General features: G+C 41.3%; 46 protein-coding genes and 1 tRNA gene (2 of these 47 cut by a window edge). 22 read left to right on the top strand and 25 right to left on the bottom strand.

Annotated elements, in window-relative coordinates:
• Both OA91_RS05680 and OA91_RS05675 read left to right on the top strand, forming a co-directional pair.
• Positions 1-1,091: the 3' portion of a TRAP transporter large permease gene (locus OA91_RS05680; RefSeq protein ID WP_063336687.1), read on the top strand. It extends 205 nt beyond the left edge of the window; 1,091 of the gene's 1,296 nt are visible here — the last part of the coding sequence; the start codon falls outside the window, past its left edge; its stop codon occupies positions 1,089-1,091.
• A gap of 82 nt (positions 1,092-1,173) precedes the next feature.
• Positions 1,174-2,007, top strand: coding sequence for a carbon-nitrogen hydrolase family protein (locus OA91_RS05675; protein ID WP_063336686.1), 834 nt, complete (start codon positions 1,174-1,176; stop codon positions 2,005-2,007).
• Between the two features lie 77 nt (positions 2,008-2,084).
• On the opposite strand, the gene OA91_RS05670 is transcribed toward OA91_RS05675, so the two are convergent.
• A complete protein-coding gene (locus OA91_RS05670) occupies positions 2,085-2,912 on the bottom strand; it encodes a helix-turn-helix domain-containing protein (protein WP_063336685.1) in 828 nt (275 codons plus the stop codon).
• Between the two features lie 418 nt (positions 2,913-3,330).
• Here OA91_RS05670 and OA91_RS05665 point away from each other — a divergent pair, with 418 nt between their 5' ends.
• Both OA91_RS05665 and OA91_RS05660 read left to right on the top strand, forming a co-directional pair.
• Positions 3,331-4,578 (top strand): MFS transporter, encoded by a 1,248-nt coding sequence (locus OA91_RS05665; RefSeq protein WP_063336684.1) that lies wholly within the window; start codon positions 3,331-3,333, stop codon positions 4,576-4,578.
• Positions 4,579-4,924: 346 nt separating this feature from the next.
• Positions 4,925-6,727 carry a BCCT family transporter gene (locus tag OA91_RS05660; RefSeq protein ID WP_063336683.1) on the top strand — a complete coding sequence of 601 codons (1,803 nt, stop codon included), beginning with the start codon at positions 4,925-4,927 and terminating at the stop codon, positions 6,725-6,727.
• A gap of 429 nt (positions 6,728-7,156) precedes the next feature.
• Here OA91_RS05660 and OA91_RS05655 read toward each other — a convergent pair.
• Positions 7,157-7,233, bottom strand: a tRNA-Ile gene (locus OA91_RS05655).
• 196 nt (positions 7,234-7,429) lie between these two features.
• Positions 7,430-8,335, bottom strand: coding sequence for a helix-turn-helix domain-containing protein (locus OA91_RS05650; protein WP_063336682.1), 906 nt, complete (start codon positions 8,333-8,335; stop codon positions 7,430-7,432).
• Between the two features lie 288 nt (positions 8,336-8,623).
• On the opposite strand from OA91_RS05650, the gene OA91_RS05645 reads away from it, so the two are divergent.
• Positions 8,624-9,154, top strand: a complete 531-nt coding sequence (locus OA91_RS05645; protein WP_063336681.1) for a peroxiredoxin-like family protein — start codon at positions 8,624-8,626, stop codon at positions 9,152-9,154.
• A gap of 385 nt (positions 9,155-9,539) precedes the next feature.
• Here OA91_RS05645 and OA91_RS05640 read toward each other — a convergent pair whose 3' ends face one another.
• Positions 9,540-10,475, bottom strand: a complete 936-nt coding sequence (locus tag OA91_RS05640) for a LysR substrate-binding domain-containing protein (RefSeq protein WP_063336680.1) — start codon at positions 10,473-10,475, stop codon at positions 9,540-9,542.
• A 274-nt stretch (positions 10,476-10,749) separates the two neighbouring features.
• Here OA91_RS05640 and tmpA point away from each other — a divergent pair, with 274 nt between their 5' ends.
• From tmpA to OA91_RS05625, 3 genes are read left to right on the top strand one after another with little or no spacing between them, the layout of a single operon-like run.
• Positions 10,750-11,943, top strand: a complete 1,194-nt coding sequence (gene tmpA, locus OA91_RS05635) for a 2-trimethylaminoethylphosphonate dioxygenase (protein WP_063336679.1) — start codon at positions 10,750-10,752, stop codon at positions 11,941-11,943.
• A 20-nt stretch (positions 11,944-11,963) separates the two neighbouring features.
• Positions 11,964-12,530, top strand: coding sequence for a phosphonate degradation HD-domain oxygenase (locus tag OA91_RS05630; RefSeq protein ID WP_063336678.1), 567 nt, complete (start codon positions 11,964-11,966; stop codon positions 12,528-12,530).
• Positions 12,531-12,552: 22 nt separating this feature from the next.
• Positions 12,553-13,833: an alkaline phosphatase family protein gene (locus OA91_RS05625; RefSeq protein WP_063336677.1), complete on the top strand. Its 1,281-nt coding sequence runs from the start codon at positions 12,553-12,555 to the stop codon at positions 13,831-13,833.
• Positions 13,834-13,950: 117 nt separating this feature from the next.
• Here the strand turns inward: OA91_RS05625 and OA91_RS05620 are convergent, their stop codons facing one another.
• Both OA91_RS05620 and OA91_RS05615 read right to left on the bottom strand, forming a co-directional pair.
• Positions 13,951-14,457, bottom strand: coding sequence for a protein-tyrosine phosphatase family protein (locus tag OA91_RS05620; RefSeq protein WP_063336676.1), 507 nt, complete (start codon positions 14,455-14,457; stop codon positions 13,951-13,953).
• Positions 14,458-14,483: 26 nt separating this feature from the next.
• On the bottom strand, positions 14,484-15,197 hold the full coding sequence (locus OA91_RS05615) for a hypothetical protein (protein ID WP_063336675.1): 714 nt from the start codon (positions 15,195-15,197) through the stop codon (positions 14,484-14,486).
• A gap of 300 nt (positions 15,198-15,497) precedes the next feature.
• On the opposite strand from OA91_RS05615, the gene OA91_RS05610 reads away from it, so the two are divergent.
• From OA91_RS05610 to OA91_RS05585, 6 genes are all read left to right on the top strand, one after another.
• Positions 15,498-16,301, top strand: coding sequence for a substrate-binding periplasmic protein (locus OA91_RS05610; RefSeq protein WP_442919119.1), 804 nt, complete (start codon positions 15,498-15,500; stop codon positions 16,299-16,301).
• Positions 16,302-16,538: 237 nt separating this feature from the next.
• Complete coding sequence (locus tag OA91_RS05605) at positions 16,539-16,889, top strand: hypothetical protein (RefSeq protein WP_063336674.1); 351 nt, start codon at positions 16,539-16,541, stop codon at positions 16,887-16,889.
• Positions 16,890-17,092: 203 nt separating this feature from the next.
• Positions 17,093-17,830 (top strand): substrate-binding periplasmic protein, encoded by a 738-nt coding sequence (locus OA91_RS05600; RefSeq protein ID WP_063336673.1) that lies wholly within the window; start codon positions 17,093-17,095, stop codon positions 17,828-17,830.
• A gap of 314 nt (positions 17,831-18,144) precedes the next feature.
• Complete coding sequence (locus tag OA91_RS05595) at positions 18,145-18,882, top strand: substrate-binding periplasmic protein (protein WP_063336672.1); 738 nt, start codon at positions 18,145-18,147, stop codon at positions 18,880-18,882.
• 314 nt (positions 18,883-19,196) lie between these two features.
• A complete protein-coding gene (locus OA91_RS05590; RefSeq protein ID WP_063336671.1) occupies positions 19,197-20,228 on the top strand; it encodes a YjgN family protein in 1,032 nt (343 codons plus the stop codon).
• 27 nt (positions 20,229-20,255) lie between these two features.
• Entirely contained in the window at positions 20,256-21,317 is a 1,062-nt protein-coding gene (locus OA91_RS05585; protein ID WP_063336670.1) for a M48 family metallopeptidase, read from the top strand.
• 134 nt (positions 21,318-21,451) lie between these two features.
• Here OA91_RS05585 and OA91_RS05580 read toward each other — a convergent pair whose 3' ends face one another.
• From OA91_RS05580 to OA91_RS05555, 6 genes are all read right to left on the bottom strand, one after another.
• Entirely contained in the window at positions 21,452-22,162 is a 711-nt protein-coding gene (locus OA91_RS05580) for a glutamine amidotransferase-related protein (RefSeq protein ID WP_063336669.1), read from the bottom strand.
• Between the two features lie 35 nt (positions 22,163-22,197).
• Positions 22,198-23,364: an iron-containing alcohol dehydrogenase gene (locus OA91_RS05575; protein ID WP_063336668.1), complete on the bottom strand. Its 1,167-nt coding sequence runs from the start codon at positions 23,362-23,364 to the stop codon at positions 22,198-22,200.
• 12 nt (positions 23,365-23,376) lie between these two features.
• The gene (locus tag OA91_RS05570) at positions 23,377-24,765 is read right to left on the bottom strand and encodes an aldehyde dehydrogenase family protein (RefSeq protein ID WP_063336667.1); all 1,389 of its coding nucleotides are present in this window, start codon (positions 24,763-24,765) and stop codon (positions 23,377-23,379) included.
• A 62-nt stretch (positions 24,766-24,827) separates the two neighbouring features.
• Complete coding sequence (locus tag OA91_RS05565) at positions 24,828-26,201, bottom strand: glutamine synthetase family protein (RefSeq protein WP_063336666.1); 1,374 nt, start codon at positions 26,199-26,201, stop codon at positions 24,828-24,830.
• A gap of 202 nt (positions 26,202-26,403) precedes the next feature.
• On the bottom strand, positions 26,404-27,834 hold the full coding sequence (gene eat / locus OA91_RS05560) for an ethanolamine permease (RefSeq protein WP_063336665.1): 1,431 nt from the start codon (positions 27,832-27,834) through the stop codon (positions 26,404-26,406).
• A gap of 224 nt (positions 27,835-28,058) precedes the next feature.
• Entirely contained in the window at positions 28,059-29,015 is a 957-nt protein-coding gene (locus OA91_RS05555) for a LysR family transcriptional regulator (RefSeq protein WP_052702254.1), read from the bottom strand.
• A 500-nt stretch (positions 29,016-29,515) separates the two neighbouring features.
• Here OA91_RS05555 and OA91_RS05550 point away from each other — a divergent pair, with 500 nt between their 5' ends.
• The 4 genes from OA91_RS05550 to OA91_RS05535 all read left to right on the top strand — a co-directional run bounded on the left by OA91_RS05550 (position 29,516) and on the right by OA91_RS05535 (position 35,988).
• Positions 29,516-29,881 carry a hypothetical protein gene (locus OA91_RS05550; RefSeq protein WP_157203760.1) on the top strand — a complete coding sequence of 122 codons (366 nt, stop codon included), beginning with the start codon at positions 29,516-29,518 and terminating at the stop codon, positions 29,879-29,881.
• Between the two features lie 72 nt (positions 29,882-29,953).
• Positions 29,954-32,476 (top strand): immune inhibitor A domain-containing protein, encoded by a 2,523-nt coding sequence (locus OA91_RS05545; protein WP_063336663.1) that lies wholly within the window; start codon positions 29,954-29,956, stop codon positions 32,474-32,476.
• Positions 32,477-32,991: 515 nt separating this feature from the next.
• The gene (locus OA91_RS05540) at positions 32,992-35,112 is read left to right on the top strand and encodes a methyl-accepting chemotaxis protein (RefSeq protein ID WP_063336662.1); all 2,121 of its coding nucleotides are present in this window, start codon (positions 32,992-32,994) and stop codon (positions 35,110-35,112) included.
• 162 nt (positions 35,113-35,274) lie between these two features.
• Positions 35,275-35,988 carry a transporter substrate-binding domain-containing protein gene (locus OA91_RS05535; RefSeq protein WP_063336661.1) on the top strand — a complete coding sequence of 238 codons (714 nt, stop codon included), beginning with the start codon at positions 35,275-35,277 and terminating at the stop codon, positions 35,986-35,988.
• A 95-nt stretch (positions 35,989-36,083) separates the two neighbouring features.
• Here OA91_RS05535 and OA91_RS05530 read toward each other — a convergent pair whose 3' ends face one another.
• From OA91_RS05530 to OA91_RS05475, 12 genes are all read right to left on the bottom strand, one after another.
• Positions 36,084-37,460, bottom strand: a complete 1,377-nt coding sequence (locus OA91_RS05530) for a glycine--tRNA ligase (RefSeq protein WP_063336660.1) — start codon at positions 37,458-37,460, stop codon at positions 36,084-36,086.
• A gap of 315 nt (positions 37,461-37,775) precedes the next feature.
• Positions 37,776-39,521 carry an ABC transporter substrate-binding protein gene (locus OA91_RS05525; protein WP_046018183.1) on the bottom strand — a complete coding sequence of 582 codons (1,746 nt, stop codon included), beginning with the start codon at positions 39,519-39,521 and terminating at the stop codon, positions 37,776-37,778.
• A 121-nt stretch (positions 39,522-39,642) separates the two neighbouring features.
• A complete protein-coding gene (locus OA91_RS05520) occupies positions 39,643-39,915 on the bottom strand; it encodes a DUF2160 domain-containing protein (protein ID WP_009832728.1) in 273 nt (90 codons plus the stop codon).
• 10 nt (positions 39,916-39,925) lie between these two features.
• On the bottom strand, positions 39,926-40,702 hold the full coding sequence (locus tag OA91_RS05515; protein ID WP_046018256.1) for a carbohydrate ABC transporter permease: 777 nt from the start codon (positions 40,700-40,702) through the stop codon (positions 39,926-39,928).
• Positions 40,703-40,799: 97 nt separating this feature from the next.
• Entirely contained in the window at positions 40,800-41,666 is an 867-nt protein-coding gene (locus OA91_RS05510) for a carbohydrate ABC transporter permease (protein ID WP_046018182.1), read from the bottom strand.
• Between the two features lie 57 nt (positions 41,667-41,723).
• Positions 41,724-42,872, bottom strand: coding sequence for an ABC transporter ATP-binding protein (locus tag OA91_RS05505; RefSeq protein ID WP_063336659.1), 1,149 nt, complete (start codon positions 42,870-42,872; stop codon positions 41,724-41,726).
• Positions 42,865-43,992, bottom strand: a complete 1,128-nt coding sequence (locus OA91_RS05500; protein WP_063336658.1) for an ABC transporter ATP-binding protein — start codon at positions 43,990-43,992, stop codon at positions 42,865-42,867. The genes OA91_RS05505 and OA91_RS05500 overlap by 8 nt, the downstream gene beginning before the upstream one ends.
• 302 nt (positions 43,993-44,294) lie before the next feature.
• Positions 44,295-45,587 carry an organoarsenical effux MFS transporter ArsJ gene (gene arsJ, locus OA91_RS05495; RefSeq protein ID WP_063336889.1) on the bottom strand — a complete coding sequence of 431 codons (1,293 nt, stop codon included), beginning with the start codon at positions 45,585-45,587 and terminating at the stop codon, positions 44,295-44,297.
• 31 nt (positions 45,588-45,618) lie between these two features.
• Positions 45,619-46,629: an ArsJ-associated glyceraldehyde-3-phosphate dehydrogenase gene (locus tag OA91_RS05490; RefSeq protein WP_063336657.1), complete on the bottom strand. Its 1,011-nt coding sequence runs from the start codon at positions 46,627-46,629 to the stop codon at positions 45,619-45,621.
• Between the two features lie 19 nt (positions 46,630-46,648).
• Entirely contained in the window at positions 46,649-47,002 is a 354-nt protein-coding gene (locus OA91_RS05485; protein WP_082827791.1) for a metalloregulator ArsR/SmtB family transcription factor, read from the bottom strand.
• A gap of 220 nt (positions 47,003-47,222) precedes the next feature.
• On the bottom strand, positions 47,223-47,483 hold the full coding sequence (locus tag OA91_RS05480; protein WP_046018177.1) for a DUF5062 family protein: 261 nt from the start codon (positions 47,481-47,483) through the stop codon (positions 47,223-47,225).
• A 162-nt stretch (positions 47,484-47,645) separates the two neighbouring features.
• Positions 47,646-48,434, bottom strand: a complete 789-nt coding sequence (locus tag OA91_RS05475; protein ID WP_063336655.1) for a substrate-binding periplasmic protein — start codon at positions 48,432-48,434, stop codon at positions 47,646-47,648.
• A 454-nt stretch (positions 48,435-48,888) separates the two neighbouring features.
• Between OA91_RS05475 and OA91_RS05470 the strand changes: the two genes are divergently transcribed.
• The 3 genes from OA91_RS05470 to OA91_RS05460 all read left to right on the top strand — a co-directional run bounded on the left by OA91_RS05470 (position 48,889) and on the right by OA91_RS05460 (position 55,517).
• Positions 48,889-50,898, top strand: coding sequence for a methyl-accepting chemotaxis protein (locus OA91_RS05470; protein ID WP_063336654.1), 2,010 nt, complete (start codon positions 48,889-48,891; stop codon positions 50,896-50,898).
• A 301-nt stretch (positions 50,899-51,199) separates the two neighbouring features.
• Entirely contained in the window at positions 51,200-53,239 is a 2,040-nt protein-coding gene (locus tag OA91_RS05465) for a methyl-accepting chemotaxis protein (protein WP_063336653.1), read from the top strand.
• A gap of 130 nt (positions 53,240-53,369) precedes the next feature.
• Positions 53,370-55,517, top strand: coding sequence for a GNAT family N-acetyltransferase (locus tag OA91_RS05460; protein WP_063336652.1), 2,148 nt, complete (start codon positions 53,370-53,372; stop codon positions 55,515-55,517).
• A gap of 49 nt (positions 55,518-55,566) precedes the next feature.
• Here OA91_RS05460 and OA91_RS05455 read toward each other — a convergent pair whose 3' ends face one another.
• Positions 55,567-56,340: a substrate-binding periplasmic protein gene (locus tag OA91_RS05455; protein ID WP_063336651.1), complete on the bottom strand. Its 774-nt coding sequence runs from the start codon at positions 56,338-56,340 to the stop codon at positions 55,567-55,569.
• Between the two features lie 652 nt (positions 56,341-56,992).
• Between OA91_RS05455 and OA91_RS05450 the strand changes: the two genes are divergently transcribed.
• Positions 56,993-57,671: the 5' portion of a TRAP transporter substrate-binding protein gene (locus tag OA91_RS05450; RefSeq protein ID WP_046018171.1), read on the top strand. The gene runs 314 nt beyond the window's last position; 679 of the gene's 993 nt are visible here — the first part of the coding sequence; its start codon is at positions 56,993-56,995; its stop codon lies off the right edge, out of view.

Genomic DNA, 57,671 nt, shown 5'->3' with positions numbered 1-57,671 from the left:
AGAAAGGCAGAATCGCCGCGCCCTTGGTTAGCCTTGCAGAAATGTTTGTTGGCCACTTAAAAGGCGGTTTATCCGCTGCGGCTGTGCTTGCCAGTGGTGTTTTTGGCTCTATCTCAGGCAGTGCCAATGCTACCCTGACTTGCATCGGTGGCATCATGATGCCCCACCTAAGAAAGGCTAAATACCCTAAAGGGTTATCGGCAGCATTGATTGTCAGTGCCAGCCCGCTAGGCTTACTGATTCCACCTAGCTCGTCTCATATTCTCTATGCATGGGCTGCGCAGCAATCGGTACTTAAGGCATTTTTATCAACGGTTATCCCAGGCATTATCCTGATCACGCTACTGATTATTGTTAACTATATTTGCCTGTGCCGTCACAAGAACCTGCAGCTAGAGTTAGGACAAAAGGTAGATAACTTTAGCCTGATGTTTCGTACTCGCTCCTTTAAAGCCTTCCCAGCACTTATGATGCCAGCCATCATTTTAGGCGGCATTTACGGCGGCATTATGACACCTGTAGAAGCGGCTGGTGTGGCGGTTATCTATGCCATTCCAATCGGGATTTATGTTTATAAAGGCCTAACTTGGCGCACCTTCTTAGACACTATGCGTAATGCCGGTGTTACCGTTGGCGTGGTCATGGTGATGATCTTTATGGTGCTAATTGTTAGCCGCTTCTTAGTCTTTGAAGACATTCCAAGCATTGCCCAAGAGCTGGTTTATTCTGTCTCGGATAACCCAATTGTGATTCTCTTGATGGTGAATCTGGTGATGATCTTAATCGGCATGCTAATGGATGACATCAGTGGTTTATTACTCTCAACACCTTTGTTACTGCCCATTGTCACAGGTGTGGGCATGGACCCCATTCATTTTGCCGCCGTGCTTGGGGTAAACCTAGGGATGGCGAACATTACGCCACCGACTGCTCCCTTACTCTATTTAGGCGCCAGAGTGACACAAGTACCGGTTAACAAGATGATGAAACCAACCCTGATTTTTATCGTTTTCGCCTGGTTGCCCACGCTCATGCTAACCACTTTTATTCCAGAGTTATCACTCTTTTTGCCTGAGCTGCTTTTAGGCTAGTCATCAAGATTTGAAACTCTTTTTATCATGCACTTTTTAATAAACACGCTTTATTAAATACACCTAATGGAGTCATTCTGGTATGCGTATATTAGCTTGTCAGATTCATATTCCGGCGATCGATAGCCGAGAAAAACAACTAAAACATATCGACACTGTTATCACTAAATTAGAGACAGAGTTGAAGGGAAAAAACGTGGATTTGGTGGTCTTGCCCGAGCTTTCCACCATGGAATATTCGGCTGAAAACTTTCAGAACATAGACACCTTTAGTGAAGAACTCTATGGGGAAACCTATGACAGGTTCTCCAGTTTTTGCCGCAGAAATAAGGTGGCTATTTGTTATGGCATGCCACGTAAAGAAGATAATGACGCCTATATTAGCCAAGTGACTTTAGGCCGTAATGGTGAGTATCTCACCCATTATGACAAGATACACACGGCCGAATACGGTGATGCGGCTGAGCTTAAATACTTTAAGCGTGGCAACCACTTATCTGTGTTTGAAGTGGATGGTGTACGTGCTGGCATTATCATTTGTTATGACATGCGTTTTCCTGAGCTTATCAGACGTTTATGCGGTGAATTCTCGGTCGATGTCATCTTGCATCCTGTGGCCTTCGCCCAAGACTTGTCCTTCCATACCTGGAAGCAATTTGTGGTGAGCCGTGCTCTTGAGAATCAGGTTTATTTTATGAGCATCAACCAAAGTGGCGACCATTTTGGCCAATCCATCATTTGCCCACCTTGGGTAGATAATAAAGTACAACCTCTCATCTTTGGCCAAGAAGAAACCTTCCATTTAGTCGAAGTGGATCGTGAGGTAATTAATAAAGTACGCAAAGAAATCCCTTATCGCAGGGATACCTTAGCCGATTATGATGTTTTGCCAGTGCGCAGCTCAGAAAATAAATAAGCGAGAAATAACAAAATAAAAAGCCCCTTACCAAGTCATTGATAAGGGGCTTTTTAGGTTGAGATTGGCGATAAATACTAGAGAGGCCTTGCGTAAAACACCTTCTCTTCAGGGTCAAGATCATTACTTATATGTTTTCGAATCTGTTCTTCTATCTCACCAGAATCTTCTTCAAAAATGCCGCATGCTTTTAAAGCTTCCTTGTGATTACAGTTTTTTCCTAAATAGGAAAGAACCACCCTTTGGCTCACAGGTTCTCTGGCATCCGTTCCTGACACACCCAACATCAAACCCGATAACAGAGACACCTTATTCTTATAAGTCGGAAACAAGGTCACATGTATCATTTCGTTTTGCAGCAGCTCTTCATAACCACTGATAAAAATACGGTTACCTAAGCCTGTTACCATACCTTTAATCTTATAAATAAAATCGTTATGGCTAGATTTGTCTTTTTGCGAAAGGCGCTCTATCCACTTAATAAAATAGCGCCCATCTTCTTTGAATATCATGCCGTAACCCTTGAGGATCTGGGTTGGAAAAGAGGTGGAGTAATAATAAATGTGATAGCTGCCTTCGTACTTGGACAAATCCATGGTCGAACTTGTCATAAGCTGGTCAATAATATGCAACTCAGGGCGATTCATGGAAACGAAATTCAACTCGTGAACTGGCCTTACCCTGATGATCTCTTCAAACTCATCATGTGGCAGATGAATCTCGTGCTCTTCTAATCCAAAGTAGTCACAAATGCGGCGTAAATTATTGCCAGAAGGCGTGGTTTTAGCACTTAAGTATTTATTGAATTGTTGGCGGTTAATCTCCAACTCGCGGCACACTTCTGAGATAGATTTTTTATAATTGCAGAGTAATCTAAGGTTATCGGCAAAGTTCTGTTTATTCATCTCTCATTGGGTCCATAGTCGGATTTAGCTCAATTTACCTATTTAGTAACAAGACGTTAGTAACTAGGTACTGATATTTAAAGACACATCAGTTAATTGAATAATAGTACACTTTTTATCGTTCTAACTTAATGACGTTAAAGCAAAAATATAATTTTGATTCAGGCTCACCCAGAAATATTTTGGGGGCCAGATACTTTCTTCTGTGTTATCCATGCTCACAACTCGCTCATCACACATCTCATATTCAAGATAATCATCATAAGCACAGGCTTACTCTTTGACAGGAATAGAGTAGGATAGAATCAGCAAAGGCTTCATGAAAGAAAGAGCAAGCATTTAAGCCAATGACTCGAACCGATTATTTAAGCCGATTAAGATAGAAGAGAAACACACCTAGGGACTGGATTTTATTTGAATGGAAAACAACAAGCCCTTCTCTTTGTTAGAAAAGAAAGCTATCTATTTTCTTATCATCACAGTGTCAATGTACTTTTTTGCGCTTGATTTATACGCCCCTTCGTTGCCGCAAATTAAAAGCCTTTTTCAGGCACCGTTTTACCAAGTTCAGTTAACCATCACCTTATTTGCCATTGGCTTTTGGAGCTGCCAACTCTTCTTTGGTGCGCTCATTTCCCATTATGATAAACGCAAAATCTTATTAGCCACGAGTGCCGTGTTTAGCCTAACAAGCCTCGCCATAGTCAGCACAAATGCGATAGAAGCCTTATATTTATATCGCTTTATTCAAGGGGCTTGCTGCGCCTCTATGTATGTTATTGGCTTTGCAACAGCAAGAGAGTTGGTCTCAGAAGACAGACTCAAAACCATCATGCCACTCTCTTCACTGGGTTTTACTTTCATGTCAGCCTTTTCACCCATAGTTGGCGGCCTTATTATCCAGTTTGGCCAATGGCATCAAGTGTTTAGCAGCATGGCCTTTATTGGTTTTATCCTCTTTGTTTCGACTTATTTTTTATTTCCCAAAACGGCTAAACAAACCGATGAAGCCGTAACGAAAATACGCTTTGCCTACTTTGTAAAAACCTCATACACAAACTACAAAGCCATGCTGACAAACTCAGTATTTACCATCAGCTCTTTTATCAGCATTAGCGCCGTGGTTGCCATGGTAATTTTTTATCAGATCGCCTCTTTCATCTTCATAGAAGAGGCGCAAGTCAGCTCGTTAAACTTTGGTATCATCTGCTTTCTATTAATATTGGTGTCTGTGTTCGCAAGGCTTTACTACCTAAGGTATTTGCGAGAAACGAATGTAATGCAGGGGCTATTTAAATGGAGCTCATTATCTATTCTGGCGGCGCTGATTAGCTACCTAAGCACCTCAACCCAAGGGATGGCGTTTATCCTTCTCTTTTCTCTCAGCTATTCGGCCTTTATTTTTGCCCTAAGTGTCGTCCACTGCTACGCCCTAGTCTATGCCTTCATGAGGGTAGATAAGTCGAAAACAGGCTACTCTGCCGCCATCTATGGCACCTTAACCTCATCTTATATCGTCATAGGCTCGGCCATCTCTTCTGAGTATGAACCTAGCGTTAACTATCTCATATTATTGATGATCGCCATGGCGTGTATCTGCCTCGCTGGAACGGCTTATATTTATTTTAAAACATTGATGGTAAAGCCAAGACCAGCACCAAATTAGGTGTCTCGATCTAGACGGTCAGATTCGACAACTCTGAAAGAATAAACCACAATAATATCTGTATTAAGCGAATGAAACGCCTAAGTTAAACCTTATAAAATACAGTTTTTTAATCTGTTCTTAAGATAAACTTATCAATCAATATTTTTTATTAATGTATTTATAGAAGTATTTAGATCTAATCAAAACATATACATTCTAACCTTCGCTTTAAGAGCATAAACTCGCTTAAACTAGTTTCAATTTACTTTAAATTCGCGAAATTTAATAACTTTTACGTCTTTGTATAATTACTCTTGTCTGTTTAGTTTTTTAATTCTAATAAATAAAATAATGAGAGAAATATATGATAAAACCAGAGTTTACTGATGTTGTTATAAAAAAATCTGACACGGGGTTTTATCAAAACTATAGTGTTCCAATCGCATTAGGCAGTAAGAGCATTATTATTGCCCTAGCGCTTTGGGCTCTCTTATGGCCTGAATCTACAAATAATTTACTGGGAAGTATAAAGTGGGCTCTTCTCGAAAACTTTAATGCTTTCTATATCATCTTATTTGGCCTTTTTTCATGCTTTCTCATTTTTATTGCGGTTGTTCCTTCGATAGGAAAACGCGTAATGGGCTTGCCCGGTGATAAGCCAGAATTCTCAACCTTCTCATGGTTTTCAATGATGTTTGGGGCCGGTTTAGGTGTTGGCTTGATGGTTTTTTCGACCGCTGAACCCTTAGGCCTTTGGGCATCTAACCCCGCAATATTAGCCCAAGACGTTGAGGCCAATACGGTTGAGGCTCTCTTACCTACCTATCGTTATACCTTTGCGCATTATGGATTTCATACTTGGGGAGTCTTTGTCATCGTAGGTTTAGCGTTAGCCTATTGTTCATATACCCGAGGCATGCCTCTCACTTTAAGGTCGACCCTAACCCCTTTAATCGGAAGATATGCCAATGGTGTATTAGGCCACATAATTGACATACTGGGTGTTGTTGCCACTATTTTGGCTGTATCAACAACAATCGGCTTTGGTGTGAGCCAGTTAATTGATGGCATCTATACAATTACCGGCATCGAATGGATTATGAATATCAGTGGCGATATACCAACACCCAGTAATGCAGGGTTAATCGCTGGCTTAGCATTAATCATGATTTTATCAATTGTTTCTGCTGTATCAGGTGTCGGAAGAGGGGTTAAATACCTTTCTAACCTTAATTTAATCTTATCTATATTCTTGTTATTAATATTTGTTTTCTTTGGTTCATTTTTATTTGCGATGACCACCTATGGCACTGCGTTTGTTGATTATATTTTGCATTATATTTCACTCTCATTTAATGCCTATTTACCAATGAATGAATCTCAATACTTAGATCTCATCCCTGAATCTGCAAAAGCATTTTCAAGCGAACTATTCGCTAATTCAACGAATGCTTGGGGAAGTTATCAAAGCTTCTTGTCGAGCTTATCCGATAATGCAGCAGCACTTGATGAAGGTACTCTTAAACAAGCGTATATAGCAGGAAATGAAGGCCGTCAATTTGCATGGCAAGCAGGCTGGACAACCTTTTATTGGGCTTGGATGGTGGCATATGCGCCTTTTGTCGGCTTATTCCTTGCTCGAATTTCAAAAGGCCGAACGATTCGTGAATTCATTTTAGGCTGTGTCATCGCACCCTCTTTGGTTTGTTTCGCTTGGATGACAATATTAGGTGCGACAGCGATTGACCTTGAATTAAGTGGCGTTGCAGACGGATCAATTATTGACGCTTCAAATACAAATAAATTATTTATAACATTAGGCTACTTATTAGAAGGTGAGTTTTTAGCACTGGTTAATATCATGTGCGTCATTTTGGTTCTCACATTCCTAATCACGTCTGCTGATTCGGGTATTCTTGTGATGAATACAATCATGTCAGGTGGCGATCAAGATGCAGGCATTAAGCATCGCATTGTTTGGGGAGCCATCCTCACTGCCGTCATTGGTACTTTGCTTTTAGCCGCAGGCGATAACAACCCTATGGAAGCACTAAGAAATGCCATGATAATAGGCGCACTGCCCTTCGCTATGATCCTAGGCTTAATGATGATTGCCATGTGCAAAGCCATGTACGTCGATAGCGTGTTACTCAAACAAGAAAAATAGCGTTAACTCGTATCGGTGGAAGTAGAACTAAAAATTTAGCGCTAGAAAAACTTAAAAAGCGAGTGATTAAGTTAACCTTAAAGGCCTAATAGAGCGGTATATTTACCGCTCTATTAGGTGCTTTATCGCAGGCTGAATCATAAAATGAAAAGAATCTCGATTAACAATTTATGCCCCTCCAGCCCCACCTCCAAATCACTAAATCAACTTCAATAGCTAGATCAAAGCATCTCGTTACCATGCTCTGCGTGGTAATGCATACCATTGAGCTCCAGCTCAATAAAAGCCTCTCAAGTGAGTAAAAACCAGTAAGAAGAATAACCAGCCTTTTCTTAATAACACGGGAAGAATGAGAATAAGAAGCTCTCTACGAATTAGAAAATAGACATAAAAAAACCGCAGCTGATAAATCAACTACGGTTTTTAATATGGTGGGCCTACCGTGACTCGAACACGGGACCTGCCGATTATGAGTCGGATGCTCTAACCAACTGAGCTATAGGCCCTAAAACGGCCGCCATTATATCTAGCTTATGAGTTTCTGCCAAGCTTTGTTTAGGCTTTTCTCTTTATTTATTTCAGCTTTTTATTAGTTAAGCCAAGTCTTGCTTATTTATTGTTCAATCTCGGCTAAAAAAGCCCTATTCAATTGTTTTCATTCAGTTTTCACGGTATCCAGTGCTAACAAGAAGACACGGCTTTTTATGAGGCTGAAGGCAGTTGCAGTCTTTCCTCTTTTTGCAGTTTGCGTACTTGCCCTGGGGCAAAGCCTAGGTTCTTTTTAAAGGCACGACGAAAAGCCGTTTCACTTTGATAACCTAACTCCAAACTCAAGGCGGCAAGATTGTGTTGGCCTTGTCTGAGTTTTTGGTTGGCTAACCTCATGCGCCAAAGGGTGACATATTCAAGTGGTGTGTAACCTAGCTTGTCACGAAAGGCATTATTAAAGGCGGTGCGTGACATGCCGGCTTGTTGGGCGAGTTTTTCTACTGTCCAAGCTTGTTCGGGCTGATCGTGTATTACTACGATGGCTCTTGCCAGTTTGTCGTCAGATAAAGCCGCTAATAAACCAAATGGCAGGCGCTTTTGCTGCATCAGTAAGCGTAAGAATTGCACCAGCAAGGCTTCGGCCAGACGCTCGCTTACTACTTGGAAACCGCATGAGAGCCTTGCTAGCTCTTGTTGTAATACATCAAGAATAGGCTGAATTGCTAGGGCGATATCATCTTCTTGATTAATGCCCACCAGCTTAGATTGAGTATCCAATAAAGGGTTGAGGCTAGACAGGCCAAAGTCATACTCACATACCAGTATGGCGGCATCTTGCTCTTGTTCTAGGGTTTGTAGCTTGAGTTCTGTGCCTGCGGCTAACCAGAGAATACTGCCTTGGGTAAACTCACCGGCGTTTTCTCCTAGCATAAACTCTTGCTCTAAAAAGCTGAGCTTCCCCTGACAGACACACAGTAAGTAGGAGGATTCGGGAGAGAGGTGAACTCTTTTTTGTGAGGCTTGGTGTTTTTCTTCTGACGCATTTTCGATACTAAAGTCGGATTCTTGTTTGGTATTTTGCTCGTGAGGCATGTCTTCATGCTGTTGCAAAAAGGACACGGATTTCACTTGCGGTCGAAAGTGAGTCAATAATGTGGTTAATCTATCCATTTTGTACTATCTGCTACAAATTTAATTTAAATTGATACAAATAAAATACACAAGATCCCCTATGATTACTACTAAGACATCAAAACTGATCGTTTAATAGACAAATCAGTCTTTGGTGCCACACTAGTTGGGCCAGTGAGTCATGAGAATGAAAATAGGTAATCAAGTTAAAATCACCAAATGGAATGGGTGTCTTACTGCTCTTGAACTCAACCTTGAAAAAGTTAGGAGCTTATTATGACAGTTTTAAAACCTCGCCAAGCCATGCCTGCTTTGCAGTTCCATTCCTTGCAAGATAATTGGTCTTTGGCAGAACAAGAACCCGCTCAATTCACCATGTTAGTGGTTTACCGTGGTCTACATTGCCCTATTTGTAAGAGCTATTTGACTGAGCTTAATCGCTTAGCTGAAGATTTTAGTGCCAGAGGCGTTAATATTTTTACAATTAGTAGTGATACCCATGAAAGAGCGCAAACCGCTTTTGATGAATGGAAGCTACCAAAACTAAACCTAGGTTATGGATTAAGCGTTGAGCAATCTCAAGCCTTAGGTTTACACAGATCGAAAGGTCGTGGTTTAACTAGCATAGGCATCGAAGAGCCAGAAGAGTTTACAGAACCTGGTATCTTTATTGTTCGCCCTGATAATACGCTTTATTGGAGCAATATCAGCACTATGCCATTTGCACGTCCGCACTTTAAAGAAATACTAGGTGCGATAGACTTTGCGATTCAAAAAGACTACCCAGCCAGAGGCGAGTTAGTTTAATCAACAGCAATATCTAGATAAGGTGTGAGTATTCACTATTTATATTCACACCTGCATCACACCTAGGGAACCTGCGAACAAGTCACCTCTTCTCAGTCTTTTCAGAAAAAGCGTCAAGCAAGGCGTCACTTTGCCGCTTTTTTCTGATAAGAGCTGTAGGCACCTTTCGAAAAGGGACAACACAGGGTGGCGCTTTTTCTGAAAGACCCGAAGGGCGTGGTCTAAAAGCCCTATCTTTAAGTTAAGGGTCTTATCAATAGAATAACTATTAAGTTACGCCCCTCGCCATAAATCTAGGCACTTTTATCCACACGCTGAGGCGGGAGGACTTATTCGCAGGTTCCCTAGTTTATTCCCTGTCTTTATTCCTAGGCAGATCATATCTCTATCCCCACTCTAAATTGTCTCTATCAGGATGATCCGCTAGCTCTGCTAACATCCAACGACAAAATGTATCCACTTTAGGTGTGATAGTGGCATTCGATAGAATCAGATACTGGCCACCTTCTGCTGGCATTATGTGATCGTGCACCTTAACCACCTTGCCTTCATCTAACGCCATACGAAAACAAAAAGACAAACCCAGTAATAAGCCAACGCCTGCTTGTGCCATTTCTAATGCGGTAGAGGTGTGGTTACTTTCAAACAAGGGTTCAGGCTGAAAGCCTTCTTCACCTAGCTCACTAAACCAGTTACGCCAACCTAGCTTAAAACCCAATGTGCTAATAAGTGGGAGGCTTTTCATCTGGTCTAAGTCATTAAACTGATCCTCCCCCTCTGGCAGGTGTGTTTCGATAAAGCTGGGGCTGGCGATCACCATCCAGTCTTCTTTAATAATGCGTTGTACTCGATAACCAGAAAAGCCCCCTTCCCCATGGCAAATTTCCACATCAGCATCATTAACACCCTGGCCTGTTGGCCAAGCCGAACTTAGCAGTCTCACTCGATACTCTGGATGCTTAGCAAAAAACTTGGGTAATCTTGGCATTAACCAACATTGGGCAAAAGTGGTACCACAGGCCACTTTAATAGTGGGGCGATAGTCGGACACAAACAGCTCGTTGGTGGTTGCCTGCATATTGGTAAAAGCTTGAGTTAAGACAGGTAAATAAGCTTTGGCGCTGTCAGTTAGTTCTAGCCCTTTTGCTCTGCGATAAAAAAGCTGGGTATCAAGGTATTGTTCTAACAATTTAATTTGCTGACTCACTGCCCCTTGGGTGACATGTAGCTCGGCTGCGGCCTTCGCTAGGTTCTGTAATCGCGCTGCGGCTTCAAATGCGCGAAGGGCATTTAATGGCGGTAAGCTTTGAGCTTGAGGCATGAGGTTACGTCCTTTTTTATCCTGTCTCGATTTTAGCAATTCTATAGCATAGATGAGATAAAAATCTCTCGCGGCAATAAAATCGTCATCAAAATGCAATATTTATGGTGTTGGGTCAATTTTTAACCTAATTAAAAACTGAATACTTTAGAATTTCTATACTAGCACTTTGGAAATTCTCAATGTTTTTATCCCTTTTAGTTTGTCATCATATTCATACAAATCACAGGCATGCTTAACTTGTGATAAGGCAAATATAATGAGGTAGTGAAACATGAGTATTGCAATGGCAAATGGCCATAAGCTCTCAATAGCGCACGACAGCACTCAGTTAAATATTGAATGGAATGATGGTCATAACAGCGAGTTTCTCGCGATCTGGTTAAGAGACCATTGCCAAATGCCCGAGAGTCGCGATGCCCACAGTGGCCAGCGCCTTATGAATGTGACTGACTTTCCTTTAGATGTGAGCATAGAGTCGATCACAGCATTGGATAATCAGCATGTTGAGATTATCTTCTCGCCACTACATCGCAGTGTGTTTAGCTTGGAATGGCTTGAGCAAAATGCGTATGACAAACACCTCGCCAATGATATTTACTCAGAACAAAATAAGGTTTTATGGGATTCGAGTTTTAGCACAGAAAAATCTGTGTTCGACTATGAAGCCTACCTAAGCAACAAAGATACTAGCCGCGCTTTATTCGATCACTTTGCTCTTTATGGTTTTGCCATTTTAGAGAATGTCCCTTGTAAAGAAAGCCAAATTCTTGATGTGATCGACACCTTTGGTTATGTCAGAGACACTAACTATGGCAAGTTGTTTGAGGTGAAAACACAAGTTGAGCCAAACAACCTCGCTTTTACAAATTTAGGCTTAGGTCTGCATGCGGATAACCCTTATCGCGACCCAGTACCAACAGTACAGTTATTGCATTGCTTGGAAAACACGGTAGAAGGTGGTGAATCCATTCTTGGGGATGGCTTTAAAGCGGCCAATATTCTAAGAGAAGAAAGCCAAGCTGATTTTGACCTTTTAAGCCAAACTTGGATTAATTTTCGCTTTCAAGATAAAGACACAGACCTTCAGTCCCGGGTGCCTTTGATTGAAGTGAATGATAATGATCAGGTGGTCAAAGTACGCTTTAACAACCGCTCGATTGCCCCGATCAATATCGATAAGCATAAAATGAAAGCCTTCTATAAAGCCTATCAGCACTATGCTGAGATACTAAATCGCACCAGCATCATGATTGATTTCAAGCTCACACAGGGCCAACTTGTGATGTTTGATAACACCCGTGTTTTCCACGCTAGAAAGGCTTTTTCGACCTCTGGCAGCCGTTGGTTACAAGGAGCTTATGCGGATGTCGATAGCTTATACAGTTTGCAATCTGTGTTATCTCGTAAGACAGAAACTGACGCTCGAATCACATCAACCCCATCAGCTAAGAAGACATCAAACTAATCAGATAAGGAGACGTAAGAATGACAAACGAAAACTCAATTCTAGCCAAGATAGAAGCGCTCTTTAGTGATCATGGTGCTGACTGGTACATGGGCGAACCTGTCACCATGGCTGAGCACATGCTGCAATCTGCCTTTTTTGCTATGCAAGCCGGTGCCGACGACGAACTTATCATAGCGGCCCTTTTGCATGATATTGGCCACTACACCAGTGAATATGCCGAAGATTGCCTGCAAAAAGGCATAGATAACGAACACGAAGACAGTGCCGCGGACTTTTTAGCAGGGCATTTCCCTCAAAGAGTACTCGATGCGATTCGTCTACATGTGGCGAGCAAACGCTATTTATGCGCGGTAAAACCTGAGTATTACGAGGTACTTTCTGAGGCATCGAAAGAGTCGCTAGCGGTTCAAGGCGGCCCGATGAATACGGATGAAGTGGCGCAGTTTGAAGCCGAGCCTTATCATCAAGATGCGGTAAAAGTGCGTTACTGGGATGATGCTGGCAAGCAGGATTCCCTTACTGTCCCAGATCTGAATCACTATATTCCTATGATGCAGAAGCTGTTAATTCAGCCTGCTGCTTAAGCCGCTACAAGGAGTTCTGTCTATGAGTAAGCTTATCCTCATTATGATAGATGGCATCAGTGCCGACCTATTTGTGCAAGCGAAAGCTTGGTTACCCAACTTGCATGCTTTGGCGAGCCAAGGCACCTATGTGAGAGCCTTAACGCCTGAAGTCTGCGGCACCTCTTTTCCCGGCCGTACCTCTATGATTGCAGGACAAACCGCCGCCGAACATGGGGTGTATGGCAATAAGGTTTGGGATGGTACTGAGTTTCGTTGGGCGATTCCTGAAGATGTATTAACCACCACAGTGGCAGGCTATGCCAAGCAAGCTAACAAGAAGGTAGCAGGCCTAGGTTATGGCATGGTGAATACCCAAGATTGTGACCTTTATCTTGACCCTTGGTGGTCTGATGAAACCACAAACAGAGCTAGAAACTATGATTCTTACTCTCTAGAGGAAAGAAAAAAGCAGCAAGATAATCAAGACTTTAAACATGCCCTTGCTGAGCATACAAAGGACACTTTAAAAACCTTGGATGAGGCCATTTATGCGACCAAGGTAATTAACCCAAATGGCGCTAAATACCAAGACTATAGCAATACAGAAACCATGACCTTTGGCATATTGGCTGATCAGCAACTATTAGATATAGGCGCTGGTCTTGCTTGCTCTGATGATGCGCCAGACCTTATCTTGCTAGAAATTGCGGCGACCGATTACTTTTTGCATAAGTACGGAGCAGGTGACCCTATGATGGAGCATTCACTACGTACCGCCGATGCACAAGTGGGCACTTTGTTAGAAAGGCTAAGACAAGCAGGCAAGCTGGATGAGTATAACTTTGCCATCATGAGTGACCACGGCCATACGGCGATGACAGAGGCCATTTATTGCGACCAGATTCTACCCGAAGGCGTACGCTGGTCTAGTGAAGGAGGCATGTTGCTTATCGCTCCAAGATCCCAAACGGAAGCAGAACAAGTCACCAAGATATTGCTAGAAGCGGGTTTAGAAACCTGGAATAAAGACTTTATTCCTAAACATCAGCAGGACGAATTGCTTGTTTTCACCTCTAAAGAAGGGGCGCTAACCAGTTTTGAAAGGGACTTGAAAGGCACAGGTCAGATTAGCGGAAAATCTAAATATCAATCTAACCATGGTATGCGACCAGGTTCTCGTGAAGATTATCGTTTTTGTCTTTTTGTTGGGCCAGATGTGCCGCAACAAGAGGTGGAATTTGCGACAGCCTCTCAGGTAGCACCCACACTGGCATCGATTCTTAAGATAGAGACGCCCTGGCTCGAAGAGCCACTTTGTTAGCAGCGAAGAGGCGCTTTGTTAGCAACGAAGAGTCTCTTTGTTAGCAGTGAAGAGGCGCTTTGTTAATTCGGCAATTATAACTTTTAGGAAATTCCTACAAGCGCAATAGAGCGTTACTCAAAAGTGAGTAGCGCTCTTTTTCTTTATTGATAAAGTCGCTTCAAAACTCTCCAACACATCCAATGCAAAAGGTATCCACCCCTCTGCACTAAAGGCAATGGGTCTCACACTGAACACCTTATCCATGGCGTCTTTAGCTGTCATACCTTCAAATTGAATCAGGTAAGCTGCCATGACCATGCCTGTTCTATCCTTGCCTGAACGACAATGAATCATCACTGGGCCCAACACTTTTTGAGCCTCAATAAAAGCCATGGCTTTTGGTAAATTCTCCAAGCAGATTTCTTTATCACCTGCTTGTACGGGCGCATTGGGCGACATAGGAATATTGGCATGGACTATTCCTACTTCTTCCATCTCATTACTATCAACAGATTCGGCAAAATTGACACTTAAGATAGCCGTGATGCCATGTTCTTTAAGCTCTGCTAGGCTCCAAGCATCTAAATTAGGGCCAGAGCGCCCTGCTATCTTGCCTTCGATTAACCAAAATACCTTTTGCATTCTTCTCACCTACTCCCTTTAACCCGTTAATTTTCAACCTTATTATCAAGTATCAGATCATCACTATTCATTAAATCGGTTTGCTCTTCACCAACTAGCTCTTCATCAACTGGCTCTTTATCAACAGCTAGGGCATCATCTAGTCTTATTTCAGCTTCTGTTTTATTCTGTTCGAGTTCAAACATTATGGGTTCTAGTACACCTTCTTCTGCACTGGGTTCAATAGGTTCAGCGTTATTCTCTAACAGTAAAAGATCTAGCCCTTGCTGAGTGCTGGCCTCTTCCTTTTCTTTCCAGAACATAAGCCAGTCCATTAGTTGTTTAGAGCTCGTAATGACCTGCCCGCCCATAGACACAAGAGAACCAGATAAATCAGCTATAGCGTTTCTTATTTTGCCATCGTCACAGATACCTTCTTGTTCTATCCAGTGGATTGTATTTCCAGCCACCACAATAGAACCAGAGACCACAACCGAAACAGTAAAAAGAGCAGTAAAAGCGACAGGTAAAGCAATGATCCCTCTAGGGTCCATTTTTGCGTTTTTTAAATCAAGTTCCTTAAGCCCCACGGTAAGCTCTTTAGTAATCAACTCACATTTAGGTTCTTGGAATTCATGAGTTTTCGGCACCATGACGCAACCAGATAAAAAGCTGATTAGTGTCATATATGCAAGAGCACGCTTTATTAGGTTTTTATTCCATACAAGCTTATTTAATCTTCCTTGCTTACTACTCTGCACTAAAGTTCATCCTTAATTCTGTATTGAATTAATAAGTTACCTTTAATATTCAGATATTTCAAAAACACGCTTTAGTTAGTTTGATACAAGCCTAGCTAAAGCCACTTATCATTCGATAGTTATTTCAAATCAAGATTCTATATTAATTAAGGTGTTCGCTATTTAAGCTATTTTTAAGCGTTACAACTGAGGTTTTATACCTTAGATAGTGCTTTCTGCTGCGTGACTGGTGAGCAGCAGGCGTAACACCAAACTGACCGGATAAACCGGCAGTAAAATAATTAAAAATAGGTGATCATTTTGTTGCAAAAATTAAGCGTTAAAGATCGAGTAAAAAGTCTATCTAGGTCCATTGGCTTAGGTGTGAGTACGTTAGGTTTAAGTCTTGGATTAGCTCTTGGTTTGAGTGTTTCTAGCACTGCACAAGCACAAGAAATTTCTCTGACAACAACCGATTGGGCCCCTTTTTACGGTAGCTCTTTGGATCGTGGTGGCTTTGTTTCTGCCATAGTGGCGGAATCCCTAAAGGCATCTGGCTATACAAGTAATATTGTTTTTAGTGATTGGACAGAAGCCTTTGAAAAGGTCAAAGTGGGCGAGAAAGACATGTTAGTTGGCGCTTATTTCTCTGAGGAGAGAGCAAGAGACTTTCATATTTCTATCCCTATTTATTCACTCATGACAGGCGTCATCAAAAAACAAGAATTCCCACTTAATTTTGTTAATTCATTCGATGAGTTGAACAAATATAAACTGGGTAAAATTGAAGGCTCTGTCGTTGGAAAAAGCTTTGACGCTTATTCTTTTAATAGCCTAACAGGTTACCCTGGTGTAGCAGATGGCTTGAAAGCCCTAGACCAAGGTCAAATTGATTTGTACATAGACAGTGTGGCGGTTGTTAAACAGGTTGCTACCGATTTAGGGATGGACTCATCACAGCTACAGCTAGTACAACCACCTTTAGAAGAAAACGATTTATATGTGCTTATCTCTAAAAATATTCCTAATGCGATTGAATTAAGAGATGCATTTAATGCTGGCTTTATTCAGATTCAAGCCAATGGGACTTATGAAACTATTTTGAAGGACTTTAACCAAATTTAGGGAAGCGACGAATAGGCTCTAGCATAAGCCAGGGATGGCATTTCATCATTTTAAGACAAATATTCAAGCTCACTTCTTCATTCCCTTCCCTCATTCAGCTTCTTCTTGTTATATTGTTAGGTGCAATTTCAAGCCCCTTTAGCAAGCCGTCGCTAGCCAATCTTTTTACTCTGATAAATTCAATCTGATGTTAAGATGCGCAGACTATTTGCTACACAAAGATTCAAAGGTTATTAAATGAAAAAGTCCCGTAAAGCTCCCCTTCTTTGCACTACTGTATTTCCTGGGGCAGGGTATTTTATCTTGGCAAAACCTTGGCATGGCAGTATGGCCCTGCTGGTAACCCTGCTTTCATTGGTCATTATCATGAAAGACGCTATGTTCAAAGCCGATATCATATCTAAAGAAATTTTAGCGGGTGAAATGAGCTTTGATCCTATTTTGATTACTCAAAAGCTCATGTCTGGCCCTTCTCTTTATGGCTCAAACTTTATTGAGTACCTATCCCTTTTCTTATTTTCAACTTGGTTAGTTACTGTTTTAGATTGTTATCGTTTGGGCAAAAAGATGGATAACGAGGCAGGCTAGGTAAGTAACAAGTTAAAAGCCACCCGCCTCAGCCTAAAATACAATCGCTGAGGCAAACTCTCTTCTCTGTATTCAACAATAAAAAATGAACACATTTATAAAACCGTTTTTTTTGACTATCTTTTATCTTTAGCTGGCTTATAGATTAGTAAGTTCTCATCTTCATATAAGCCGATATAAATTTAATTTTATGGAGCTAAAGGATGAAACTTATAATTAGTTTAATCGCCACTATCAGTCTGAGTTTTAGTGGCTTAACTCACGCAAAAGAAATCAGTTTAACGACGACAGATTGGGCACCTTTTTATGGCTCTAAGCTAGATGACGGCGGTTTTATTTCTGTTATTGTGACTGAGTCTTTAAAAGCCGCAGGCTATGATAGTAACTTAGAGTTCACCAGTTGGGGCAATGCATTAGAGCTAGTCAAAACAGGTGATAAAGATATTCTTGTGGGTGCTTATTTCTCTGAAGAAAGAGAGAAGCTTTACCACTTCTCCCTCCCTATTTATTCGGTATTAACCGGTATTATCAAAAAAGATGGGCTGCCGTTAGATTTTTATAATTCTTTCGAAATGCTTGATGAATACAAGATAGGCAAGATAGATCAATCCGTTGTTGGGAAAAGCTTTGATGCTTACCCATTTAAAAGCTTAACTGGCTATGAAGGGGTGGATGACGGCCTAAAAGCGCTCAACTCAGGCAATATTGACCTTTATGTAGATAGCTTTGCTGTTGTTAAGCAAGTGGCTGCAGATATAGGGATGGACCCAGCTTCACTCAAGATGGTGCAACCGCCCATCGAAGAAAATGATCTCTACATTCTTGTCTCTAAAAACATACCTGATGCAGAAAAACTGAGAGACGCTTTTAATGCAGGTTTTATTCAAATTCAGGTAAATGGCACATACGATAAAATTTTGGCTAGGTTTAACCAAAGCTAATAAGAGCTAGATTAGAGCAAATCAGATAAAACACTAATCCGCCATGGATGGCCTTTCCCTCTTTATATTTTTTTAACCTCTCCCCCCTTTTTAAGATTAACCTTCAATCTGTTTCATGATGTTTTTTATTAAACGCCCGTTCAATTTTTAATCAATTACGACCCGCATAAAGCCAGCGAAGCCATTCGCTGGCTTTTTATTGTATTCCTCAAAAACTTTTAGGTTAGGCTGCGAAACACTTAAAACGCACCTTTTAAAACGCCGCGTATTAACACTGCTTTTTAAACATAAAAAAATAAAAATGAGGTTTATTCATGAAAGCTTTAATCAATACTGCTTTTGCTTTATCCGTAAGTTTTGCCAGTCTCGCTCAGGCTCAAGAAGTCTCTATGACAACCACGAATTGGGTTCCATTTTATGGCAATGAATTAGAGCAAGGTGGCTTTATTTCCACCATAGTCTCTGAATCATTTAAAGCATCAGGTTATCAAAGCCAGCTTGAATTCACCCAATGGAAAGAAGCAATGAGACTGGTTAAAAGTGGAGAAAAAGATGTGCTTGTTGGCGCCTACTATTCTGAAGATAGAGCACAAGATTATCACGTCTCGATTCCTATCTATTCAGTATTAACCGGTGTGATAAAACAAGAAGGTCTAGATCTGGATTTCTACTCTTCTTTTGAAATGCTCAACCAATACAAGATTGGCAAGATGGAAGGCTCGGTCATCAGTCAAAGTTTTGATGCTTTCCCTTTTGAGAGTATTCAGGGTTATAACGGCGCAGAAGAAGGTTTAAAAGCCTTGGCTAAAGGCGATATAAATCTATATGCCGATAACTTATCTGTGGTGAAAAGTATTGCCGGAAAAATTGGCATTGATCCAAGCCAATTAAGCATGGTGCAGCCTCCAATTGAAAAGAATGATCTTTATGTAATGATTTCTAAAAATATAAAGGATGCTGAAAAAATTCGTGATGATTTTAACGCAGGTTTTATTATGATTCAGGCGAATGGTACCTATGAAAAAATCTTAAAACAGTTTGAACAACTATAATTTTTTATAAATAAAAAAACCTGTTTGCTAAGTGAAAAATGGATAAAAAATCCCTTTGGCCAAGGACGGCATTTTTTAATAGTAATTTGAAGCTATATTCACAATTAGATTAATAAGATAAATATCAATTAATTTAGATACTTTTTACAATTAGACTCATTCTTTAGACCTTATTTTAATAAAAATTGATCCTTTATATAATAATTTAACGTCATTTTTCTTTCTTGGGATATGAAAAATGCTCAATATAAGGCACTATATTAGGCTTATATTAAATACCCCCAAAATGGATCACATAAGTAAGGAAAGCTTAGATGTCTGAATCAGTCACAGCTGAAGTCGTCACGCCTATTAACGACTCACAAACTAAAAATATTTTACCCTTTGAGTTTAGAGGTCAGGGTTTTGAATATTTCAAATTATGGGTAGTCAACGCGTTACTCACTGTATTAACTTTCGGTATTTATTCGGCTTGGGCAACGGTTAGAAACAACCGCTATTTACATGCAAATCTGTATTTAAACAATACTCACTTCCGCTATCTTGCGACCCCAATGCAGATACTAAAAGGGCGTATCATTGCGATTGCCGCCTTGATCATTTACATGACTGCCTTGCAGTTTATGCCTACTGTAGGTGCAATATTGGGTATAGCACTATTCATTGCGATTCCTTACTTTGTTAACCAGTCTTTAGTATTTGATCGTCGTATGACCTCTTATAACAATATTCAATTTCGCTTCAGCGCAACTTATTGGCAAGCAGTAAAAGCTTTAATTTTATGGCCGCTGCTGGGTATATTCACCATGGGTATTTTATATCCAAAAGCTTTTAAAGAAATTAATGCTTATCTTGTAAACAACTCTTCTTACGGTAAAACCCAATTTCAATTTAGCGCCAAAGCTTGGGATTATGGTAAGCCTGCATTAGTAGCCGCTGCTATCATGCTTGTTTTAGGTTTAATTGGTTTCGGAATTATTAGTGCAGTACCTGCTTTTGCAGCCTTCCTACCTGTGATAGTTCTACCCGCTTATCTATTCCTTATTATCTTTTTTATCGTAACGGTAAATAACATCTTTTATAGAAATCTACATATTGATGAGCATAATTTTAATGCTAACTTCACCATGCCTGGTTTATTTAAAGTGATTCTAATTAATGTACTTTTAACGATTGTGACTTTAGGCCTTTACCTTCCTGCTGCAAAAATTCGCATGATTAAATACCTAGCACAAAATGTATCGCTAGAAGTAAATGGTTCCCTTGAAAACTTTAGAGCAGCACCCGCTCAAGAAGTTGGCGCTTTAGGAGAAGAAATGGGTCAAGCATTTGACTTCGGTGTTTAGATTTTTAGCCCTAGAGAAGAGCCATAAATGAGAATTAAGGGTTACTACCTTGATGGTAAATCATCAAAACGCCATGAAGCTAGTTTAGAACTCAACAGCCATAGAGGTATCAAGCTATACCTTTATGGCCCGAGTGCAGAGCACATTGGTCACGAACTCATTATGTTTGATGCGGACTCGATTCAAATCGAGTCTCGTGTTGCTAATACAGCTCGTGAAATCACCTTAGAAAACGATCAACTCTTTATTAGTTATGATAATGAAGGTGTCGATGCACTTGCTAATACCCTTTCGCCAAAACGTCATAAAGGCTCCTTTTTACACAGGCTTGAATCCAATTTAAGCACCATACTGATTGCGACTTTCGCTTTAATTTCCTTATCTTATGTTGGCCTTGTTTATGGCATTCCTAAATTAACAAGTGTTATTGCCCAAAGCTTACCAGAAGTCATTGAAGCTAAGTTCGATCAAAGCCTCACAGTATTAGATAATAGCTTTTTAGAACCGAGTGAATTATCACAAGAAGAACAAAACAAGCTTAGGTATTTAATGAAGCCCTATTATCAGGACTTCGACAATTTAAATATCAAAATAGAGTTTCGCTCTGGCTTTGGCGCAAACGCCTTTGCTTTACCCGGTGGTACTATCGTATTTACTGACGAGTTTATTGAATTAACCAAGAACGATGACGAGATCATTGCTGTCTTATTTCATGAAATTGGCCACTTAAAACACAAACATATTTTACGCCGTGCGATTCAGGCCTCCCTATTAACCGCTTTTATTTTATTAGTCACAGGTGACCTTGATACGCTTGATATCATCACCGGCCTACCAACCCTATTAACTGATCTTACCTATTCACGCGACTTTGAACGTGAAGCTGACCAATTTGCGTTAGAACAGCTTACACTTGCAAATATTAATGTAGAAAACTTTGCCTTGATTATGGGCCGTTTAACTCAAGTAAATAGAATGAATAGCGACGAAGAAGCTGGGGCCTTATCAGGTTTAGAACATTACCTTTCAACTCACCCAGCACCTGAAGAGCGAATCCAAACTATTTTGGATTATAAAGAAGCTCATTAAGCATTCTTCTTTATTCACTTACCTTTAGATGAATACTCCGAATAGATGCTCTTGATAAATGATCAACACAAAAAAGCCCGAACCAATAAAGCTGTTCGGGCTTTTTTATGCACTTACTTTAAAACGTCAAGGGCTTAAGCTTTCAAGAAGTTTACTATCCATTGGGTCATCAAGATATCGTCCACGTCTTGTTCTAATGAAGACTGCCCTTCCTCTATCACATCATGAGGGATGCGATCTCGACGGGACTCCATTAGGTCATTGGAATAGGATTTTGAAAACTCAGGGTGGCCTTGTACACATAAGAAGCAATCACCCACGCGATACATGTACGCTGGACAAAAGTCACTTGCAGCAAGTACCTTGCTATCCTTTGGCAGCTGTACCACTTGGTCCTGATGGCTCACTATCAGTTTCATTTCTGCTTTAGCAGGTTGCATCCAAGCCTCATTTTGGCTCTTCTCCAGCACTTTATTAACAGAAACCCCAACACCCCAACCTTTATCCGATTTCACCACCTGACCACCTAGGGCTTTGGCAATGATTTGGTGACCAAAGCAAATACCCACTAGCTTTTTATTAGCTTGGTAGAGCGTTTTTACAAAGCTAATCAGATCCGTAATCCAAGGTAAGTCGTCTTCGGCACCAAAGCGGCTACCTGTGGTGACATACCCATCAAAAGCATCAATATCTTCTGGATACTCACCTTCAATTACGTTGAAAACCGTTAATTCAATACGACTATCAAGCTGAGCAAACAGTTCGCTGAACATAGCTGGATAATTGCCATGCTTGCCTTGTAGCGCATCAATCACGGAATCACATTGTAATAATCCAATCTTCATCTAAAGCATCCTTTATGGCTGCAGCTTACAAGGTGCTATAGCACACCTTGAACCGCATTTTTAAATAATTGGCTGTATTGAGCATCAGTAAAGCTAATCGGGTTACCACCAGCAGAAGGATCTTCTGTGGCCATTCGCCCTACTAGCTCGGCTTTTTCTTCATCTATGCCAATTGCCGCTAGTGTGTGCGGAATACCTAATTGTTCACGTAGATCTAATACCCATTGTAAGAAGGCATCAAAGCTGCCTTCTAGACCAATATAAAGGGCTAAACGAGACAATTTTTCTGCAATAACGTCTTGGTTCGCTTTAAGAACATAAGGCATCAAGATGGCATTCAATAAACCATGGTGAGCATCATATAAAGCCCCTAAAGGATGAGCTAAAGCGTGCATGCCACCCAAGCCTCGCTGAAAGGCGGTCGCTCCCATAGAAGATGACACAAGCATCTGCATTCTGGCATCTAGGTTATCCCCATTAGCAACCGCTTGAGGTAGGTACTCCTTCACCAAACGAATACCTTCGATCGCAATCCCTTCTGCCATTGGGTGATAAAATGGAGAGCAGTAAGCTTCTAAGTTGTGAGATAAAGCATCCATACCTGTTGCGGCGGTAATTTTGGCTGGTAGACCTTGGGTTAATACTGGGTCCAAGATCACTACTTCTGGCAACATTTTTGGATGGAAGATGATCTTCTTCACATGGTTAGCATCATCAGTAATCACAGAAGCGCGTCCTACTTCTGAACCTGTACCTGAGGTTGTTGGAACAGCAACAATCGGTGCGATACCTGATTCAATCGCTTTACTCCAGTTATCACCCACATCTTCAAAAGACCATAGATCAGCGGTTTGACCAGACATAAAGGCAATGGCTTTGGCAGCATCAAGGCCAGAGCCGCCACCAAATGCAATCACACCGTCATGCTTACCTTCACGAAAAGCGACTACACCATCATTGACGTTTTCACCCGTCGGGTTGCCTTTGATATTGCTGAACAAGCGACAATCTAAACCCGCTTCAACACAGGCTGCAATAGCATCTGTCACCATAGGCAAACTCGCAAGGCCTGGGTCTGTTACTAGAAGTGGGGCTTTCATTCCTAAGGATTGGCAAGCATCAGCTAGTTCGCTAATACGGCCAACACCAGCGCGAACCGCTGTCGGATAATTCCAGTTCATTGTGTATTGAGAATATGTCATAAAAAGCTCCGACTAAGGCAGTTTGATGTGGAAAGATTTTGGACGAGTAAGATAGTCATACCCTAAAGACGATAAGGTGCAGCCCTTACCTGAGTTTTTCACCCCAGTCCAAGCTAGCGCAGGGTCTAGGTAGTCACAACGGTTGATAAAGAAAGTCCCTGTTTCAAGACGTTCACCCACTGCAATACCGGCTTCTACATCTGTGGTAAACACACTGGCAGTTAAACCAAACTCACTGTCATTCATTAACGAGATCGCCGCTTCGTCATCGGTCACTTTTTGGATACCTACCACAGGGCCAAAGGACTCTTCTTGCATAATACGCATAGAATGATCCACATTGGTCAGTACTTGTGGCGCTAAATAAGGCGTGCCTTTTTCTGCCATGGCAAAAGTTTTGCTATCAATATGTGCCACCGCACCTTGTGCTACAGCTTCATCAATCTGGCCTTGAATAAAGTCGGCAGAGCTTGCTTTAACCACAGGACCTAAGGTTGTGCTTTCATCATCAGAGCGACCAAGTACATAGCCATTTACCAATGCCACAGCCTTTTCAACGAACTCATCATAGACAGACTCGTGCACATAAATACGCTCGATACCACAACATGACTGGCCTGAGTTAAAGAAAGCACCATCAATGGCAGTATCCACCGCTTGATCAATATTGGCATCAGAGCGCACATAAGCTGGGTCTTTCCCCCCTAGCTCAAGACCTGTGCCTTTAAAGGTACCAGCAGCGGCTTTCTCCACCATTTCACCACCCGCCACAGAGCCAGTAAAGGCAACATAATCCACCTTATCTGAGGCAATAATATTTTCAGTATCCGCATGGGAAAGGTGTAGATATTGGAATACGCCCGCTGGTAGACCTGCTTTCTCAAAGGATTCAACCATACGCTCAGCACACAAAGGCGTTTGCGCTGAATGCTTAAGTAGCACAGCATTACCTGCCATTAATGCCGGCATAACCGCATTAATTGCCGTCATAAAAGGGAAGTTCCAAGGGGCAACCACAAACACGACACCCAGAGCTTCACGTTTAATGTAACGGGTAAACCCTGCTTTCTCTTCAAGCTGTAACGGCGCTAGCGCCTCTTCTGCTGCGCCTATCATGTAACGGGCACGCTCTTCATAACCACCCACTTCCCCTTGGCTGTAACGGATAGGACGGCCCATTTGCCAAGTTAGCTCTTTAGCTATCACGTCTTTGTTCGCCACAAACGCATCAACAGCCGCAGTACAGATTTTTGCACGCTCAGCCACGCTCTTTGCTGACCAAGCTTGCTGAGCTAATTTAGCCTTGATTAAGACATCGTCTATTTCATTCACTGAAGCGAGTGGACGCTCTACATAAACCTCACCATTAATCGGTGAGATGGTTTTGATCATGTTTGTCATTCTAATTTCCTGTATTTAAAGCGGTTATGCTCTTAACTCAAAATATATGCATCTTAAGCTGACTAAATAATTTCGAAGTAACGCTCCATTTCCCAATCGGTAATATGGCGGCGGAACTCTCGCTCTTCCCATTCTCGGGTAGCGGCAAAATGCTCAACAAAAGTTTCGCCGAATAAATCTTTAGCCGCGGCTGAGTGTTTCAGCCTTTGCGCAGATTCCCAAAGGGTACGAGGTAGTGCTAATTCTGGCGAATGGGTTTGTTCGTAGGAGTTACCTTTGACTTGCGCTTCTGGCTCTAGTTCATGCTCTATGCCATATAGGCCAGCACCTAAGGCGGCTGCTAGTGCAAGGTAAGGGTTAGCATCAGCCGAACCTAAACGATATTCCACCCTTTGAGATTTAGGAGAGCCTGGGATAACTCTTAGTGCCGTAGTTCTGTTTTCTACCCCCCAAGTAGCATCAGTCGGCGCCCAAAAGCCCGGAATCAAGCGACTATAGCTGTTGACGGTTGGCGCAAACATCGCAAGTAGTTCTGGCATAAGGCGCTGCTGGCCTGCGATAAAGTGACGCTGAATCTTACTAATATTGTGTTTGTTATTGGCATCGTAAAAAGCTGAACTACCATCTGAGCTATTTGTCAGAGAGAGATGAATATGGCCACTTTGTCCTGGGTATTCTCCGGACCACTTAGCCATAAAGGTCGCCATCATGTTATTACGCTGCGCCAGCACCTTCATAAAGGTTTTAAAGAGCGCCGCTTTGTCTGCCGCTTTGGTCGCATCATCTACAGCAAGTGCCGCTTCTAATACACCCGGACCCGTTTCTGTGTGCAGACCTTCGATAGGGAAATCCATTAACTCCCCCATCCCCATAATTTGCTGGTACAACTCAGAATGTACTGAGTTGCGAATGACGGAATAACCAAAGAAGTCTGGTGTGATAGGTTTTAGGTTACGAAAGCCCTTTTCTCGAATGGAATCTGGGGTCTCATCAAACATAAAAAATTCATACTCTAGGGCGGCAAAAGCATCAAAGCCCATGGCTTTACCCTTTTCAATGACCTTACGCAGGGTGCCTCGTGGACACACCTTTTCAGCCTCTTCAACAAATTCAGAAATAAAGATAAGCTGGCCCGGCTCATCCACAATGTCGCGACAGGTATGAGGTAAAATACGCACTGGGGCATCTGGATAACCTGTCTCCCAGCCTGTTACCTTACCATTATCATAAAGCTGGTCTTTTGAATCCCAGCCCAGTACAACATCACAAAATGCAAAACCACTGTCCAATGAAGAAAAGAACTTCTCCTTGCTCATGTACTTGCCGCGCATGATGCCATCGATATCAAATAAACCGACTTTCACATGGCTCAAATTACGTTCATCGACGATGCGCTTGGCATCTTCAATTGTTTTCACATCTTTTGCATTTAACATAATGTCGTACTCTTGTTCGAAATATTCTTTTTATGAAGTGTCAGCTCACCAAAACTGGAGGGCGAGCGACGCATTTAACTTCTTTCAAGAGTTAAAAGAACTCATCCTAAGCTCTCTTAACCAGTACTCTTTTTACATCCTTATATTTCTGATTTAGCTTATATTTTTATTAAAATCGCTTTATTTGTTAGGTTTTGAACGCTTAACTCAGCTCTTTTTCCGCATTTGCAATCGCTTCAAACTCTTCTTCTGGCGCCTGTGCTACAAGATGATGACGGCTATACAAGAAGAAGTAAGCCACCATGATGCCGTAGAAAACAGCCGACCACATCGCCGCTTCACGGCTAACTAGGAAGGTTGAAATAAAGGCAATAACCGCTAATACGCAGGCGATCCCTGAAGTGAACACACCACCCGGCGTTTTATAAGGACGTTCAAGATCAGGCTCTTTTACTCGCAAGATAATGTGAGACAAGGTCATTAAGGCATAAGACAAGGTGGCACCAAATACGGCCATAGTGATCATCAAATCACCCTCACCTGTTAAAGAGAGTAAGAAACCTAAGATGCCAGGAATAATTAGCGCTAAGGTTGGCACCTTGCGCTTGCCAGTCAAAGACAAGAAGCGTGGTAAGTAGCCAGCGCGAGACAAGGCAAACACCTGACGAGAATAGGCATAAATGATAGAGAAGAAGCTAGCAATCAAACCAGCGAGGCCCACTAGGTTAACAAAGGTCGCTACCATGGAGTTTTCACCATAAACAGCCTGAAGCGCGCCAACTAATGGTGCTGCATGGTCTTTCATCAACTCCGCACTAGAACCACCTGGGGCTAAAACTAAGACTAAACCACCGAACACCAACAGAATTACCATAGCGGTGATAATACCTCTAGGTAGATCTTTGCCTGGATCTGTTGCTTCTTCTGCTGCTAATGGCACACCTTCAACCGCTAAGAAAAGCCACATAGCAAAAGGAATGGCAGCCCAAATACCAATATAACCTTGAGGTAAGAATGCACTGGCACCAACGGCACTGGCATCAACAGAAATATCCATCAGGTTGGCGACTTCAAAGTGTGGAATCATGCCTAGAATAAAAGCAATAATGGCCAATGCAGCGATAGAAGTGATAACCAACATAATCTTTAGCGCTTCACCAGCACCAAATAGATGAATACCAATAAAAATCACATAAAAGGCGGCATAGACACTTGCTCCATCCCAGCCAAATAACTCATTACAATAACCACCGATAAAAACAGCGATCGCAGCCGGTGCGATAGCGTATTCAAGTAGTATGGCGGTGCCGGTTAAAAAGCCACCTGTACGACCTAATGCACGTCTGGCATAGCTATAACCACCGCCCGCAGTAGGCAATGACGATGAAAGCTCTGCTAATGACAAAACCATGCAGGTATACATGATCCCCATTATGACAGTGGCGATGAGCATGCCACCAAAACCCCCTTGCGCTAGACCAAAGTTCCAGCCGGCAAAGTCACCTGAGATAACATAAGACACCCCAAGACCCGCAAGTAAAATCCATCCTGCGGCCCCTTGCTTGAGTTGCCTTTTTTGAAGATATTCTTGGGCTACTGAATCGTAGCCCATTGCGCTATTACTGTCTGACATCTTGCTATTCCTTTACTAATTATTGTCGGGATAAAGCGATTGTTCTGATTTTCAAATAGCGATTCAGCGCTGAAAACTGAATACCTTTCGATAGTAAGAGATTATTTTTAGTGGCTGCAAACACCATCATTTGAAATAAAAACGTACTATTAAAAAATTTAATAGTGTCGGAATATTTCTTTAAAAAACAATTACTAACAGAGAAAAAGTTTCCAATTGGAAACTTAATCAATCACAATTTGGCCTTCTAACCAAGGCAAATGTGCCCCTACTTCCTGTAGAAATTTCTCTTTTAAAATAGCGCGACTGTCCTTAGCAATCGTCTTAGGTAAGTCAAGTAGTTCGTTGTTTCTTGCCACCAAGGTTAAAGCTCTAACAAAGCTTTCTCCTGGCAATGGTAAACATTGAACCTGATGCATCTTAATACCAGATTGGAACAGGCATAATGGGCTAGTAATGGTCCAGCCAGCACCTGCTGATACCATAGAGGCAATGGCATAGGAATTATCAAGTTGGAGACGCATAGCGGGTTCTAATTGAATACGTCTTAAATACCTTTCTATTGTTTGGCCGATTAAAGAATGTTCTGAATAGCGCACAAAGTCTAAATCTCGACACAAGCTATTTAGGTCAAGTTGCTTCACCTTATAGTCATTAGGCAAGGCAATGATGAAGGGTTCACGCAAAATTGGAAAGCGGCATAGATCTGGGTGATCTTCTAACGCATCGTCAGATAAGATGATATCTAGCTGGTGAGATAAGAGCCCATGGGCATGCATATGAGAAGAACCCGTTTTAATACTCCACTCTCTGGTTCTATGCTTTACTGCATCTAGAATAGGACCACCCACGGCTGTCACAAGAGAATCAACAATAGCAATATTCACTTGCCTTAGTTGCTCATAATTTTCTTGCTTGATATCACGGCTAGTCTGAGCCGCTTCTTTTAATAAATAAGAGGCCCTATCGTAGAAATAACGACCTGCAGAGGTGATCACCAAAGGTCTAACACTGCGATCAATAAGCTGAGTTTTAAGGTTCGCTTCTAGACTGGATAAGGTTTGTGAAATGGATGATTGAGTGGTGCCAAGGCGCTCTGCAGCGTGCGACATATTGCCAGTTTCCGCTACTAATACAAAGACAGAAAGTGCTTTTAAATCAAACCCTAAATTAATATCCACTCACCCACTCCTTCATAAGTCTGCCAACATCATGCCTGTACAAAAACAGACTCGCAAGCTTAGAAATGGGCACCTCATTTGAAACTCAAAAAGCGAAATGAAATACGGTTTTTAATAGCCAAATAAATCTATAATATTTTGTTCAATAATTAGACAGAGACATAATCATGGATTATTAAAGCTATAATTAATAAGTTATAGTAAATGCACTTAGACCGCGTAAAAGCGATTTTGTTAGTCTTTTTAGATCACTTTTTTGCGTTTTATTGACTTTATCTAGCGAGTCTTTAAAAACGGTATCCATTAGCCCAAAAGATGAGCCCTAACAAGAAGGGAGCTAAAAAAATTCGCTTTTTAAAAAACAATCTCTTATCTTGTCCGGTCGTTCAAGATCAAATAAAGGGTGTTTTATAGCCATATCATGCGTCTATAAATAGTACACTGGCTTACACTTTATTGACGAAGTCCTCGTGAAAAACTGTAATAGAGCGGAGTTTATTGTGAACAACTTGTTAGGTTTCGTTATGGGTGATTTCTTATTCAAGGCTTTAACAAAAAGCCATTTGAATCAAACGTTTAAAAAAAATGTTTTTTATACGCTTGTCTGTGTTGCCTTACTACAGCCATCTTTTTCACTTTTCGCTAGTAGTATTAATGATGAAAGATTGCTCAAATCATTAATAGATAGAGGTATCATTTGTGCTGAATTAAGCCCATCTGAGCAGCAACAAGCATTGCAGAACTATCTACAAAAGAAAATGCAAAAGAAAGCACATAACAAACCTGCTAAAACTGCCCCTGACACGCAAGCAAAAACAGCTTGTCAGCCAGTGCCTGAACAAGTTAGTCCCAAAAAACTCAATTAAGTTTCTGATTCCAGTAAACAAGCTGGCGTTTTTTGCAAATAAAAACGCCAATTTTAGCTAAAGGACTAACGAATGATTCCGGTTAAAACAACCCTAATTGCAGCCTCTGTGGCGGTGGCATTATCTAGCATGCCGACACAAGCACAACCTGTTGCCGATTTGGCCATCGCCAATGAAGACAAACTTGCTCAAATGCTTATCAAAAAAGGCGAATTGAGTGCTGATGCTAGCGTCGAAGAACGCCGTGCAGCAGTACAAGCGCTACTAGAACGTAAGCGTAAAGGTGGCCAAATCGATAGCCACAATCCAGATAAAAAAATGCTTGAGCAACGCTCTCGTGTATTGAAAGCCATTGGCAAAAACCGTGGTCATAAACAACTAAGAAGTGCCGCTTTAACTGAGCCAGAAATGCGCACGGATAAAGTGCTAGCACTACTCATCGACTTCCCTGATCTACCTTGGGACGATAATGGTTTGACATCTGAGCATACGGAAATGCTTTATGACACTTACGGCACAGATCATTATCAAGACCTACTGTTCTCACCTGCAGGCTACACAGGGCCGAATGATGAAAATCTTATTTCTATGCGTCAGTACTATGAAGACGAATCAGGTGAAACCTATTCTGTCGATGGTGCTGTATATGGCTGGTATCGTGCGAGTGAAAAAGCTGCAACTTATGGTGGCAACTCTGCAACTACAGACAATGATATAAATGCACAGGGTTTGGTTCGTGAAGCACTTGATCAGCTAGCGAAAGATCCAAATATTAACCTTGCAGATTTCGATATCGAAGACAGATACGATTATGATGGGGACGGCAATTACCGTGAACCTGATGGCATGATTGATCACCTTATGGTTTTCCATGCGTCAGTAGGTGAAGAAGCCGGTGGTGGTGTCTTAGGTGACGATGCAATTTGGTCTCACAGATACAACTTAGGTAATGTTCACGCCCTATCTGGTACATCAAGTGGCCTTGATCGTTTTAACGGCGAATATGTTGCTTACGATTATACAATGCAGCCTATCGATGCCGCGGCTGGTGTATGTACTCACGAATATGGCCATGACCTTGGCTTACCAGATGAATATGACACTCAATACACAGGACAAGGTGAACCAGTATCTTATTGGTCTATCATGTCATCAGGTAGCTGGGCAGGTAAAATTGGTGGCACTCAACCTAGTGCATTCAGTGCTTGGGCGAAAGTTTACTTGCAAGAATACATGGGTGGTAACTGGATCAATGATCAAAGATTCACTCTAGAAGAGCTAACTGATAACCCAACACTTGTGACCCTGCACCAAACCACGGATAACAGTAAAGATAACTTGGTCCGCGTTGATTTGCCGCTTAAACAAGTTGACGGTGTGGCCCCATTTGAAGGTGAAAACCATTATTACTCAAATAAGGGTGATGATCTAAACTCTTCAATGTCTGCAAATTTGACTGTGCCAACGGCTGGTAAGGTTCACCTTCAATTTAAAGCTTGGTTCACAATCGAGAAGGATTACGACTTTGCTCGTGTCTTAATTAACGGTGAGGCCATTGCCGGTAACATCACAACCATGGATGACCCTTATGGAACAGGTTTAGTACCTGCCCTATCTGGCTCTTCCGATGGCTGGGTTGATGCTGAATTTGATGTTACTGCTTGGGCAGGTCAAGACATCACATTAAGCTTTGAGTATGTCACTGACGGCGGTTTGACAGAAGAAGGTTTCTACCTTGATAACCTTCAGTTTGTAGCAGATGGCACTATTGAGCCAATCTCTGACGCTGAAACTGACAATGTATTTAGCTATAACGGCTATAACATTAACCAAGGTTTCCACACGGCAGAACATTACTACCTACTACAATGGCGTAGTCATAACAGCGTTGATGAAGGTCTAGCTAACATCAAGCGTATGGATCAAATCATGGACTTCCAACCAGGCTTATTGGTTTGGTATGTTGACCTATCAAGTTCTGACAACTGGGTTGGCAATCACCCTGGCGAAGGTTGGTTAGGTGTCGTTGATGCAGACCAAAATGCGCTACTTTGGGCGAACGATAATGCGATTGCGCAAACCCGTTATCAAATGCGTGATGCGACTTTCTCTTTGCAGACACAAACACCTTTCACTCTAACAGCAAGTGATGGGAACCAATTGATTGATAGCAATCTTGAGGGCAACCACTACTTCTCAGATGATCAAGACTACAGCTCTCCTCAAGCACCAGATTCTGGCCGCTTATTAACAGAGAAAGGCTTGTCTGTTGAGATTGTTGAGCAAGAAGGCAATAACGAATATGCCATTATTCGTCTAAATGTTAAGGGTGAAGAGCCAACTGAACCTGACAATATCGCACCTGTTGCTAAAGCGAAAGTGAAACACTTGGGCCGTCTAGTAATGCTGAAGTCTAAGAGCTCTGATGAAGACGGCAAAATCGTCTCTACGACTTGGACTCTACCAAACGGTAAGGTGAAAAAAGGACGTTTTGTTCTTCACGTTTTCCCAACTAAAGGCGAGAAAATCATCACCCTGACTGTCACTGACGACGATGGCGCAGTAACAACTAAGGAAATCACACTTAACCTATAACTTTCACAGTTAAGTTTATCCTGATAAATAAAAACCATGTACCTAGGTACATGGTTTTTTTATATAAATAATGCCGCTTTCAGATAAGTAATATCTCTCATAATCAAAACACTAAATAAATAAAAAATCAGACATAAGACACTAACATGACGAAATATCCTTAATATATTTACCTTGCATTTACCTTATTAACAAAAATTCCTCTTCTTTAAAAAGCCAGGTTCACTTCTTTAGCTTAATTTTCACCTTCTTAGATTTTATTTGCTTAAAAACGACAACTTGTTGTCCTACATAGGTTTATTTTCGAAAAAGATAAAAACGACAATTATCTCATATAACGGAAAATAACCTAGAACAGGCATAACATTTTGTTTACAATTCAACCGCTTTTTAACAATGACTTACATTGATGTTTTATACAGTCCCGTTATAAAAGCAATAACCAGTTGAAATGCTTAGGCTTTTTTACTCCCCCACACAATATTGATTAAACTTTAAACAAGAGAGCTTTGTTAATGAAATCAATTCAGTTAAAAATCTCACTCTTCACTGGCCTTGCAACACTAATTGCCATACTTTGTCTTTCTGCTTTCTCTATTTTGTCGACAAAGCAATTACAGGAGCAGGTACAAGAAAATACTCAGGATGTATTTTTCGATTTGTTCGAAGATCAACTAGAGGGTCGCTTGGAAAATAGCGCCGAACATATAACTAACCTATTACAAAGCGCTTTTTTAATTAATGAAGACCTAGCGCGCAGCTTTATCAGCCTCAAACAAGGTGCAGAGACGCCAGAGGCTCAGAATCAACTTCGTGATAACTTTAATGGCATCTTAAAAAGTGCGCTTAAAGATCGTCCTGAAATTCTTGGGGTTTATACCCTGTGGGAACCAAATGCATTAGATAACCAAGATGAAAAGTATCAAGGCCAAAACCATCTTGGCTATGATGCCAGTGGTCGCTTTATTCCTTACTGGACTCGTTCTAATCTAGGTAAACCTCAGGTTGATCCCTTGGTCGGTTATGAAGATACTAGCCGCCCTGATGGGACTGACCGTGTTGGTGAATACTACCTTTGCTCTAAAGACAGTCGCAATAACTGCCTACTTGAGCCTTATATCTATGAAGTAGGTGGTGTTGATACTTTACTTACCTCCTTGGTAACCCCTATTTTGATTAATCAAAGATTTGTGGGTATCACTGGACTAGATATCTCTCTCAAAAGCTTAGAAGCAATTTCAAAACAACTCAGTGACAAACTTTATGATGGCCATAGCCGTGTTTTGATTTTAAGTAATCGAGGTGGCATAGCATCGGACAGCGAAGGAGAAGAAACTGGTAATAACATCAAGGACTTCTTGCCTAAGAAAGCAAACCACATCATAAATAATATGAACCAAGATAGCTTTGAGCTTATTAATGACCCTGAAGATGATAACTTCCAGGCCATGATTAGTATCAAGGTTGGGGCTAACATTCCTAACTGGTCTCTTTGGATCAGTGTACCTAAAGCCGTTGTTCTAGCTGACTTTATTGAGCTAAACGAAATGACTCAAGCTGAGCAGTTTGAACAAAATATCAGCTTTATTCTGGTTGGCTTGTTCATTACGCTGATTTCTATCGTCGTTATCTGGTGGTTATCTAGCCAAATTTCTCGACCTGTTGTTAAGCTAACAGGCTTTATGAAACAAGTGGCTCAAGGCGACTTTACCCATAGACTTGAGCACAAATCAGTTGATGAACTAGGCCAACTTAGCGATGCTTGTAATCAGTTCCTTGACCAGATTCAACCTTTGCTAAAGCAGGTTATTGTCTCTAGTGACCAGATCACAGGAAATGCAACTCAGTCGGCTCGAATTTCTGCAGAAACCCTAACAGGAGCAAGCCAACAGCAAGAAGATGTGATGCAGCTAGCATCAGCAGTAACCGAGCTTAGCGCAACGGCTCAAAACGTAGCAGACAACACAGTTACAGCCGCCGACTCCACAGGCCAAATGAAAGCCATTGCCGCTGAAGGCCAAAAAGTATTGGATAAAGCAAATAGCTCGATTGAAGCACTAGCCCAGGACGTTAAACACTCCAGCGAAGTTATCAACCGAGTTAGCCATGACAGTAAAGAGATTCACACTGTCATGGATGTGATTCGTGATATTGCAGACCAAACCAACCTACTTGCACTTAATGCTGCGATTGAAGCGGCACGAGCGGGTGAGCAGGGTCGTGGTTTTGCAGTAGTAGCCGATGAGGTTCGTTCACTGGCTAAGCGTACTCAAGATTCAACGGCTGAAATTCAAGAAAAAATTGAACGCCTTCAAACCAGTGCGCTAGAAGCCGTTAACTCAATGGAAGTGGGCAGTGAAAGAGCACACGAGTCCGAAGCAATGACAACAGAAGCTAATGAGAAACTCGTTAACATCATCCAGAATATCGATGAAGTAAATGACCTTATCATTCAAGTTTCCAGTGCCGCTGAACAACAAAGAAGCGTAACAGATAGCATTAGTACTAATGTGAACAACATCACTTCGGTTGCAACTCAAACAGCAACAGGTGCAACTAACTCAAATGAAACTAGCCAGCAGCTAGAACTTCATGCGGATGAGCTAAAACAACTTGTCACTAAATTTAAAGTTTAAGACAAGTTAATTGCCCCATCATACGACCCACTTTATCTTTTTATAAAGTGGGTCACCTCTCAAGCTTTACTTTACTCGCTCAAAAAAGCTAAAAGAAATTCGAAACTTCACCTTTTAGGTCATAGTATTAAAGCTAAGTTCATCGGCTTAAAGACGGATACTATGTTTAAACGCCTCTGCCTGTATTGCATTATACTTTTGCCAAGCGCTATTAAAGCTGAGCCAATCAATCTGTATGTTCAGTTTATTCCTGGCTTGTTTCAGTATGATAAGCAGGGTGTTTACGATCAGGTTATTAGGCTTGCTACTCCAGAGAATCATTCTATTTCACTGCAAGTACTTCCCAATCACAGAGCAAGTAATAAGTTTAAAACCTGTACAAATTGCTGTTTATCCCCAGCAAATCTCAATCCTGATTTTTACTCATTTGGAAACGAAGTCAGAGCAACTCAACCGTTAAATAGAGCCAAGGCCTATATATTCAGTCTTACCGAAGATGAGGTTTATACCGAGTTAACCCAGTTAGTTGGAAAAAGAGTGGGACTAGAACGTGGAATGAATTACGGCAAAGCAGTGGCTGCAGGCAATTTTACCCACTCAGTCACCAATAGCTTATTGCAAAATTTTAAAATGCTGGCGATTCATAGAATCGACACTATGATCGCCTATGCACCAGATATTTATCAGGCATTTAAAGAAGTCGATCCTAACCGCTTTCACTATGACGAGATGCAACCTATCGCTATCCATAATGACGCCTTAGTCTGTCGCGGCGTTGAGCCAAGCTTTATCAAAGGTTTCAATACAAGGTTAGAAGCATTAAGAAATACAGGGAAACTAAAAGAAGTGCTAGGCGAACTGTATGTGGCACCTTAAACCTTCTTAGGCTCACAATATTATTTTCTCAGCATAAAAAAACGCCGCATAAAGCGGCGTTTTTTAGCAACTAAGAACTAGTTTAAAAGCTTAAATTAGTCTTGGTTGATGAAGTAGTTCACAACATAACTTGCAAGCTCTGCTGCAGGTACTGTGATTTGCTCCATCGTATCGCGGTCACGTACAGTCACTGGTGCACCTTCTTTCTCGATAGAATCGAAATCAACAGTCACACAAATAGGTGTACCTACTTCATCATGACGACGGTAACCTTTACCTACGTTACCTGTGTTTTCATAAAGAATACGACCTAGACCTAGCTTCTGTAGCTTATTCTTAAGCTCTTTCGCTAGGGCAACAATCTCAGGCTTGTTCTTTTTAAGCGGCATGATAGCGACTTTAATCGGCGCTAGGTGCGGCTTGAACTTAAGTACAGTACGAGATTTACCATCACCTAGATCTTCTTCTGTGTAGGCTTCTGTCATCACAGCCAATACACCACGATCAAGACCCGCAGAAGGCTCGATACAGAATGGCACTTCCCATTTGTTTTCAGCCAAATCACGTACAGCAAGTTTTGCGGTTGAGTCTGAGTTCTCTTTCACATTTGCTGTGATGCCGAACTCAGCTTGTGCTTTAGTGTGAGAACCAAGGTCGTAATCAGTACGGTTAGCAACACCTTCAAGCTCTTCAAAACCATGTGGAAACTTGTACAAGATATCCACAGTTGATTTTGAATAGTGAGATAGGTCATCACCTGTCACATATTCAAATTCGATATTTTCTTCGCCAAGACCTTGATCCAACCACCATTGCTTACGCAAAGCGACCCAAGTCTCGTGCCATTTTTCGTCTTCACCTGGCTTGCAGAAGAATTCTAATTCCATTTGTTCGAATTCACGTACACGGAAGATAAAGTTACGTGGTGTGATTTCGTTACGGAAAGATTTACCAATTTGTGCGATACCAAAAGGTAATGCACGAGAGGTTGAATCAACCACATTTTTAAAGTTGGTAAAGATACCTTGAGCGGTTTCAGGACGAAGGTAAGTGTAAGACTCCTCATCCACCATAGGGCCCACATTTGTTTTAAACATTAGGTTGAAATCACGTGGTTCTGTTACATCAGAAGAACCACAGTTATCACATACCTTGATGTCTTTCATATGGTCTGCACGCATACGAGATTTACATTCGTGGCAGTCAACCATAGGGTCAGTGAAAGTATCTTCATGACCTGAATACTTATAAACAAGCTTGTTTTGTACAATAGCCGCGTCTAGACCTTCAACGTCATCACGCTCATAAACCATGGCACGCCACCAAGCGTTTTTAAGGTTGTTTTTTAATTCCACACCAAGCGGACCATAATCGTAAGCCCCTTGCATACCACCGTAGATTTCACTGCCTTGGAAAATAAATCCGCGACGTTTACAAAGGGAGACGAGTTCATCCATTGTTTTAGCTGGCATTTCTAAACACACCTATATAGAGAATTAGTAAATAAAGTCAGACTCACACGCATTTTCATATGACGAGAGAGTCGATAGCCGCTCATTGTACTCGCTGAGGGTTTTTGTCTCAATGCCAAGCTCGGCTTTAAGCCAGATAACTCGACAGTAAAAGCAATTGAGCTAATTAAAATAGAAGGAAATTCAAGATTGGATGCTGCTGAGTAAAACTTGGCGAAAAAAAAGGCCCTCTTAAAACTAAGAGGGCCAACGGAGGTTTAAGGAAGGCACGTCCCTTCCTTTACTTCTAAAAGAGTCAATCTCTATGAAGGTCGATTAGCTCGCACGACCTTCAGACCAAGCTTTCAACAAGTCGTTGTAAGGCACTGTTACACCTTGTGGCTTCTCGTTAGAAAGTTTCGCTTTAGGCGAACCTGGTTGATTTAACCAATAAGACTCATCTTTAATTGGGTTCAACTGAGGTCCACATACTTTTTGCGCTTTAGCACGCTCAAGACGTTGTAGTACTTTATCTTGTGCTTTAGCCAAACCGTTCAGAGCTTCTTGAGGTGTTTTTTCACCGTTAGCCGCTTCTGCAATGTACTGCCACCATAGCTGAGCTAGCTTAGGATAGTCTGGCACGTTCGCACCAGTCGGTGTCCACATTACACGAGCTGGACTACGGTAGAATTCAACTAGACCACCTAGTTTAGGTGCTGCAGCTGTCATCTCAGGAGAGTTGATATCAGACTCACGGATAGGTGTTAGGCCAACCAGCGTTTTCTTCAAAGATACAGACTTAGATACGGTGAACTGAGCATACAACCAAGCTGCTTGACGACGATCAAGAGGTGTACTCTTCATCAAGGTCCAAGAACCTGTGTCTTGATAACCCAACTTCATACCTTCTTCCCAATATGGCCCTTTTGGCGAAGGCGCCATACGCCATTTTGGTGTACCGTCTTCGTTAACAACGGGCAGATCTGGAGAGGTCATACCCGCTGTGAAAGCTGTATACCAGAAGATTTGCTGAGCAACGCTACCTTGTGCAGGTACTGGACCCGCTTCACCAAAGGTCATACCTTGAGCTTCTGGTGGCGCATACTTACGTAGCCAATCCACATATTTAGTGGTTGCATAAACAGCCGCAGGACCGTTAGTCGCACCACCACGAGCCACACTTGAACCAACAGGGCGGCAATCTTCCATACGGATACCCCATTCGTCTACAGGTAGACCGTTTGGAATGCCTTTGTCACCAGCACCCGCCATAGAGAACCAAGCATCAGTGAAACGCCAGCCCAATGATGGGTCTTTTTTACCATAATCCATGTGACCGTAAACTTTCTTACCGTCGATTGTGCCAACATCTTCAGAGAAGAATTTAGCGATATCTTCGTATGCAGACCAGTTTTGTGGCACACCTAGTTCATAACCATAAATAGATTTGAACTGAGCTTTTAAGTCTTCACGCTCAAACCAGTCAGCACGGAACCAGTAAAGGTTAGCGAATTGCTGATCAGGTAGTTGATAGATTTTACCATCAGGCGCTGTGGTGAAGCTGATACCGATGAAATCATCTAGGTCCAAGTCAGGGTTGGTTACTTGCGCACCTTCACCTGCCATGAAATCACTGATAGGTACCACTTTACCGTAACGGAAGTGAGTACCGATCAAGTCAGAGTCATTCACATAAGCATCATAGATATTACGATCCGACTGCATTTGTGTTTGCAGTTTTTCAACCACATCACCTTCTTGAATCAAGTCATGGTTAACTTTAATCCCTGTGATTTCATAGAAAGCTTTAGCTAACACTTTTGCTTCATATTCATGTGTCGCAATCGTCTCAGAAGCAACATTAATTTCCATACCACGGTATGGTTTTGCTGCTTTAGTGAACCAATCAAACTCACTCATTTGTTGGTCGGACGATAAAGTTGAGACGGTGAATTCGTCACTGATCCAGCGTTTAGCTGCATCTTGATATTGGTCTGCATAGAGGTTCCAGCTCGCGCTGCAGGCTCCAATAGCGCTGGCGATTAGCACCGATTTATACACTTTATTTTTATTGTATTTCATATAATCCTCACTAGTTGACGTACTACTTGCTTCATTGTGTTTGAAATTTTTAGCGCCTCTTAAGAAGGTATAAGAGGCGGTGTATATGTACTGGGTTCAAGCTTTGGCTAACGCCAAGGATTTAGCCCTTTTTCAGTACAAACAAAAGCCAAACAATTGAGATCCCAAAGGGATACCAAATACTGATTTCGCTTACTCCCACTACAAATAGATGGAAAAAAGCACTACTTAACAAACCGATAAACAACCTGTCTCCAGGTGTTGTCATAATCGGTAAGAAACCTTTACGCTCGACCGCAGGATGACGAATTTCATTGATCGTCATGAGTACAAGAATGCCAGCGATACAGGCGAAAAAGATTGCGACAGGTAAAGTCCAAGCCATCCAGTTCATATGCTTTCTCCTATACTCGACCAAGGGCAAAGCCCTTAGCTACATGGTTACGAACAAACCAGATAACCAAGACACCTGGCACGATAGTTAAACAACCGGCGGCGGCTAAGACCCCCCAGTCGACCCCGGAGGCGGTGATTGTCCGCGTCATAACAGCACCAATTGGCTTGGCATCAATCGAGGTCAAAGTTCTTGCTAATAACAGCTCTACCCAACTAAACATGAAGCAGAAGAAAGCCGTCACACCTATGCCTGAGCGAATCATTGGCAGGAAGATCTTGCCGAAGAAATGCGGGAAGCTATAACCATCGATATAAGCGGTTTCATCAATTTCTTTTGGCACACCAGACATAAAGCCTTCTAAGATCCACACCGCCAATGGCACGTTAAACAAACAATGTGCTAACGCCACAGCGATATGGGTATCAAATAGACCCACACTTGAATAAAGCTGGAAGAATGGCAGTAAGAAAACCGCTGGCGGTGACATACGGTTAGTCAGTAACCAGAAGAACAAATGCTTATCACCCACAAACTTATAACGAGAGAAGGCATAAGCTGCTGGCAAGGCAACCAACAATGAGATCACGGTATTGAGTGACACATAGTAGATTGAGTTTAAGTAACCGTTATACCAAGTCGGGTCAGTAAAGATGACGCGATAATTATCCAAGGTGAAATTTTGTGGGAAAAGCGATAAGCCACCCAAAATTTCCTGGTTGGTTTTGAACGACATGTTCAACAACCAATAAATAGGAACAAGTACGAATAGTAGGTAGCAAACCATGCCCACCTGACCTTTAGTGAAAGGTAGCGCTATGCCTCTCTTTTTCTGCGCTGCTTGAGCAAAACTAGTGCTGCTATTTAGGGTTTTAGTCGACATATTATTCCCCTTTCTCTACATGTGTCATTGCTGTGTATAACAACCAACTCACCAATAGGATGATTAGGAAGTAAATAAGGGAGAATGCACCGGCACGACCTAGGTCGAATTGGCCAATCGCCATGGTTGTCAAAGTCTGGCTCAAGAAGGTTGTTGAGTTACCTGGGCCACCACCTGTTAATACGAAGGGCTCGGTGTAAATCATGAAACTATCCATAAAGCGCAACAAAATACCGATCAGCAATACACTTTGTAGCTTAGGTAGCTGGATATAACGGAAGATGGCCCAGCCAGATGCGCGGTCAATACGTGCAGCTTGATAGTAAGCATCAGGAATGGCGCGCAAACCTGAATAGCAAAGTAAGGCAATCAAAGAAGTCCAGTGCCAAACGTCCATCAATAGAACCGTTGCCCAAGCATCACCAGAGTTACCCGCATAGTTATAATCAATACCAATGGCATTAAGGGAATAACCCATCAGACCAATATCAGCTCGGCCAAAGATCTGCCAAATAGTACCGACAACGTTCCACGGAATAAGCAAAGGAATGGCAAGCAAGATCAAGCATAATGCTGACCAGCGCCCTTCTTTAGGCATCATGAGTGCGACACAAATACCTAAAGGTACTTCTATCAGTAGGACACAGAATGAGAAGATAAATTGACGAATTAAAGAGTCATGCAACCTAGGGTCACGCAATACTTCTTTAAACCACTCCACCCCTACAAAGTAACGGTTAGAGGCATCAAATATGTCTTGTACCGAATAGTTAACCACTGTCATCAGTGGCACGACGGCACTAAAGGCCACCAGTAAAAATACTGGCAACACTAAAAACCAGGCTTTATTATTTTCTACTTTATTCATTTCAAAAGTCTCAGCAGTTTTTGCAAGGTCATTGTTGTAACGAGATTAATGCTCTGATTAATCAACCAAGTATTCGTCCGCATACACCTTTAACCAGTTTCCTGGGAAGCGCACATACACAGAACCGCTAGGCACTGATTGCTCTTCAGGTAAGCGTGCTTTAAATTCGGTATTGCCTAATTTAAGCGAGACTATCTTGTAGGTACCTAGATCACTGACCGTAACAACCTCACACTTAAAGCAGTTTTCACAGCTCTCTAATAAGGTGTCTGCTCCTTTATCGCTCTTAGCTAAGTTGCTTAATAAAGGACTGTCGGCTTCTAAAACTTCAACAAACTCAGGGCGAATACCCAGCTTAAGTTCGTGGTAAGGCGTCACCGCAAGTTTGCTCTTCATCTCGTCATCAAGCGCCACCTTATGGCCTTCAAGATAAAGCTCATTCTGCTGAAAACTGCCATCGAAGAAGTTCATACCTGGGCTACCAATAAAGTAACCAACAAAAGTATGCTCAGGCTTTTCAAATAGTTCTCTTGGGGTACCAAATTGCACAACCTGACCGCCATACATAACGGCAATCTTGTCAGCAAAAGTGGAAGCTTCTAGCTGATCATGGGTTACATACACCATGGTGATATTGAATTGCTCGTGGATCTGCTTAAGCTTGCGACGCAGCTTCCACTTCAAATGAGGGTCGATAACAGTTAATGGCTCATCAAACAAAATGGCAGAAACATCGTCACGTACCAAACCACGCCCCATTGATACCTTTTGCTTTTCATCCGCAGTCAAGTTTTTCGCTTTTTTCTTGAGTACATCTTCTAGCTCAAGCATGTAAGCAATGTCTTTTACTTTCGCGCTGATGTCAGCTTCAGATTTACCCACATTACGTAGCGGGAATGCCAAGTTGTCATACACACTCATGGTGTCGTAAATCACTGGAAACTGGAAAACCTGAGCAATATTTCTCTCTTGCGGCGTTAAAGCATTCACTTCATGACCGTCAAATAAGATCTGTCCTTCTGATGGTGTTACCAAACCAGAAATAATGTTCAAAAGCGTCGATTTGCCACAACCAGAAGGTCCAAGTAATGCGTAAGCACCACCTTTTTCCCATACATGGTCCATCTCACGAATGGCATAATCCTTATGACCTTGAGGATTGGCGCTATAACTATGGGCCAATTGTTTTAAATGTATCTCAGCCATGTTGAACACCTCCTGAAACTTGGCCTGCCTGATTCACTATGGGCAACCGAGTAGGCACCTTGAGAATCTTGCCATCTTCATCAAATACAAAGATTTTGTGTGTTGGCATATACACCTTAATTTGAGCATCCACTTCGTATTGGTAAATACCGGTCAGATGTAACACCAAAGAGAGGTGCTTATTGCGCACATGCAAGAAGGTTTCTGATCCACTGATTTCAGCCAGTTCAACACGTACCGAAATCTCTAAATCATCTTCATTGACAGGGAAAAGTGCTAAATGGCTAGGACGTACACCAAAGATGTAATTGCCGCGGCCTAGACCTGCAAGATCAGCATTAAGTGGGAAGTGAGTCGCTTGATCCAAGGTCACTTCACTGTCTGAAATCTCACCTTTAGTCAGATTTAATGGTGGCTCGGAGAAAAGCTCAGCGCAGGCAACCGTATCTGGGAAGTTATAAACTTCGGCAGTTTCACCATACTGAATAGCGCGACCTTCATGTAACACAGTTGTGGTACCACCGAGAGCTAACGCTTCGTTTGGTTCGGTCGTCGCATACACGGCGATGGTATTACGCACCTTAAATAACTCGCGCATTTCTTGGCGCAGCTCTTCACGTAACTTGTAGTCAAGGTTAACTAGGGGTTCATCAAATAAGATTAAGTCCGCATCTTTAACCAAGGCGCGTGCCATGGCGGTACGTTGTTGCTGACCACCGGATAGCTCTAATGGCATACGAGTTAAGAAGTTTTCAATGCGAAGAATTTCTGCCGTTTCTCGCACCTTTCTATCTATGGTTTGTTTATCATCACCAGCCAAACGTAACGGCGAAGCGATATTGTCATAGACACTTAAATTGGGGTAATTGATAAATTGCTGATACACCATTGAGACATTACGTTGACGTACAGGTACGCCCGTCATATCAGCACCATTCATTAGGACACGGCCAGATGTTGGTTTTTCAAGACCAGCCATCAAGCGCATTAAAGTGGTTTTACCGGCCAGTGTACGACCAAGCAAAACATTAAAGGAGCCAGGTTCGAAGTTGAGGTTCACATCATTAATGTGCAGTTCACCATCAACTACCTTAGTTATCTTATCAAGAGTCAAAGACATGGTATTTCCAGTTTATTTATTGTTGTTGTCACTGTGTGCAAAAAGTACTGCACTTTGTAAAACGTGTCTTAGAACTAATTCAAGGGGCGTGCCAAAAGTCACAAAAATGAAATAAACATATGTTTTTATTGGATTTATTTAATTTTCGAACGACTAAATATGAAAAAAGCATGATGAGAAGTGAACAGCTAATCAGTGTTCAGCTTGTTCAGGAGTGTTCAGTTGAACACTAGAATGAACAGTTTTACAGGAAGAGTTAAGCGGCTTTTGATGCACAATCAAAGCCGCTTTTTAGCAGAAAGCTAGGCTGTTTGCTTAGCTTTAGTTTCTTGATTTGGTAACGCGATCGCTATCAGGCTTGCTACAAAAAGCAGGCCGACTGAAAAGCCGATACAGGCTTCTAAACCATAGCTTTGATAAAGGTAGCCTGACATTAAAGTACCAAGTAAGCGCCCCACAGCATTCGCCATATAATAAAAGCCAACATCTAGCGAAACACCATCATCACTGGCATAGTGCACGATCAAAAAACTATGCAAAGAGGAATTAATCGCAAAAGCGACCGCAAAGCCTGCTAAGCCAATCATCAAGACCCAGAATGCAGAGAGTTCGCTGACTAAACCTAATGCAATTAAGGCTGTAATCAGTGTTAACACTAGGCCCCAGAAGCAAGCCATTTTGGCTTCTTTATTAGAAGCGTTTGCCGCTTTTGCTGAAAAACGGTTAATCAAGTTAGGTGCGCCCGATTGCACTAACCCATAAATGATCACCCAGGTCGCTAAGAAGCCACCTACCCATTCATGCTCCCAACCTATTTCAGAAGCAAGATAAACAGGTAAAGCCACGACAAACCAAACATCACGTGCACAAAACAAAAACAATCTGGCTGCTGATAATATATTGATGGCACGGCTCTTCGAAAAGATCTCTTTGAACTTAGGTTTGTTTTTTGCTTTACCTAGGTTTTGTTTGAGACGCCGTAAACTCACAATCAAGATAAAAGTTAAAAGCACCATCATAGCCAGTACGGCACCTTGGAAACCAAGGAGCGCCAATAAAACGCCACCCAGAAAAAAACCAACACCTTTTAGGGTATTTTTAGAACCCGTTAACACCGCAACCAATTTAAACAGACGCGCTTCTGTTGCGGCATTCAGTGCGAGAGCGTTTTGCCCCTTATCATCAAACTTAAAGTTAGCGAGAGATTTCACGGCACTCTTAGCACTCATTTTATTCAGATCTTTAGCAATTCCTGATAAAGCCTGCGCTGCCATTACCCAAGCAACCGTGAGATACACGTGCGGTACAAGCAACATAGCAAGGGCCAGAACCTGTATAAACAAACCAATATTCATGGTTCGATTTAAGCCAATTCTTGCTCCTAACCAGCCTCCAAAGAGGTTGGTTACTACGCCGAAAAACTCATAGAAAACAAATAAAAGTGCTATCTCTAATGCCCCATAACCTAACTGATAAAAATAGAGCACCACCAGCATACGTAAGGCACCATCGGTCAAGGTAAAGCACCAATAGTTTGTTGTTACTAAAAGGTATTGCCTGAATAATTCAGGCAATTGTTTAAATTTTTCTATCATCTGCATCGTCAATGACTCTGGGTTAGCTCACTTATGATTGATCAGACAAGCCGACTTTCAGGGCTAATTCAGCTGCTCGGTTGGCATAGCCCCACTCATTGTCATACCAAACATACACTTTTACCTGAGTATCATTAACCACCATGGTGGATAGGGCATCCACTATGCCCGAACGTGGGTCACCTTTATAATCCACTGACACTAATGGTTTTTCTTCGTAACCTAGAATTCCTTTAAGCTCACCATCTGCTGCGGCTTGTAATAATTGGTTTACTTCAGCTTGGCTTGTGGCCTTATTTACTTCAAAAACACAATCTGTCAAAGACGCATTTGCCAAAGGAATACGCACAGCATGGCCATTCAGCTTGCCCTTTAACTCAGGAAAAATGTGAGTAATCGCGGTAGCAGAACCTGTTGTTGTCGGGATCAAACTTTGGCCACAGGCACGAGCTCGACGTAAGTCTTTATGAGGTGCATCTAAAATAGTTTGGGTATTGGTTATATCGTGAATAGTGGTCATTGAGCCATGCTTGATACCCAGTGACTCATGGATCACTTTCACTACAGGTGCAAGACAGTTGGTAGTACAAGACGCTGCGGTGACAATTTTATGCACTTCTTTGTCATAGGCCTCATCATTTACACCCATTACTACATTGAGTACGCCCTCTTCTTTAACCGGTGCAGTAACAACGACACGCTTCACGCCCTGTTCAAGATAAGCTTCAAGACGTGCTTTCTTATTCATCTTACCGGATGCTTCAATGACAAGGTCACAAGCAGACCAGTCAGTTTCGGCAATCGTTTTATTTTGTGAAGTTTTAATCAGCTTACTGCCAATGTGAATTTCATCACCCTCGGCCTCAGCGGTATGCTGCCAAGTCCCTTGAACAGAGTCATAATTTAACAAGTGAGCCAAGGCTGTCGCGTCACCTGCTGGATCGTTAATTTGAACAAAATCCAATTCAGGCCAATCCCAAGCGGCACGTAATGCTAAGCGACCCATGCGTCCAAAACCGTTTATACCTACTTTAATCGTCATCTTTTTTCTCACTTAGTTTTTAATCATTGTTACAGCACTTTATGACGCGCTCTGGCCTATCACCCATTTTCGCCAATCGCGCTTTATCCGGTTTCAACGCTTCTTTATAACCCTCAGCCGCATTATCAATGATGTTTAATGCCCACTGAGGCAAGGCTTCATTTATGCGGTAATGAATCCACTGGCCCTGACGTCTATCGCTCAAAAGGTTAGCGGTTTTCATTAGAGCAAGATGCCTAGATATTTTAGGTTGGCTCAAATCTAGCGCTTCAACAAACTCACAAACACATAACTCTGACTCTTCTAACGTCAAAAGTAAGATGCGTAAGCGGGTTGAATCCCCTAGGCATTTTAATAATGTAATAGCGTCCAAATGCGCTTCCTTATATATGCTTTTTAAATATACGAATAATCATATATATGAAAAAACAGATATACAAGAAAAATTAAATACCGAGCTAAATAAATGCGTGAGAAAGGTCAGGTAAAAGCAGTGATTAAGTGAGAAATGAATAGGGAGTGCTGATGATCTAAGCTCAACTCAGATCATCTTAATAATTAACTAGGGAAGCTTGGAATACGTTGTAAGCAACCTAAGCAAGTAAAGGGTCATCTTTGGGTAGCACTTTTTGGATCCAAAGTGCGAGCTTGTGTTTCATATTAGGTAAATCTTCTTTATCCGGTGGTAGTGCAACCAAGAGTTTATCTTGAACTAGTAATCGATATAAAACTTCTACTTTTTCATTCGCCGACATAGTGGCTTGAAAGCCTGAATAACCTCGTTTTAGAGCATACTTTTCACCCACTTCAATCGCTTTTTTAGCTAACTGGGCCTCATTTTTAATCTTTTTCATTTAGTACTCTCCAAAAGACAACGCTATTTATTGAATCCATTTAAACAAAATTAAGAAGGAGTTTTGCGCTTCTATGCCTACTACTCTAGCGTCTTTAACCTTGCGCTTAAAGGGCTATCAGAATAAGAACTCATTCAGATTCATTTAAGGTCAAAAAATAAACTAAAGACCAAGCTCATTCGACAAAATGCTTTGATATTCACCTGTTGCCATTAAATTTTCTAACCCTAGATTAAAGTCTTGTATCAGTTTCTCAGCCTTGGGATGCTGCTTAGACACTAATAAATGATTTGAGTATTTAAAGAAGACCTTATCTAACACCTTGACCTCATCGATAGATTCAAAAACTTGAGTAACATAGCTATAGCCTTCTAATTTATCTACGACAACAATATCGACTCGATTTGCTTTAAGCATATTGAAGCAGGTCGCTACATCTGGAGGACTAAAATGAATCGCTATACCATTGTCGATCAAGTGCTTTGAATAACCTTGTAAAGCATAACCTTGTGGGCGACAAAGCTTAATGCTCTTAGGATTTAGATTAGTAACCACATTAAGCTGTGCTTTACTTAACGCAAACGCTCTTTGCTCAAAGATAAATAAAGGTTTGGAATACAAAAAAGCAGTTTGTCTTTCCGCTTTAATCGACCAAGCATAGGTGGCATCAACCCGCCCTTTCTCTGCCATTTTTAATGCTCTATTCCAAGGATTAATATCTATCTTTGCCTGATAACCCTGCTTTTCAAATGACAAGCTTACAATCTGGGATAAAGGACCAAGTTGTTTACTGTTAGACGAGATATAAGGCGGAAACTCTCCTGTGGTTAGCTTAAGTGTTTCAGCCATTAATACAGAAGGTATTAATACTATTCCTAGGGTGATGATACCCATGATTTTTATGACATAACTCAGAACTTGATTAACGCTTGGCAGGCGAAATTCAAACATGCGTCCCTCTTTATTATTTTTATGTGATTGCCGCTCATTAATGCATCTCACCTCTCAAAAAGCTCAAACTCGAAAAAGCCGTTACTTATGACCAAGGCTAAAAAGCAGACAATTAGCGTTAGGTTAAATATTAACCTTTATGATTAAGATCAATCAAATAGGATAAAAAATCGATATTCGATGTACTCAATTTAAAGGAATATTACACTTATATTTCTGCCTATTTATTAAGGAAATTTGAAAAGTTATCTCTTTTTAACCTTACCAAAAAGCGCTTGTTTTTAGGCTTTTTATGCGGCAAATGAGCGAGCTTAAGCAAGGCATTAGTAACACCTAATTAATAAATATGTTAGTCACGCTGTACGTTCTCAAATTAAATTCAATCGAATGATGAAGGGATTTAAGCAGGCGTTTCATCCCTAGATTTCATTCTCATTAAATTATGGAAGTTCCTATGAAAATCTCGTTAAAAAGGATGTCTTTACCTAAGCAATTAGGCTTAGGTGCTCTTTTCTCTGTGTCTGTTTTTATTCTGATCTTGTTGTTACTTATCACTCGAGTATTTAATACTGCCATTGACGAGATAGCTCAGGATCATCAATCTCAAGAAGTAAAACTGATTGCACAGCAGTTAGAGTCTGACTTTCTGGCTATTAGAATGAGCCTTGATGTGCAAGCAAAACAAAGCAAGCAGCACTTCTCGACCTTGACCCAAACTCAAGGTGGCACAGCCGCTCAGCATACAAAACTAAGCCTATCTGGGGTTCAATTAGATACAGACTATTTAGTGAAAATGGCCCAACTTAGTGGTGTTCAATATAGTCTTTACACCTATGGCAACAGCGGCTATCAAGAAGCATTAACTAGCTTGACTACCCCTGCAAACCTAAAGCAAATTAGTGCCAACAACTCTGATTTTGCTTCTCTTTTTCAAGGTCAGGATCTTTATCTAAAGCAGCGTTTTAATAACGCAGACTACCTCATTAAATATCAGGTCATTCGCTATCAAGGTGAAGCTCCTGTTTTACTAGCTACCTATTATGACTATAGCCAGCAACTTACTCGCATAAGAGATAAGATAAATGAGATAAAAATTGGTTTATCAGGCTATATCTATGTCACAGATACGGGGGCAAATGAGTCAGTTCTTACAATACATCCAAGTCTTGTCGGTAAAAGCCTCTATACCTTGTTCCCACAGATAAAAAGCACCTTTGAACAACTTTATCAAAGTAAGCAGGGTAGCGCTGTTTACTCGTTACAGATTAAAGGCAAAGGCGATGATGTGAGGGCTTCTAAAGTCTTTTTTCATCATGTTGAAGGCTGGAATTGGGTGGCAGTTTTAAAAACCTATGATGATGAATATGCTGCTGTGATTAGAGATAAACTCATGCCTATTATTATCATCAGTATTATTGGGGCTGCTTTATTGAGCCTCGCTTTATGCTTGCAGATTGCCTACGCCTTAGCACCTATGAAAGAAATCACCAAAGGCCTTTCTAAGCTGGGTAAAGGGCAACTATCGTTCCGTTTTAAATCGTTAAACCCTAGGACAAGTCGTAACGAAGTCGACCTATTAAAACGCGATATTACCGCCATGCGCGATGGATTAATTAATGTCATTACGCAAGTACGAAATTCAAGTGAAAGCTTGATCGCCTCATCAGAGTCTATTAATAGTGCTAACTCTCAGCTTAAGAGCCAAGCGAGTCAAAGTGAGCAAGAAAGTTTACATGTGGCTTCTGCAATAGAACAAGTTGCACAATCCATTGAAGAGGTTGCCAATAACTCTAATCAAGTCTCACAAGAAACAACTAATGCCAGCATGATTTCGAGCAAAGGTAATTCTGCCATGCAGGCGGTTGAGGCGACTGTTGCTCAGTTATCAGAAGCCTTTCATCAAGCTTCTAGCATCATTAAAGAGGTAGAAACCAATAGCCAAGGTATAGGTGAAGTCGTTGATACTATTAATGGCATCGCCGAACAAACTAACCTGTTAGCTCTCAACGCAGCGATAGAAGCAGCACGTGCAGGCGAACAAGGTCGTGGTTTTGCTGTGGTTGCAGATGAGGTACGGGTGTTAGCTCAGCGGACTCAAACATCGACCGAACAAATAAGGCAAGTGGTTGAAAAGCTGCAAACTAATACACAAGCGGCCGTGGATAATATGGCGAAAGGTAATCAGCAAGTTTTAGAGAGTATAGATAAGGTTGCCGATGCTGGGCACTTACTCACCCAAATTCAACAATCCATTAGTGAAGTCGAAATTCGCATGGGATCTGTTGCAGCTTCAACAGAGGAACAAAGTGTAGCAAGCTCACAAATACGTAGCAGCACGCACTCACTAAAAAGCAGTGCTAGCGAAACCTTCCTACAGGCAGAATCTTCGCAACAGCATACTAAAACAATAAAACAGCTTACAAATCAGTTACAAAATGACCTAAGCACATTCGAATTAAGCTAAAAATGTGGGGCTAAAGGTCTTCTATACAAACCTTTAGCTCCTCTTAACGATCTTTTTCGTGTATTTACACATCAATCACGATTTCCACCTTAAATCTTACCTAAAAACATACCTTATTGTTCTTAAAGCGAAAAAACAGAAAATTAAGTTAAATTTCTAGTGCAAAAAACAAACAAAAATGTAAGATTGCTCACTTTTGTTACTGATTGTCATTTACATGTAAACAAAATAAATATAAATTATGAGCAATTGATAATCATTATCATTAAGTTCTAAAAATTCATCTTACAAAGGATAGGTAATGTTCAATTTTTATTCTCGCTGGTCACTGCCAAGACAGCTAAGTATTAGTGCGCTTATCAGCGTCGTACTCGCAATCTCTCTATTTTTATTAGTTGTCTCTATGGTGTTCTATAAAGAGATCAATAAAATTTCAGATACCAACCAAGTAAAAGAAGTTAGCTTAATCAGCACTCAACTTGAAGCTCAGTATGATTCGATTATGCAAATGACTCATACCTTATCAAATGTATTAAACGATGAATTTAAAGCGCTAGACGTTAATCCTAATGAAACGATTAAGGTAGGCGCATTCGATAGCCCTGTAGTGACCTTAGAAGGTGAAGTACTTAACCTAAATTTCACTAAAATTGATCAATTCACTCGTTCAACAGGAGCGACTGCGACGATTTTTGTACGTGATGGCAACGACTTTTTAAGAGCAACAACATCACTTAAAAAAGAAAACGGGGCTAGAGCGATTGGTACCTACTTAGGCAATAAGCACCCAGGTTATCAAATGCTAATGTCTGGACAAGCTTATGTGGGTAAGGCTTTCCTATTTGGCAAAAACTACATGACTAAGTATGTGCCTGTGACCAAATCAGGTAAAACCATTGCCATTCTGTATATTGGTGTTGCCTATGACGATATTCTAGCTGAGATCAATCACTCTCTAGGCAAACTGACTTTCGGCTCATCTGGCTATGTCTATATTACTGATACAGGTAAGAACGAAGCCCAACTCTTATTACACCCTACTCTAACGGGCAAAAACCTTTATCAAGAGTTCCCAGAGCTAAAAAGCACCTTTGCAAAAATGTATCAAAGCAAACAAGGCAACATCATTTATCAAGCCAAAGTGGCTGGTCGTGATCAGCAAGCAGAGCACTCTAAAGCTGTGTTCCAACATATCGAGGGTTGGGATTGGGTCGTTGCGATTAAGCTTTATCGCGATGAATACCAAGGCCTTATTATTAGCAATATTATCAACCTAGGTATGCTATCTATTCTTGGTGCTATCCTGCTTTCAGCACTGCTTTGGTTCATCATCCGACGCGCGCTTAAGCCTATGAAAGAGATCACCCAAGGCTTAGAACTATTAGGTCAAGGCCAACTAGATTTTCGCTTTAAAGCGCTAAATAGTCGTGACAGCAAGAATGAAATGGACCTGTTAAAGCGTGATATTACCGCTATGCGTGATGGTCTTATCGGGGTTATTACCCAAGTACGTAACTCAAGTGAACTTTTAATTGAGTCATCTCATTCTATTGATCAGGCTAACAACCAGTTAAAACAGCAATCCAGTAAAAACGAAATGGAAAGCTTACAAGTAGCATCAGCGATCGATCAGGTAGCAAGTTCCATTGAACATGTAGCAAACACTGCGAATGAAGTGTCTGAAGAAACCGTCAATGCACGCGTTGTAACCAATGATGGTAATGATGCAATGAAGGACGTTGAAGTCACAGTTGGTGAGCTATCTAACGCCTTTACTCATGCCTCTAATGTCATTGAAGAAGTGGAAGCAAACAGTAAAAGCATTGGTGATGTGGTTGATGTCATCAACTCTATTGCCGAGCAAACAAACCTGTTAGCCCTAAATGCTGCCATTGAAGCAGCAAGAGCGGGTGAGCAAGGCCGTGGTTTTGCCGTTGTTGCTGATGAAGTTAGGGTATTAGCCCAGAGAACACAGCAATCTACCGAAGAGATTCGCAAGGTTGTTGAAAGCTTGCAACAAAACAGCCAATCAGCAGTAAACAGCATGGCGTCTGGCAGTCAGCAAGTTGCTGATAGTGTGAAAAAAGCGGGTAAAGCAGGTGAGCTTCTAGCTCAAATACAGGCTTCTATCAGCACAGTTGAAGCGCGTATGTCTTCCGTTGCGGCATCGACAGAAGAACAGAGTGCGGCATCTGGCCAGATAAGAAGCAGTAGCCTTGAGATGAAAACGAGCGCCAGCGAAACCTTCTCTCAAGCTGAGATATCAGGCCAACACAGCCAAAACATCAAGGCGTTAAGCCAACAGTTACAGCAAGATTTAAGCTCTTTCAAACTGAAATAGCAGTATAAAGGGTCGAGTTCATGATTGAACTCGGCCTTTTTATAATTAGCGCTTTATCTTGCTTGAGCACAAGCTAGATGGACGAGTATGATTAGACATCTTGATTATGCTTACCAACTAACACCTATCTATGTCTGATATTAACCCTGCCCATCATCACCGCCATTTTGTACTGCTTGAAGGTGACCTTGATGCGTGTCTTGAGCATTTTTTCAGCCTAAGCGAAAACTTACGTCAACCAATATTAGCAGCACCAGATCTTGATATATTTCATGCGATCAGAAATTCTCAAGTTGAAACCTGTAAAGCGATCCCTAATAAAAAACTTAAGCAAGTATTAGGACAAAGCCATGAAGCGGTTTTTCTAGATATAGAAGAAGGATTATCTGCTTCTGCCATCAGCCTTATCGCAGGCACCATTAAAGGTGGCGGCGTTCTCGCACTTGCCTTGAGAGATTTAAAGCTTTGGCTAAATAACATAGATCAAGAGCAGGCCCGATATCTGCCTTGGCCGCTTACTTTCGAAGATGCAAAGCCTAACTTTAAAGAATATTTTTTAGCCAAGTTAAAACTAAACAAGATACAGCATATTAAACTTGCGACTTTCACTAGCGCACCTCATGCTCTCGCTAGTATTCAAAAAGGCCCGAAAGACCTTATCCCCAGCAAAGAGCAAAACCAGCTTATCGAAGCCATAAAAACCTTTGCGATAAAAGCCAATGAGCAGAGAAAAACATCCTTAGAGATTAAATCTGCTAGCTTCGTCCTTGCCCATAGAGGAAGAGGGAAATCAACAGCGTTAGGCATTGCTCTAGCACAACTTAATCAAATATCAGCAGAGATGAGTGTTGCAATAACAGGCCCAAATAAAGCCGCTATTGCGCAATTAGAGAAGAGTTATTTTCAAACATTAGACAATAGTTCAAAGGCAAACAGTTTAGCGCATAGCTTATTCTTTTCACCCGATAGCTTGATACATAGTCCAAAAAAATTAGACTTCCTCATTGTTGATGAAGCAGCCGCTTTGCCCCTCCCCATGCTGACGTCTTTATTCGGTATTTATAAGCATTTAATTTTTTCCTCAACAAATCATGGTTACGAAGGTTCTGGCCGAGGATTTGGCATTAAGTTTATTGATTATTTAAAGCAAGAGAGCGAACACTTTAATACCCTCACCTTATCTGAGCCTATACGTTGGCGTAAAGGTGATGTGCTAGAGGCTTTTATCAGTGACCTTTTGTTGTTAAAAGGAAAACCAGATAAAGGTCTATTTTCTTCTCACTATAAAAAGCTTGATATTGAAAAAATAAAACAAGATAACTGGTTAGATAAAGAGAAAACTTTAGACGAATGCTTTTCGCTATTAGTAAGCGCCCACTATCAAACATCTCCTGATGATATAAGGTGGATATTGGATGACCCTAGCGTGAGCACCTGGCTAATGAAAGCTGATAACCAGCTCATTTCTACTGCCATCATTAGTGAAGAAGGCTTACTTGATTCTTCACTTTCCTTGGCTGTAGCACAGGGCATTAGACGCCCAAGAGGCCACCTATTGCCTCAATCCTTACTCGCCCATGAAGGGCATTTAGATGCGGGTGACTATCGGTATTGGCGTATCAGTCGTATTGCCAGCCAAAGCCATTTACAAAAACAAGGTTATGCCAGCCAGCTTCTGACAAAAATAGGCGAGGCAGGAATAGAAGATAAAGTCGACTTTTTATCAACCAGCTTTGCAGCCACTTTTGATGTGGTAAATTTTTGGCAAAAAAATGGTTTTATTTGTGTTCGTTTAGGGACAGCAAGAGATCAGGCTAGCGGCTGTTACTCTGTGATGATGTTAAAGCCATTAAATACCAAAGCTGAAAAGCAAGCCCGTTTATATCAGGCCTTCTATTTATCAAACCTTAAACAAAATTTAGACAGAGACTACCCAGATATTGAGCAAAAACTCGCGCAAGCACTAGTGCAAACAGGACCCAATAAGGATCAGTTAGACTATATAGAAACAGCCTCATTCAAAGCAATTGAAGCTGAAAAAGATCAACATGATCTTAAACTCTTCGCTCACCACCACAGACCCTATGAAACCATTAGGGCCCAGTTATATCGTAGTGTGATAGCAAAAATAGAAATGGAGCAGAGCCAAGAAATAGCGCTATTAAATGAAGCAGCACTAATCCCCATTAAAGAAGCTAACTTTGCTCAGTTTAAGCTGCTCTCTAAAAAAGCCATAGACAAGGCGCTTAGGCAGTCCGTGGCGCTACATTTGTTATAAGCTCAACTTTATCTTTCTCGATCATTCAACAACTAGAAAACTATTTCGATTAACGGTACCTGTCATGAATCATTTCATAAGTACCATCTTCTCTGAATTCAGCTAACTTTTTATTAAACTTCTCTGCGATTTCTTTATGGTTTTCAAGCTGGTTACTAAAGCAGAGGTAATACTTTCTCACAGGGATATCTTGCATCGGAATATAAGCAAGTTGATCACTTAGCCCTGCCTCAGAGGCCAAATACATCCCCGCTTCTAAACTTAAAAATAAGGCATCAAACCTTTCTCGCGATAACATAGGAAAGGCATTACTAATATGGCCTATCTTCTCAAACGCTATCCCGGCATATTTTAAGTACTGGTTCGCGGCATAACCTTCTACAGATCCAATTTTCAACCTTTTAAGATCAGAAACATAACGGATACCAGACACATCAAAACCACGCTTTACGATAATACCTTGTGTGGCAGTACTTAAAACATCTGAATAATAGGAATAGGCTTCTCTCTCTGGTTTATAAGCACAAGAGAAATAACCTGCAGCCTCCCCCTTTTTAACCGTATTAATGACACGGTTCCAAGGTACAAATTTAAACTGAGCATCAAGATTTATATCTTTGAAAATTTTATCGATAACTTCTACATCAAAGCCCAAGGCCTTGCCCATAGGGTTAGCAAATTCGTAGGGAGGGAAATGATCTGCCAAAAACACCAAAGGTGCAGCTTTAATAGGAGTAGAGAGACTAAAAACAAGGAAAGTTAGTATCAGGCCAGATTTTTTAAAACCAGAAAATAAATGAGATAATACAGAAAGAGCTTTCATAGGAAACCCATCATAAATATTTTTTATTTTACTTAGCATAGCTAATTTATAGATAAGTTATTAAAGATAAATGACTTAATTATGTAAATAAACCACATTTTATTGATAAGAACTCACTTTTCTACCTTTTATCATTCTAACCTTAGCTTATTTAAAGATAACCTTTTGTTTTTAAATAATTAATTAGTATTTGGGTGGAATTACCCCTTTTTTTAGAATGAGATAAAAACCAAGTATTTTAATCTCTAAATCAAGTATGTCATTTACATTAAATTAGCTAAAACTCTTTGCTTATTTAAATTTTATTCTTATATTTCATGAGCTTACTATCGCCACAAAAGGTGAATGAAGATAAATAATGGTTATGGGTGAAATTCCACCCATACGTATTTTTCCATGAGTCATATTACCCCCAATAGCTAAAGCTATGCTTTTCCTCATCTCTAACAAAAAATAAAAATACCCTTAATATTCAACAAGTTAAAAACAAAAGCAAAAGTTGGCACCCTTTCTGCTATATCAGCTCCGTAACACAGAAACTTGTATGCCATTAATCTCATAGTTAAGGCATTAACAACTTAAAAGAGACGATGAATCTCTGTTAAGTCACACAGACAAACAATAATAAGTACCCTGTCGGAGTCTAATAAAAATGAAAAAATTTAATCTTGCTCTTTCTGCCGCTGTTCTAACACTTGCTGCCACTGGCGCTCAAGCTAGCTGTGAATCAGGTGAACGCGTTGTTAAATTTAGCCATGTAACGGGCGGTACAACTCACCCTAAAGTGGTTGCATCTAACAAGTTCGCTGAACGTGTTAACAAAGAAATGAACGGCAAACTATGTGTAGAACTTTATCCAAACTCAACGCTGTTTGGTGATAGTAAAGAGCTTGAAGCACTGTTACTTGGCGATGTTCAATTATTAGCGCCATCTCTATCTAAATTCGGTTCTTATACAGATAAATACGGTGTTTTCGACCTACCTTTCATCTTTAAAGATATGGACCATGCGATTCGTTTCACTCAATCTGCAGAAGGTAAAGAATTGCTAACTGAGATGGATGAGTATGCAGGCTTTGTTGGTCTAGGCTACTGGATGTCTGGCATGAAATACTTCTCTGCTAACAAAAAGCTAGAAGTACCAAGTGATGCTGAAGGTTTAAAGTTCCGCGTACAAACTTCTGATGTTGCTAAACAAATGATTTCTGCAATGGGTGCTTCTCCACAGGCGATGTCTTTCTCTGAAGTATACGGCGCGCTACAAACAGGCGTTGTAGACGGTCAAGAAAACACCTGGTCTAACATTTACACTAAAAAATTCTTTGAAGTAC

Source organism: Marinomonas sp. SBI8L (genome assembly GCF_001624705.1).
In the GTDB taxonomy this organism is placed as follows: Bacteria; Pseudomonadota; Gammaproteobacteria; order Pseudomonadales; family Marinomonadaceae; genus Marinomonas.
The sequence above is the reverse complement of the archived record's forward strand: the minus strand, read 5'-3'. Positions and strand labels throughout refer to the sequence as shown.

Excerpts from the sequence above, each read along its gene's own strand:
- OA91_RS05675 (WP_063336686.1), top strand. The coding sequence starts at position 1,174 with ATGCGTATATTAGCTTGTCAGATTCATATTCCGGCGATCGATAGCCGA.
- OA91_RS05670 (WP_063336685.1), bottom strand. The coding sequence starts at position 2,912 with ATGAATAAACAGAACTTTGCCGATAACCTTAGATTACTCTGCAATTAT.
- OA91_RS05665 (WP_063336684.1), top strand. The coding sequence starts at position 3,331 with ATGGAAAACAACAAGCCCTTCTCTTTGTTAGAAAAGAAAGCTATCTAT.
- OA91_RS05660 (WP_063336683.1), top strand. The coding sequence starts at position 4,925 with ATGATAAAACCAGAGTTTACTGATGTTGTTATAAAAAAATCTGACACG.
- OA91_RS05645 (WP_063336681.1), top strand. The coding sequence starts at position 8,624 with ATGACAGTTTTAAAACCTCGCCAAGCCATGCCTGCTTTGCAGTTCCAT.
- OA91_RS05640 (WP_063336680.1), bottom strand. The coding sequence starts at position 10,475 with ATGCCTCAAGCTCAAAGCTTACCGCCATTAAATGCCCTTCGCGCATTT.
- tmpA (WP_063336679.1), top strand. The coding sequence starts at position 10,750 with ATGAGTATTGCAATGGCAAATGGCCATAAGCTCTCAATAGCGCACGAC.
- OA91_RS05630 (WP_063336678.1), top strand. The coding sequence starts at position 11,964 with ATGACAAACGAAAACTCAATTCTAGCCAAGATAGAAGCGCTCTTTAGT.
- OA91_RS05625 (WP_063336677.1), top strand. The coding sequence starts at position 12,553 with ATGAGTAAGCTTATCCTCATTATGATAGATGGCATCAGTGCCGACCTA.
- OA91_RS05620 (WP_063336676.1), bottom strand. The coding sequence starts at position 14,457 with ATGCAAAAGGTATTTTGGTTAATCGAAGGCAAGATAGCAGGGCGCTCT.
- OA91_RS05605 (WP_063336674.1), top strand. The coding sequence starts at position 16,539 with ATGAAAAAGTCCCGTAAAGCTCCCCTTCTTTGCACTACTGTATTTCCT.
- OA91_RS05600 (WP_063336673.1), top strand. The coding sequence starts at position 17,093 with ATGAAACTTATAATTAGTTTAATCGCCACTATCAGTCTGAGTTTTAGT.
- OA91_RS05595 (WP_063336672.1), top strand. The coding sequence starts at position 18,145 with ATGAAAGCTTTAATCAATACTGCTTTTGCTTTATCCGTAAGTTTTGCC.
- OA91_RS05590 (WP_063336671.1), top strand. The coding sequence starts at position 19,197 with ATGTCTGAATCAGTCACAGCTGAAGTCGTCACGCCTATTAACGACTCA.
- OA91_RS05585 (WP_063336670.1), top strand. The coding sequence starts at position 20,256 with ATGAGAATTAAGGGTTACTACCTTGATGGTAAATCATCAAAACGCCAT.
- OA91_RS05580 (WP_063336669.1), bottom strand. The coding sequence starts at position 22,162 with ATGAAGATTGGATTATTACAATGTGATTCCGTGATTGATGCGCTACAA.
- OA91_RS05575 (WP_063336668.1), bottom strand. The coding sequence starts at position 23,364 with ATGACATATTCTCAATACACAATGAACTGGAATTATCCGACAGCGGTT.
- OA91_RS05570 (WP_063336667.1), bottom strand. The coding sequence starts at position 24,765 with ATGACAAACATGATCAAAACCATCTCACCGATTAATGGTGAGGTTTAT.
- OA91_RS05565 (WP_063336666.1), bottom strand. The coding sequence starts at position 26,201 with ATGTTAAATGCAAAAGATGTGAAAACAATTGAAGATGCCAAGCGCATC.
- eat (WP_063336665.1), bottom strand. The coding sequence starts at position 27,834 with ATGTCAGACAGTAATAGCGCAATGGGCTACGATTCAGTAGCCCAAGAA.
- OA91_RS05545 (WP_063336663.1), top strand. The coding sequence starts at position 29,954 with ATGATTCCGGTTAAAACAACCCTAATTGCAGCCTCTGTGGCGGTGGCA.
- OA91_RS05540 (WP_063336662.1), top strand. The coding sequence starts at position 32,992 with ATGAAATCAATTCAGTTAAAAATCTCACTCTTCACTGGCCTTGCAACA.
- OA91_RS05535 (WP_063336661.1), top strand. The coding sequence starts at position 35,275 with ATGTTTAAACGCCTCTGCCTGTATTGCATTATACTTTTGCCAAGCGCT.
- OA91_RS05530 (WP_063336660.1), bottom strand. The coding sequence starts at position 37,460 with ATGCCAGCTAAAACAATGGATGAACTCGTCTCCCTTTGTAAACGTCGC.
- OA91_RS05525 (WP_046018183.1), bottom strand. The coding sequence starts at position 39,521 with ATGAAATACAATAAAAATAAAGTGTATAAATCGGTGCTAATCGCCAGC.
- OA91_RS05520 (WP_009832728.1), bottom strand. The coding sequence starts at position 39,915 with ATGAACTGGATGGCTTGGACTTTACCTGTCGCAATCTTTTTCGCCTGT.
- OA91_RS05515 (WP_046018256.1), bottom strand. The coding sequence starts at position 40,702 with ATGGTTTGCTACCTACTATTCGTACTTGTTCCTATTTATTGGTTGTTG.
- OA91_RS05510 (WP_046018182.1), bottom strand. The coding sequence starts at position 41,666 with ATGAATAAAGTAGAAAATAATAAAGCCTGGTTTTTAGTGTTGCCAGTA.
- OA91_RS05505 (WP_063336659.1), bottom strand. The coding sequence starts at position 42,872 with ATGGCTGAGATACATTTAAAACAATTGGCCCATAGTTATAGCGCCAAT.
- OA91_RS05500 (WP_063336658.1), bottom strand. The coding sequence starts at position 43,992 with ATGTCTTTGACTCTTGATAAGATAACTAAGGTAGTTGATGGTGAACTG.
- arsJ (WP_063336889.1), bottom strand. The coding sequence starts at position 45,587 with ATGATAGAAAAATTTAAACAATTGCCTGAATTATTCAGGCAATACCTT.
- OA91_RS05490 (WP_063336657.1), bottom strand. The coding sequence starts at position 46,629 with ATGACGATTAAAGTAGGTATAAACGGTTTTGGACGCATGGGTCGCTTA.
- OA91_RS05480 (WP_046018177.1), bottom strand. The coding sequence starts at position 47,483 with ATGAAAAAGATTAAAAATGAGGCCCAGTTAGCTAAAAAAGCGATTGAA.
- OA91_RS05475 (WP_063336655.1), bottom strand. The coding sequence starts at position 48,434 with ATGTTTGAATTTCGCCTGCCAAGCGTTAATCAAGTTCTGAGTTATGTC.
- OA91_RS05470 (WP_063336654.1), top strand. The coding sequence starts at position 48,889 with ATGAAAATCTCGTTAAAAAGGATGTCTTTACCTAAGCAATTAGGCTTA.
- OA91_RS05465 (WP_063336653.1), top strand. The coding sequence starts at position 51,200 with ATGTTCAATTTTTATTCTCGCTGGTCACTGCCAAGACAGCTAAGTATT.
- OA91_RS05460 (WP_063336652.1), top strand. The coding sequence starts at position 53,370 with ATGTCTGATATTAACCCTGCCCATCATCACCGCCATTTTGTACTGCTT.
- OA91_RS05455 (WP_063336651.1), bottom strand. The coding sequence starts at position 56,340 with ATGAAAGCTCTTTCTGTATTATCTCATTTATTTTCTGGTTTTAAAAAA.